The sequence below is a fragment of the Kitasatospora sp. NPDC059599 genome (assembly GCF_042735125.1).
In the GTDB taxonomy this organism is placed as follows: domain Bacteria; phylum Actinomycetota; class Actinomycetes; order Streptomycetales; family Streptomycetaceae; genus Kitasatospora.
In genome coordinates, this window is the sequence record NZ_JBHWCL010000046.1 from 1 (window position 1) to 56401 (window position 56401).

Genomic DNA, 56401 nt, shown 5'->3' on the forward strand with positions numbered 1-56401 from the left:
GCCAACGTCGAGCTGCCCCCGCCGCCGGCGGCGGCGGACTGCTGATCCCCGATCGGCACGTGATCCGGCCGTCCTGCCCCCCGACCAGTCGGCCGGGGGGCAGTTCGGCATCCCCGGAGGGCCGTCCGGGACCCCCGATCCACCGAAGGGTGATCCGCATGGTTTCGAAGAAGAGCGGAGCCGGTGTGGCCGCCGCCGTCGGCGCCGCGGTCCTGCTCGGCGCCGGTACGGCGCAGGCCGCCACCGCCCCGGCCGGTCAGGCCCCGGCCGGGCCGGCCACGTTGGCCAGGACGGACGTCGGCCAGGCCCTGAACGGGACGACCTCCGGGCTCGGCTACGGCATCGCGCCGATCAAGAGCCTGCGCCTGGACCCGTGGGCGAACTCCTCCGCCGACGTGCTCAACAACGGCGCGACCGTCCAGCCGGACCAGGGCCTCGCCCCGGTCGGCACCGGCACGCTGACCGGCCCGCTGAGCGCGGGCGGCGGCGTCAAGGACCTCCCGCTGGTCGGCGGGCTGACCGGCGTCCTGCCCGGCTGAGCGACGTCCTCCCCGGCCGGCCGGTGTCCTGCCCGGCCGAGCCGTCCGGACGCACCGGAGCCCGGCACCCGCGCGACGAGCGGGGTGCCGGGCTCCTGCCGTGCGGGGCGTCGCCGGGGCGGACCGGGCCGGCGCGGGATCCGGGATCAGAGCCGGGTCAGGTCGGTCAGTCCGGTCTGCCGGACGACGCCGGTGGCGGTGGCGGTGGTGGCCGCGGGGTCGGCCAGTCCGGTCTGCCCGACCACCTCGGTGGCGGTCGCGGCGGTGGTCGTGGTCAGGTCGCTCACCTCGTCGGTGACCGAGAGCCGGTGGTCGTCGCCGCCGAGGCTGGCGCTGGCTCCGGGGACGGCCTGCACGGCGCCGGTGAGCAGGCGCGGGTCGACCTCGCCCACCTTGAGCCGGCCGCCGGCGAGCTGACCGGCGCCGTCCTCGGCGAGCGAGAGCGGCTTGCCGAGGCTGACCCCGGGGGTGTCGGCGTGCAGCGGCGGGGCCGGCGCGTCCAGCAGCACCCGGCCGAGGTCGGCGCCCTGGTCGAGCAGCGGGAGCGGCAGCTCGGCCTTGGCGCTCGGACCGACCTTGCCGGTGCTCAGCTGCGGGACGATCCGCTCCGGGACCAGCTCGGTGCTGGTGCTGGTGGTGCGGCCCGGCACCGGCGGCATGAGCAGGGAGGTCGGGATGCCGGCCGAGAGCCGGCTGCCCAGCGGGGTGAGCGGCACCTCCGCCGGGACCTGCCGGGTGGCCAGCGCGTCCTCCAGGGCTCCGACCTGGTCGGGTCCGACCGGGGCGGCGGAGGCCGCCCCCGGGGAGGCGAGCACGCCCGCGCCGACCGCCAGAAGCATCGCGCCGGCCCGCTTGGAGAACTTCATGCTTTTCACCGTTCTGCTGTCCGTACTGGGGGACCACTGAGGAAGGGCTGCGCGGGCGCAGCCGGAAAGCAATCTGCCTCAACGAGCGAACGGGAGCACGGATTGCGCCGGTTAACCGGTTCGGCCTAATAATCCGACCGGAAACCATCCTGCGTCGCGCCTCCCGGACTCTTTTAAAAAATGCCCGTAACCTTCCGTGCCGTCATTCTTTGATCTGGACGTCAGTGACTGCAGACCGGGTCTGAGCGTTCTACGCGTTGTACGCAAGGAATCCAAGAGCATTTCAGAGAGGGATCTCCCCATGATCCAGAAGTCCTTCGCCGCCGCCGGCCTGGCCGTCGCCGCGCTGGCCGCCGCCGCCGCGCCCGCCTCGGCCATCGGTGACGCGGACGGTGCCGCCGCCTCCATCGAGGGCAACGGCGGCACCAACTTCACCGGCACGGTCGGGAACAACAGCCCGAACTTCCACTTCCTGGACAACGCGAACGTCTGCCTCCCCGAGATCCACAACATCGCCGTCGGCGTGCTCGGCGTGGCCGTCCCGGTCGAGGTCCCGATCGCCAACAGCGGCGGCAAGCAGTACTGCACCCAGGGCCAGGGCACGCAGAGCCACGGCGACGCGGGCGTGTCCCACCTGATCGGCTGACGCTCCGTTCAGCTCCCCCTGCCCCACCCCCTCTGATCCACCCCCGAATCGCTCCCCGATTCACCCCCGAGAGGAAAACCGGAAATGATCAAGAAGTCCCTCGCCGCCGCCGGCCTGGCCGCCGCCGCCATCGCGATGTCCGCCGGCTCGGCCTCCGCCATCGTCGACTCGGACGGCGCCGCCACCTCCGTCCAGGGCAACGGCGGCACCAACCAGACCGGCACCCACGGCAACGGCAGCCCGAACTTCCACACCCTGGACAACGCGAACATCTGCCTGCCGGAGGTCCACAACATCGCCGTCGCCGTCATCGGCGTCGCGGTTCCGGTCGAGGTTCCGGTCCTGAACAGCACCCCGAAGCAGATCTGCAACGTCGGCCAGAACACCCAGTCCTCGGGCGACGCGGGCGTTTCGCACCTGATCGGCTGATCACGGGGCACGGCACGGACGGAGGGCCCGGGGAGGAAGGTCTCCCCGGGCCCTCCGGGCTTGACGGACGAGGTGTCCGGCCGGCCGCGGCGACGCGGACCGTCCGGGTGACCGGCCGTCCGGTCCGGCGCGTGGGGCGCCCGGCCGGACGGCCTGATGTGAACACGTGTCAGAGCGCCCGCGGGGGCGCTCCCAGAGAGAGGGCAGAACCATGAAGAGCATGCTGGCCAAGGCCGCGCTGACCGCCACCGCCGCACTGGCGCTCGCGGGTGCCGCCACCCCGGCCTTCGCCCACGTCGGTCTGGCCGGTGGCGGCGAGTTCGCCGCCAGCGCCGACCAGCCGTTCCTGGCAGCCGGGGGCTTCGGCGTCGCCCACACCACCGACACCGCCGCCGGCGGCTTCGGTGGCATCGCCGTCACCTCCACCGACATCATCGGCGGCGGCGCGGGCTTCGCCCACATCAAGGGCTGGATGTAGCAGCACGAAGGCCGGGCCGCTCCCCGTGGGGAGCGGCCCGGCCTTCCGCTGTGCGGGTCCGCCGCGGGGCGGGTCCTACCGCCGTTCGAGCGCCGCGGCGGCCTCGACGGCCCAGTAGGTGAGGATCTGCCCGGCGCCGGCCCGGCGGATCGAGGTGAGCGTCTCCATGATCATCCGCTCCCGGTCGATCCAGCCGTTCGCGGCGGCCGCCTCGACCATCGCGTACTCGCCGGACACCTGGTACGCGGCGACCGGCACCGGGGAGGCGTCGGCGACCTGGCGCAGGATGTCCAGGTAGGCCATGGCCGGCTTGACCATCACCAGGTCGGCGCCCTCGGCGAGGTCCTGCTCCAGCTCGCGCAGCGCCTCGCGGGCGTTCGCCGGGTCCTGCTGGTAGCTCTTGCGGTCGCCCCTGAGCGAGGAGCCGACGGCCTCGCGGAACGGGCCGAAGAAGGCCGAGGCGTACTTGGCGGTGTAGGCGAGGATGCCCACGTCCTGGTGCCCGGCCTCGTCCAGCGCCCGCCGCACGACGCCGATCTGGCCGTCCATCATGCCGGAGGGGCCGACCAGGTGGACGCCGGCGTCGGCCTGCACCCGGGCCATCTCGGCGTAGCGCTCCAGGGTGGCGTCGTTGTCCACGCTGCCGTCGGCGGCCAGCACGCCGCAGTGGCCGTGGTCGGTGTACTCGTCCAGGCAGAGGTCCGACATGACCACCAGGGAGTCGCCGACCTCGGAGACCACGTCCCGGATCGCCTGCTGCAGGATGCCGTCCGGGTTGGTGCCCTCGCTGCCGGTGGCGTCCTGCACCTCCGGGACGCCGAACAGCATGACGCCGCCCAGGCCCGCCTCGGCCGCCTCCACGACGGCCTTGCGCAGGGTGTCCCGGCTGTGCTGGACCACGCCCGGCATCGAGCTGACCGGGACCGGCTCGCTGACGCCCTCGCGGACGAACAGCGGCAGGATCAGCTCGGCCGGGTGCAGCCTGGTCTCGGCCACCAGACGGCGCATCGCCGGGCTCTGGCGCAGCCGACGGGGGCGTACGTACGGGAATTCAGCGGACACGGCTTCTCTCTCCGAACGGTTGTGCAGTGCCGGGGGCGGCGACTCGCCACCCCCGGCCGGGGGTTGGGGCGGGCCCTCAGCGGGCCTTGCGGCGCGAACCCGGACGACGCTCGCTGGGCCGGTACACCGGCTCGCCGGCGGCCGTCGCGGTGTCGCGGCGCTTGGCCCCGAAGTCTGCCAGCGCCTGGGCCAGCGCGGTCGCCGACGGCGCCGGGGCCATCACGTCGACCCGCAGGCCGTGCTCCTCGGCGGTCTTGGCGGTCGCCGGGCCGATGCAGGCGATGACCGTGACGTTGTGCGGCTTGCCGGCGATGCCGACCAGGTTCCGGACGGTCGAGGACGAGGTGAACAGCACCGCGTCGAAGCCACCGCCCTTGATCGCCTCGCGGGTCTCGGCCGGCGGCGGCGAGGCGCGCACCGTCCGGTACGCCGTCACGTCGTCGACCTCCCAGCCGAGCTCGACCAGGCCGGCCACCAGGGTCTCGGTGGCGATGTCGGCGCGCGGCAGCAGCACCCGGTCGATCGGGTCGAAGACCGGGTCGTACGGCGGCCAGTCCTCCAGCAGACCGGCGGCGGACTGCTCGCCGGAGGGCACCAGGTCGGGCTTGACGCCGAAGTCCACCAGGGCCTGCGCGGTGGTCTCGCCGACCGCCGCGACCTTGATCCCGGCGAACGCGCGGGCGTCCAGGCCGTACTCCTCGAACTTCTCCCGGACGGCGCGCACCGCGTTCACCGAGGTGAAGGCGATCCACTCGTAGCGGCCGGTGACCAGGCCCTTGATGGCCCGCTCCATCTGCTGCGGGGTGCGCGGCGGCTCGACCGCGATGGTCGGCACCTCCTGCGGCACCGCGCCGTACGAGCGCAGCTGCTCGGACAGGCCGGTGGCCTGCTCCTTGGTGCGCGGCACGAGGACGTTCCAGCCGAACAGCGGCTTGGTCTCGAACCACGAGTGCGAGGCCCGGTGGGCGACCTGCTCGCCCACCACGGCTATCACCGAGGTCGCCGGGTCGACCGGGGCCGAGACCGGCGAGGGCAGCACCCGGGCGGCCTTGAGGTCGGCCGCGATCCCGGACAGCGTGGAGGTGAAGGTCCGCTGGCGGGTGGTGGTGCCGGAGAGCGTCGCGCTGAGCGCGGACTCCGGCTTGCGGCCGTTGGAGACCAGCGCGTTGGCGGTGGCCGGCAGCTGGCCCAGGGTGGTGCGGACGACCAGGGTGGTCTCCGGCGCGCCCAGGTCCACCGGGCCGCCGGACAGCAGCTGGGCGCCGTCCACGAACCGCACGTCGGTGCCGGCGCCGGCGCGCAGCGGGACGCCCGCGTACGCCGGGACGCCGACCGACTGGGCGACGCCCGGGATCACCTCGAAGGGGATCCCGTCGCCCGCGCAGCTGAGCATCTCCTCGGCGGCGCAGCCGTCCAGGCCCGGGTCGCCGTCGACGGTGCGGACCACGTGCTTGCCGGAGCGGACGGCTTCGGAGACCAGCTTGGCCAGGTCGAAGTCGGTGCCCTCGGCGACCGGGCTGTGCACCTGCACCGCGGACGGACAGTGGCTGCGCACGGCGGCGGCGGTCAGCGGGTCGGCGACCAGGACGTCGGCCGTGGACAGCACCTCGACCGCGCGCAGGGTCAGCAGGCCCGGGTCCCCGGGGCCCGCGCCCAGGAATGTGCACCGTCCGGTGGCGGGCTGCCCTGCGGGGAACAGGGCGTCGGTGGCGGCGGTGGGGCTCATCGGGCTCGCTCCCCCATCAGGGCGGCCGCGCCCCCGGCGAGCAGCCGGTCAGCCAGCGCGCGGCCGAGGGCCGCCGCCTGCTGCTCGGCGGACTCGTCGAGGACGATCGGACCGTTGGCGGACATCTTCAGCAGGGCGGAGCCGTCGGGGTCGCCGACCACGCCGTCCAGCCGCAGTTCGTTCTGCCGGCCCCAGGTGGCCAGCGCGGCCACCGGCGCCGAGCAACCGGCCTCCAGGGTGGCCAGCAGGGCGCGCTCGGCGGCCACGGCGACCCGGGTGGGGGCGTGGTCCAGGGCCGCGAGCGCGGCGGTGAGTTCGGTGTTCGCGGTGGTGCACTCGATCGCGAGCGCACCCTGGCCGGGGGCCGGGATCATCAGCTCGGGGTCGAGGTGCTGCGAGATCTCGGCGCCGCGGCCGAGCCGGTTCAGGCCGGCCGTGGCCAGCACCACCGCGTCCAGCTCGCCGCCGGTCACGAAGCCGATCCGGGTGTCCACGTTGCCGCGTATCGCGACGGTCTCCAGCTGGGCGCCGCGGGCGGTGGCCCAGGCGTTCAGCTGCGCCATCCGACGGGGCGAGCCGGTGCCGATCCGGGCCGTGCGGCCGGCCCCGGCGAGCTTCTCCACCAGCTCGTCCAGGTTCAGGCCCTCGGCCGCGACGAGGGCGTCCCGGACGTCCTCGCGCTCGGGGACGGCGGCCAGCACCAGGCCCTCGGGGGCGGCGGTGGGCAGGTCCTTGAGCGAGTGCACGGCGAAGTCGATCCGGCCCTCCAGCAGCGCGTCCCGCAGCGCGGACACGAACACGCCGGTGCCGCCGATCTGTGCCAGCGCCTCCCGGGAGGTGTCGCCGTAGGTGGTGATCTCGACCAGCTCGACGGCGCGCCCGGTGACCCTGGTCACCTCGCGGGCCACCATGCCCGACTGGGCCATGGCAAGGGCGCTGCGCCGGGTGCCGAGCCGCAGGGGCGCGGCGGCCGAGGGCTGCTCCGTGATCGGTTGACCATTCATGAGGTGATCGTCCCGGTGGTACTCGTGGGATGGCTGACGGTTCATCTGGTGCCCCCGGCGGAGGGCTGGGGCGCGCCGCCGACGGGCGTTCCGGACACGGCGTGCACGGCTGCCGGGTCGAGGTCGAAGAGTTCGCGCAGGGCGTCCGCGTAGGAGGCGCCGCCGGGCTCGGCGGCCAGCTGCTTCACCCGGACGGTCGGGGCGTGCAGCAGCTTGTCGACGACGCGGCGGACGGTCTGGCCGATCTCGGCGCGGGAGCGCTCGTCCAGGTCGGGCAGCCGGGACTCCAGCCGGCCCAGCTCGGCGGCGACCACGTCGGAGGCCATCGAGCGCAGCGCGACCACGGTCGGGGCGATCCGGGCGGCGCGCTGGGCGGCACCGAAGGCGGTCACCTCGTCGGCGACGATCCGGGTGACCTCGTCGACGTCGCCGGCGCCGGGGGTGGCGGCGTGCGCGTGGGAGAGGCTCTCCAGGTCGACCAGCAGGGCACCGGCCAGCTCGTGCACGGCGTGGTCGACGTCGCGCGGCATGGCCAGGTCGAGCAGGGCGAGCGGTTCGGGGGCCGTGCGGAGGGCGACCGCGGCGGCCACGTCCGCGGCCCTGATCACCACGCCGGCCGCGCCGGTGCAGGAGATCACCAGGTCCACGTCGGCCAGCGCCTCCGGCACCTTGGCGAGGTCCAGGGTGCGGGCCACGTCCGGGCCGAGGATCTCGACCAGCCGCTCGGCGCGGGCCGGCGTCCGGTTGGCGATCAGCAGGTCGGTCACGCCGGAGCGGACCAGGGTGGCGGCGGCCAGCGAGCTCATCGAGCCGGCGCCGACCACCAGCGCGCGCTTGCCGGCGATCTCGCCCGCGCCCGCGGCGACCTGCTCCAGGCCGAAGGTGACCAGCGACTGGCCGGCCTTGTCGATGCCGGTCTCGCTGTGCGCCCGCTTGCCGACCCGCAGGGCCTGCTGGAACAGCTCGTTCAGGCCGCGCCCGGCGGTGTGCTCCTCCTGGGCCTTGGCCAGCGCGTCGCGCAGCTGGCCGAGGATCTGGCCCTCGCCGACCACCATCGAGTCCAGGCCGCAGGCCACCGAGAAGAGGTGGTGGACGGCACGGTCCTCGTAGTGGACGTACAGGTGGGAGGTCAGCTCCTCCAGGTCCACCCCGCTGTGGTGGGCGAGCAGCAGCGACAGCTCGGCGACGCCGGCGTGGAACTTGTCCACGTCCGCGTACAGCTCGATCCGGTTGCAGGTGTTGACCAGCGCGGCCTCGCCGACGGTCGCGGTGGCGGCCGCGTCGTGCAGCAGCCGGGTCGGCACGTCACCGGTCAGCGCGGCGCGTTCCAGTACCCCGACCGGGGCCGTGCGATGGCTCAGCCCTACGACGAGAAGGCTCATGCCCGCCCCTCACAGCTCTCGGTGTTCATGCGGGCATCACCGCGGAGAGATCCCCGTCGCCGCCCTTGGCGGACTTTCCCTTGGCCGGCTCGGCCGGGTCCTTGGCGACCGGCTCGGCGGTGCCGCGGCCCTTGCCGCTGCCGCCGGCCGCGCGGCGCAGCTTGGCGGCGGCGGCGCGGACCGGGCCGGGGGCGCGGTCGAGCACCGACTCGGCGCGGTCGTCCGGCTCCTCCCCGGCCTTGCGCTGCTCGTGGAAGGCGAGGATCTGCAGCTCGATGGAGAGGTCCACCTTGCGCACGTCCACGCCGTCCGGGACGGTCAGCACGGTCGGGGCGAAGTTCAGGATGCTGGTGACGCCCGCCTCGACCAGCCGGTCGCAGACCTGCTGGGCGGCACCGGGCGGGGTGGTGATCACACCGATGGAGACGTGCTGGCTCTCCACGATCGACTCCAGCTCGTCCATGTGGCGCACGGGCAGGCCGGCCGCGCTGCTGCCGACCACGTTCGGGTCGGCGTCGAGCAGGGCCGCGACCCGGAAACCGCGGGAGGCGAAGCCGCCGTAGTTGGCGAGGGCGTGGCCGAGGTTCCCGATGCCGACGATGACGACCGGCCAGTCCTGGGTCAGGCCGAGCTCGCGGGAGATCTGGTAGACGAGGTACTCGACGTCGTAGCCGACGCCGCGGGTGCCGTAGGAACCGAGGTAGGAGAAGTCCTTGCGGAGCTTGGCCGAGTTCACGCCCGCGGCGGCGGCCAGCTCCTCGGAGGAGACGGTCGGCACCGAGCGCTCGGAGAGCGCGGTGAGGGCCCGCAGGTAGAGGGGCAGGCGGGCGACGGTCGCCTCCGGGATGCCCCGGGCACGCGAGGGTCGGCGCGCGGCGCCCTGGTCGGGCGTCTGCGAACTGCTCTGTGGTGATCGGCCGATTGCCACGGTGCTCCTGTGGGTGAAGCTGGGCTTTGGCAGCCAGGCTATGCGTTTGTGAACGTGTGCACAAAGATGGTGTCCGATTTGTCCCCGCACAGTGATGCGCATCACGCCGTCGAACCCATAGCACCGGCCCGTGTCAGCACGACCTCCGGGGCCTGGGAACCGGGCAGCCAGGGGCCGTACGGGGCCTCCCGGCGCAGCAGCGGGACGGCCGCGCCGGACGGGCGGGAGCGGGCCCGGCCCAGCCGGGGCCAGGGCACCCGGGCCGCCTCGCGCAGCGGGCCCGCCCAGTCGTCCGGCGGGCAGGACGGGTCGCCCAGGCAGTGCCGCAGCAGGTCGGCCGTCACGCGGGCGTCGCCCAGCGCGGTGTGCGCCGGGTACCAGCCCAGGCCCGCCGCCTCCGCGCAGGCCGCCAGGCCGTGACTGGGGGCCTCCGGCAGGTGGACGCGGGCCAGCCCCATCGTGCACAGCAGTGGGCCGGACGGCAGCGCCACCCCGATCCGGGCGAACTCACGGTCCAGGAACGCGTGGTCGCAGCTGACGTGGTGGCCGACCAGCACCCGGCCGGCCAGCAGCTCCAGCAGCCGCGGGGCGACCTCGCGGAAGCGCGGGGCGCCCTCGACGTCGCACTGGCGTATCCGGTGCACGTGGGTCGGGCCGACCGGGCCCAGCGGGTCCAGCAGGGTGGCGAACTCGCCCTCGGGGCGCAGCCGCTCGTCGAGCAGCACCACCGCGACCTCGACCACCCGGTGCCGCCACGGGCTGCGGCCGGTCGCCTCCACGTCCACCACGGCGAAGCCCGGGGCCCCGGACGGGGCTTCGGGCGTCCCAGGGGTCGGGCCGGGAAGCATGGCGGCACTCCTCGTGTGCTCAGCCCCCCTCGGGCGCAAACGCGTTCGATCGTAAGCCGACCAACCGGCCCCGTCCCAAGCCGAAACGGAGTGTCTTTGGCAACGATTCGGCGAAGCGCCCCCGCCGATCGACGGGGGCGGCGCCCCCGCGCGGACGGCCGGTCAGCCGCCCAGGGCCGCGCGCAGCCGACGCTCGTCGACCCGCCAGAAGTCGTGCTGACGGCCGTCGATCAGCGTGACCGGGATCTGCTCCCAGTAGCGGCGGTACAGCTCCTCGTCCTGGGTGATGTCCTTCTCCTCGAAGGACGCGCCCAGCTCGCCCGCCACCCGGACGATCACCTCGCGGGCCTCGTCGCAGAGGTGGCAGCCGGGCTTGCCGACCAGGGTCACGGTCCGGTCCGCGGGCCGGGGGCTCTTACGTCGCAGCAATGGGCTCACCGCCCCATTCTGCGCCACCCGGCCGCCCGCCCCCGGGGCGGCCGGTCGAGCTGTTCACCTCACGGGCACGGCACCGTCACGGCCGCTCCGCGCCCGGCTGGCTATGCTCGATGCCATGGCCGTGCTCCGAAGGCTCACCCAGGCAAGACGCTCCACCGGCGAGCGGAGCGCCCTGGCCGGCGAGGCCGCCGCCGAGGCCGCCGAGGCCGCGCTGCGCGCCGAGCCCGCACCCGCTCCGGACGCCCCCGCGACGGACGCGCCGACCGCCGGGGCCCGGGGCACCGACGGGGACGCCCCCGCCACGGCCAAGCCCGCGAAGGCCCCCAAGGCCCCCGCCGAGAACCACACCCCGGACCCGGACGATCCCCGCGCCGCCGCCTTCTTCGACTGCGACAACACCATCCTGCGCGGCGCCGCGATCTTCTACCTCGGCGTCGGCCTGTACCGCCGCGGCTTCCTCACCCGCCGCGACATCGCCCGCTTCGCCTGGCAGCAGGCCTGGTTCCGGCTGCACGGCGCCGAGGACCCGGACCACATCTCGGACGCCAAACACACCGCCCTCGGGATCGTCGCCGGAAAGCGCACCGCCGACCTGGAGGAGATCTGCGAGCAGATCTTCGAGGAGGTCGTCGCCGACAAGATCTGGCCCGGCACCCGCGCCCTGGTCCAGATGCACCTGGACGCCGGCCAGCGGGTCTGGCTGGTCACCGCCGCCCCGCTGGAGGTCGCCCGGATCATCGCCCGCCGACTCGGCATGACCGGCGCGCTCGGCACCGTCGCCGAGGCCCGGGACGGCCTCTACACCGGCGGGCTGGTCGGCGACCTGCTGCACGGCCCGGCCAAGGCCGCCGCCGTGCGCGCGCTGGCCCGCCGCGAGCGCCTCGACCTCGACCGCTGCGCCGCGTACAGCGACTCGGCCAACGACATCCCGATGCTCTCGCTGGTCGGCCACCCGTACGTGGTGAACCCGGACGGCGCGCTGCGCCGCCACGCCCGGGCCCAGGGGTGGCGCGTCCGGGACTTCCGCACCGGGCGCAAGGCCGCCCGGGTGGGGCTGCCGGCGGCGGCCGCGCTCGGGGTGGCGGCCGGCGCGACGGCGGCCGCGGTGGCGTTGCACCGGCGTCGTCGGCGCGCCTGAAGCCCACCCGAAGCCCCCGGGGTCCTTCGGATTCCCTCGCTCCGCCCCCTCCCGCTCCCTCCCCCCGGCCCGTTCGGGTGCTCCCGCAGGGTCACCCGGCGGGCTGGGCCGCACGGGTGACTTGGTGTCAATCAGGCCTCTGGCCTGGCCGCTCGTACGGGCGAACTCCCTTTCCCGACAGGACGGTCCGGACCCCCTGACCGAACCTGTCAGCCGGTGACCGGTTCTGATCGTTCGCCAGGCCGGGAAAGTCAGGGGTTGCCGAGCCCCAAGGCTGGGAAACCACCCGCCACGCCGCCCAATTGGTCACCCTGGGCGCCTGTTCGATCACGTTGAGCTGGATGAACGATGACAGCTCCGGTCAGTGTCAGCCGAATATGCGCAACAAATGGATCCCAAACGACCACTTCGACCACACGGTGTAGCTGTCATTGCACAAAGCGTTATTCTCTCCTGGATGCACGTCTCCACGCGTCCCGCTCGAACGGACGCTTCGGGGAGTGCTCTCCGCGCAGGCGGAGGTGATCCGTCCACAGTTCTGCCTCTGGGAGTCCCGTGTACCCACCCGTCCGGAACGACGCGCCTGCACCCTCCCGCCCGTCGTCCGCGCCCCTGCGCCCGCGCACCGGCCACCGCGGCCGGGCCACCACCGAGCGGCAGATCTCCGCCGGCCTGGACCTGCTGCGCACCCTGCTCCGGAGCCAGCTCGCCGCCTCGCCCCAACTCGTTCCCGCCGGAGGAACGTTCGGCCACCCGACCGGCCCCGGCCTGGCGCTGCGCACCACCGCCGCCGGCTCGGCCGGCACCGGGTCGCGCGGCCGCAGCGGCAGCACCGGCGCCGGGCGCGGCCGCACCCGGACCGCGGCCGGCACCGGCTACGAGACCGAGCACAACCCGATCATGGAGCTGGTCGAGCAGGCCCAGGCCGGCGAGAGCGAGGCCTTCGGCCGGCTCTACGACCACTACGCGGACACCGTCTACCGCTACATCTACTACCGGGTCGGCAGCCGGGCCACGGCCGAGGACCTCACCAGCGAGACGTTCCTGCGCGCGCTGCGCCGGATCGGCACCTTCACCTGGCAGGGCCGGGACTTCGGCGCCTGGCTGGTCACCATCGCGCGCAACCTGGTCGCCGACCACTTCAAGTCCAGCCGCTTCCGACTGGAGGTCACCACCGGCGAGATGCTCGACTCGAACGAGTGCGAGCGCAGCCCGGAGGAGTCGGTGCTGGAGTCGCTCTCCAACGCCGCCCTGCTGGACGCGGTGCGCCGGCTCAACCCGCAGCAGCAGGAGTGCGTCACGCTGCGCTTCCTGCAGGGGCTCTCGGTCGCCGAGACGGCCCGGATCATGGGCAAGAACGAGGGCGCCATCAAGACCCTCCAGTACCGCGCCGTACGCACCCTGGCACGGCTGCTCCCGCCCGACGCGCGGTGAGCCGGCCGTGACCGAGGGGGACACCGCCGGACGGCCGCCCGGCCGGCCGTCACCGTCCGCGCCCGACCGACACGTCAGAGTGAACGGTCGATCCGATGATCAGCCGTGCGTAACCGACCGCCCGTACCGATCGTTGGCCAACGTGCAAGTCTCCACCAGGCGTACGGTCAAGCCGAATTGCGACCTGTCACCCGATGGAGTGGCTTTGGCCAGCCGGGGCAACCGTCCGGCAGGCCGGGGTGTCGACAACGACGAAGGGAGGTGTGGCCCGTGACGGCAAACGTGCTGGAGCACCGGCGGGCGAAGGCCTTCGCCGAGGCGCTGGAGGCCCACCGGACGGAGCAACGCGCTGCAACCGACGCGGAATCGGCCAACACCGCAGGCACCGGCTCCGGTTCGGCCGCGATGGCCGAACTGGTCGGCCTGACCGACGTGCTGGGAGCGCTGCCCGGACCGGTGCTGGACCGAGAGGTCCGGACGGTCCAACGCGCCCAGCTGATGGCCGCGTTCGAGCAGGCCCTCGCCGGCGGACCGGGCGCCGCGGTACCGCGCCAGCGGCGCCACCGGGCGATCCGGACGGCCCCGCGCGGCCGCTGGAGCCGCCGGTTCGCGATCGGCGGACTCGTCGCCGGGCTCGCCGTCGGCAGCCTGGCCGGTGCCGCCGCCGCGAGCACCGGCGCCGTTCCCGGGGACACGCTGTACGGGCTGAAGCGCGGTCTCGAAGGGCTCCGACTCGACTTCGCGGGCTCCGACTCCGAGCGCGGCGAACTGCTGCTGGACAACGCCGCCACGCGGCTCGGCGAGGCCAAGGTCCTGGTCGGCCGCACCGGCCCGGCGGGCGGGCTCAGCCCGGCCACCGTCGAGCAGGTCCGCCGCGCCCTGGACGACATGCACGCCGACGCCCTCAAGGGCCGCGAGCTGCTGCGCTCGGTCTACCGCAGCAACGGCTCGCTCGACCCGATGCGCGCGCTGGCGGGCTTCGCCCACGACGAGGACGGCCGCTGGACCGAGCTGCAGGGCAAGCTGCCCGTCCAGCTCACCCAGCAGGCCTCGTTGGTGAACCAGCTGTTCGACGACATAAGCGAGGACGTCGCGCCCCTGCGCCTGGCCCAGCCCCCCGCCAAGAGCGGTGGCACGGCCGGCCCCGGAGCGGGCGACGGCTCCTCCGACTCGACCGGCGGCGCCCCGGCCGGTGCCCCGGCCGCGGGTTCCGGTGCGCCCCAGGGCGGCGGGCAGGCCCCCGGCGGCGGCGCCACCGGCGGCAACCGCCCCGGTGCCACCGACCACGCCCCGGCCGACCCCGGCGCCGGCGCGACCGGCGGCAGCGGCAAGGGCGCGGGCCTGCCCAGCGCCCTGCCCACCAGTGCCCCGGACGCGGTGAACGGGCTGGTCGGTGACCTCACCAGCGGGCTCACCGGCGCCAAGCCCTCGCCCAGTGCCGACGCGGCCCCGCCGCAGGCACCGCAACCGTCCGGCACACCGGGCGCCCCGGACGCGGCCCGGCAGCAGGGCGTCGAGGTGCCCCCGCTGGTCCCGGGCCTGCTGCCCGGGCTGAGGATCCTCGGCGGCTGACCGGCCGGCCGGGGCACGGGAAGGGCCCGGCGGAGTGCGATATCCGCCGGGCCTTCTCCACCGGCCCGTCCGGAGCGGCGGGCCCACGAAGGCCCCACGCCCGACGGGCCGGAACAACACCGGGCCCGAGACAACACCGGGCCCGGGACGACACCGGGCTCAGAAGAACACCGAACGGCGCTGCACCAGCAGTTGGTAGAGCGTGTGCTGAATGGTCTCGCGCACCTCGTCCGCCAGGTCGAAGACCAGCATCGGGTCGTCCGCCGCCTCCGCCGGGTAGCCGTCGGTGGCGATCGGCTCACCGAAGCGGATCGTCCACTTGGTCGGCAGCGGCAGCATCCCGAGCGGTCCCAGCCAGGGGAAGGTCGGCGTGATCGGCACGTACGGCAGGCCCAGCAGCCGGGCCAGAGTCTTGACGTTGCCGATCATCGGGTAGGTCTCCTCCGCCCCGACGATCGAGCACGGCACGATCGGCACCCGCGCCCGCAGCGCCGAGGCCACGAAACCGCCGCGGCCGAAGCGCTGGAGCTTGTAGCGCTCGGAGAAGGGCTTGCCGATGCCCTTGAAGCCCTCCGGCCAGACCCCGACCACCTCGCCGCGCTCCAGCAGTGCCTGGGCGTCCTCGTTGCAGGCCAGTGTGTGGCCGGCCTTGCGGGCCAGCTCGTTGATCCCGGGCAGCACGAAGACCAGGTCGGCGGCGAGCATCCGCAGGTGCCGCCGCTCCGGGTGGTGGTCGTGGATGGCGACCTGGGTCATCAGCGCGTCCAGCGGGATCGTCCCGGAGTGGTTGGCGACGATCAGCGCGCCGCCCTCGGCCGGGATGTTCTCCACGCCCTGGACCTCGATCCGGAAGTACTTCTCGGCAAGCGGGCGCAGCAGCGAGAGCAGCACCTCCTCCGTGAGCTCCCGGTCGAAGCCGAACTCGTCGACCTCGTAGTCGCCGGTGACCCGACGGCGCAGGAAGGCCAGGCCCTCGGCGGCGCGGCCCTCCCAGCCCTTGCCGAACAGCCGGGTGGCCGTCGGGCCGAGCGGCCCGGACAGCGCCCCGCCGACGGCGCCGGCGAGCCGGTCGGCCAGGCCGGGTCCGTCGGACGCGGTCCAGCTGGGGGCGGACTCGATCGGGATGACCTTGGCCTCGCCCGGCGCGTTCTCGGCTGCGGCGTTCATCGCGGGTTTCAGCTCCTCGGTCGGCGGGGGCGGTTCGGTACGGTGCCCGGTGCGGCGGCGGGGCGCGCCCCCTCCGGGCCGAGCAGGGCGGTCAGCCGGTCGGTGACGGCGGCCAGCCGCTCGGGCGGCAGCAGGCCCGGGCCCCGGGCGGCCGCGAAGTCGGCGAAGGCCTCGGGGGTGGTGAACGCCGGGCGGTAGCCGAAGGTCTCGCGCAGCCGCGTGGTGTCCACCACCCGGCCGTGGGTGAGCAGTCGCAGCTGCTCCGGGGAGACGTCCACCAGCCTGGTCTGCCGGGCCAGGGCGGCCATCCAGCTGACCGCGGGCAGCAGCAGCGGCAGGGTGGGGCGGCCGAGCCTGCGGGCGCACTGGGAGAGCAGCAGGACGCCCTCCCCCGCCACGTTGAAGGTGCCGGTGTTGACGGTGCCCGGCTCGGGCTCGCCGACGGCCCGGCAGAGCACGGCGACGGCGTCGTCCTCGTGGACGAACTGCAGCCGCGGGTCGTAGCCGAGGACGGTCGGCAGCACGGGCAGCGCGAAGTACTCGCTGAGCGGGGTGTCGGCGGCCGGGCCGACGATGTTGGCGAAGCGCAGCACCGTCACCGCGACGTCCGGGCGGCGCCGGGCGAAGCCGCGGACGTAGCCCTCGACCTCCGAGGCGTCCTTGGCGAAGCCGCCGCCGGGCGGGGTCTTCGGCTGGATCCGCTCGCTGAACACCGCCGGGTCGCGGGGCGCGGAGCCGTACACGCCGGTGGTGGACTTCACCACCAGCCGGCGCACCGCGGGCGCCTTCTGGCAGGCGCCGAGCAGTTGCATGGTGCCGATGACGTTGGACTCCTTCACCGCGGAGCGGTTGGTGGAGCCCAGGCCGGTGGCGCTGACGCTGAGGTGCACGACGGTGTCCACCTGGTGCTCGGCGAGCACCCGGGACAGCGCCGGGCGGCGCAGGTCGAGCTGGTGGAAGCGGTAGGGCGCGGCCGGACCGGCCGGCTCCTCGGGCGGCACCCGGGGCGGCTGCACGTCCACCCCGACGACCAGGTCGACGCCCGGACGGCGGCGGACCTCGGCGGCGAAGCGGGCACCGAGATGGCGTGCCACGCCGGTGACGAGCACGACCACGCCCACGGTGCTGCACCCCATTCCCTCGACCCGAGCGGCCTGCGTGCACGGTACCGCGACCCCGTACCGAGCCGTGAAACGACACCGCCCGCCCGGGCCACGAGGGCCCGGGCGGGCGGTGGAAGCGCTGGGCGCGCGGGGCGCGGCCGGGGGCGCTTACTTCTTGTTGCGACGCTGCACGCGGGTCCGCTTCAGAAGCTTGCGGTGCTTCTTCTTGGCCATACGCTTGCGACGCTTCTTGATGACAGAGCCCACGGAACAACCCTCGCTCACTGAGACTCTCGTCCGTGAGAGACGGAGTCCATACGACTGACGTGAGGGCCTAGCCTACCGTCCGTGTGGCCGGGGCTGTAAATCGTGCTCCCCGCAACCGGGAAACTCGCGGGAAATCCGGGGCGAACGGGGCCGGACCCGCGGCTGCGGATCCGGGCCCCGTCGGCCCTGTCCTACGCGCTCTCGAGCCGCACGTAGGACTCCTTGAGGTACTCGTGCACCGCCTGCTGGGGCACCCGGAAGGACCGCCCGACCCGGATGGCCGGCAGTTCTCCGCTGTGCACCAGCCGGTACACCGTCATCTTGGACACCCGCATGACCGCGGCGACCTCCGCCACGGTCAGGAAGACGACTTCCTGCAGGGGACGCTCCACGGAACTCATGACCATCACCCGACCCTTACCCGTGTGCAAGGCACCGGCTTCCCCTCCGGTGACTCCACCGGCACACGTGTATCCCCAGAGTAGTTATGGGTGGTACCAGTGGGAAGAGGGGAAGTGCAGTCCTCGTACGGTGAGAGATAGGACTGTTGCAGTACGTAGCCGATCGGCGGATGGCACCGCTCGCCGTACGCACGGCCGGACGGGTGGCCGCCGGGGGCGGCGGGTTCAGGCCAGCAGGCCGTGGTGGGGGAACACCGCGCGGCGGCTGGCGAGGATGGCCTGATCGAGCCGGTCGGCCGGATCGTAACCCGCGTCGAAGTCGCGCCAGGCCGGGCGGGCGCCGTCGGTCATCCGCAGCGGGGCCGGGCCGCGGGTACGGCGGTAGACCTCGGCGCGCCAGGACTCGGGGGTCTCGGTGGCCGGGTCGACGGGTCGGCCGGCCGCGGTGGCGACCAGGTGGGTCCAGGCGCGGGGGACGACGTCGACCACCGCGTAGCCGCCCCCGCCGGTGGCCACCCAGCGGCCGCCGGTGTGCCGGTGGGCGAGGTCGTGCAGTTCCTCGGCGATCAGCCGCTGGGCGTCCACGGTGACGGCGAGGTGGGCGAGCGGGTCCTCCAGGTGGGTGTCGGCGCCGTGCTGGGTGACCAGGACCTGCGGCCGGAAGGCGTCCAGCAGGTCGGGCACCAGGGCGTGGAAGGCGCGCAGCCAGCCGGCGTCGCCGGTGCCGGCGGGCAGCGGCAGGTTGGCGGCGGAGCCGGGGGCGTCCGGGCCGCCGGTCTCCATCGGCCAGCCGGTCTGCGGGAAGAGCGTGGCGGGGTGCTCGTGCAGCGACACCGTCAGGACCCGGGGGTCGTTCCAGAAGGCCTCCTGGACGCCGTCGCCGTGGTGGACGTCCACGTCGACGTAGGCGACCCGCTCGGCGCCGAGTTCGAGCAGCCGGGCGATGGCCAGCGCCGGGTCGTTGTAGACGCAGAAGCCGGAGGCCTTGCCGGGCATGGCGTGGTGCAGGCCGCCGGCGAAGTTGACGGCGTGCGGGGTCTCGCCGCGCCAGACCGCCTCGGCGGCGGCCACCGACTGGCCGGCGATCAGCGCGGAGGCCGAATGGACGGCGGGGAAGGACCAGTTGTCGTCGGTGCCGAGGCCGTGCCGGGGGTCGGTCAGGTCGGGGTGGGCGGCGGCGTGCTTGACCGCCTCGACGTACTCCCGGGTGTGCACCAGCTGCAGGGTGGACTCGCCGGCGGGCGGCGCGGAGCGGACGGTCACGCCGGGGCCGCCGTTCAGCCCCAGGGCCTCGACCAGGCGCATGGTGAGCGCCAGCCGGGTCGGGTCCATCGGGTGGCCGGGGCCGAAGTCGTAGGCGGTGACGGCCTCGTCCCAGAAGAGGTGCAGGCCGCAGGGGGTTTCACGCTCGGCTTCGGGCATGGCCTCCACCGTAGCGGGTGGCGGTGGCCGGGCCGCCGCCAGGGCGCGCCGGGGCGGCGCCCCGGCGCGGGTCGCACGGTCGGGGTACGGCAGTTGTGGTGCGGCTGTGGGGCAGCTGTGGAGGGGTTTTGTTGAGGCGGTACAGACAAACGCTTGGTGACTACATATCCTCTCCGCCATGAAGCCATTCAGCGTGCAACGCCTTGGGGTAATTCTCGCTGCAATACTGGGACTTGGCGTGTTCTTTGCCGCCCAGCCGGCCTCCGCCGCGGTCAACGGGACCAACTTCTCCGTCGACAAGTCGACGGCGAAGGCCGGTGACCAGCTGACCCTGACGCTGGCCCTCACCAACAACGAGACCAGCGACATCTACTTCGCCTACGAGTCCATCCAGCCGACCTGGCCGGCCAACCAGCTGAGCGGTGCCTTCACCGTCACCGGCTGCGCCGGCGACACCGTCGACTGCACGACGAGCGGGAACAGCGCCAGCTTCCACTTCAACGCGCCGATCGTGCCCGGCGCCACCAAGACCGTCACGCTCACCGTCAAGATCACCGACACCCCGCCGTGGGACGCCACCATCCCGTACACGGTGAACTGGGCGCCGTACGTCTACTACGAGTTCGGCCAGGTCGGCGGCACCTCCACCGCCCAGGACCAGGGCTGGGCCTACGGCACGGCCAACCTGGCGACCACGATCCTGGGCTGACCCCGGCCCGATCCTCCCCGTCCCCCGCCCCCGCCACCCGCCGTCACCCGGCGGGGGCGGGGGCCAACGCCGGTACCGGGGAGAAGCGGTCGGCCAGCGGCAGGACGGCGAGCACCAGCAGCATCGGGGCCAACAGCGCCCAGCGGTACGAACTCGCGTCGGCGATCGCACCGACCAGCGGCGAACCGATCAGGAAACCCACGTAGTTGAAGAGGTTGAGCCGGGCCACCGCGGCGTCCGAGTCGGCCGGGAACAACCGGCCGCCGGCCGCGAACACCTGCGGGATGATCGCGCAGATGCCGAAGCCGAGCACCGTGAACCCGGCGATGCCCGCCCAGGCGGCGGGCGCCACCGCGGCCACCCCGAAGCCCAGCGCGGCCAGCGCCGCACCGCCGCGGACCACCGGCACGGCGCCGAATCGCTGCACCGCCCGGTCGCCCAGCGCCCGGCCGACCAGCATCGCGACCATGTAGCCGAGGTAGGAGAGCTTGGCGAGGTCCTCGCGGCTGCCCAGACCGTCGGTGAGGTACTTGACGCTGTAGTTGGAGACCGAGGCGTCCGCGATGTACGCGAAGGCCATCGCCAGGCAGAGCGGCAGCAGCGGCCGCCAGGGGATCGACCGGGCGGCGGCCTCGGCGGCCTCCCGGACGGCGTCGCCGAGTTCGACCGGTCCCGCGAAGAAGGTGCCGGTGACCACCGCGAGCGGGGCGACCACCGCGGCGGCCGTGCCGAACAGCACCGGCAGACCGAGGTCGTAGTGCGAGCCGAGGCCCGCCAGGGACGCGCCGACGATGCCGCCGAAACTGAACGCGGCATGGAAGCCGATCATGATCGAGCGTCCGTAGCGGTGCTGCAGGCCCACCCCGAGCATGTTCATACTGGCGTCCAGCGCCCCCACCAGCAGACCGAACGCCCCCAGTGCGAGGGCGAGTTGCCACAACGCGTCGCCGAGTCCGACGGCCGCCAGGCTGAGGCAGACCGCGGGCTGGACCACCCGCAGCACGGCCCGCGCGCCGGTGCGCCGCACCAACTGCTCGGAGGTGATCGAACCGACCCCGGCCAGGATCGGCACGGCGGCCAGGAAGACCGGCAGCAGCCCGTCGCTCAACCCGTACCGGTGCTGGATCTCCGGGATGCAGGTGACCAGCAGCGCGAAGGTGGTGCCCTGGAGCAGGAAGCTGACGGCGAGCGCGGACCGCCCGGCCCTCAGGCCGGGCGGCACGGCGGACGGCGCGGCACTCATACGGACCTCCACACACGGGCCTCCTGGCGACCTCGCTACCGGCCGGTAGGACGATGTTGGCGAGAGCGTAGGCGGTGCGCCGCGATTGCGGGAGGGGTCGCGCAGGGACTTCTGCCGCGGGCTACTTCCCGCCGGAGGCCAGCTCCCGGGAGCGGTCCCGGGCCGCCTCCAGTGCACCCAGCAGCGCGGCCCGCACCCCGTGGTTCTCCAGCTCGCGGATCGCCGAGATGGTGGTGCCGGCCGGGGAGGTCACCGCCTCGCGCAGCTTCACCGGGTGCTCGCCGGAGTCGCGCAGCATCACCGAGGCGCCGATCGCGGACTGCACGATCAGGTCGTGCGCCACCTGCCGGGGCAGCCCGAGCAGGATGCCGGCGTCGGTCATCGCCTCGACCAGGAAGTAGAAGTAGGCCGGGCCCGAGCCGGAGAGCGCGGTGGCCGCGTCCTGCTGGGACTCGGGCAGCCGCAGCGCCTTGCCCACCGAGCTGAAGATCTCCTCGGTGCGCACCAGGTGCTCCTCGGTGGCGCACGAACCGGCCGAGATGACGCTCATCCCCTCGTCCACCAGGACCGGCGTGTTGGGCATCACCCGGACCACCGGGGTGCCCGCCGCCAGCCGCTCCTCGAACCAGGCGGTCGGGACACCGGCCGCGGCCGAGATCACCAGCCGGTCCGCGCCGACGTGCGGGGCCAGCTCCTCCAGCAGGGTGCCCATGTCCTGCGGCTTGACCGCGAGGATCAGGGTGTCGGCCAGCTTGGCGGCCTCGGCGTTGGAGACCGCCACCACGCCGTACCGGGCGGCGAGTTCGACCGCGCGCTCGGGGCGGCGGGCGGTCACCAGGACGTCCGCCGGGTCCTTGCCCGCCCGCAGCAGGCCGGAGAGCAGGGCCTCGCCGATCTTGCCGGTGCCCAGGAAGGCGATCTTCTGTCCGTGTGCTGCGCTGCTGCCCATGGTCCGCTCCTTGCCTCGCTACTGCGGCCATCCTCGCACCGCGCGGCGGGGCCGGGCGGGACCGTCCGGTCCGTGGTCGCGGGGCCCGCGGCGGCGGTCGCGGCGCGGCCGTGCCGGGCGATTCGGCCCGGCGGGACCCTAGGGAGAAAACCAGGGGCTTCCCCTATGGCCCCCGGCCCCGGGCGGGAGCACCGTTGAACCATGGCACACGACGAAATGTCCCGACGTGAGAACCGGCAACTCGCCGTCGCCTCGGCGACCGTGGGCCCGTGGCGGACCGCCGCGGGGGTCGGTGCGGTGGTGGGGGCGACAGCCCTGGGGATCGAGGCGATCTCCGGGAGCTGGTCGCTGAGCATGCTGGCCGGGCCGGCCGGCTGGGCCCTGTTCTTCTTCTTCCTGGTCGGCACCGTCGGTGGACAGCTGCGCCGCGACACCGCCGACCGCCGGCTGCGCCGGTGGGCGAACGACCACCCGTGGCAGTCGGCACTGCCGGCGGCCGGCGGACTGCTGGCGCTGAACACCCTGGCGCAGCTGTTCCTCGGCGACTCCGGGCTCTTCGGCGCCTTCTTCATCTCGCTGCTGCCCGCCGGCCTCCTGCTGGCGATCGCCGGGGTGGTGGGGTCGGTGAAGCAGGCCCGCGGCAAGTCCTGAGCACCGGCGCGGTTCCGGACGAAACGGGGTGAAGCGCCACCCGGCGGGCACGGGTCCACCACGTGGTGCGCCCCCGATCGGCGCATCGTCACACCCCGTCGTCATACTGGCGCGATGCCGATAGCCGAAGATCCGGAACCGCGCCCCACCAGGGGCGATGCACCGGACGGGTCCGACCCGTCCGGCACGGGCGCGAAGGACCCGTTCGCCGACCTCGTCCTGGACGACGACTTCGTCCGGGGCGCCACCGCCCAGGAGCAGAGCGGGCGCACCCGCATGCTCGCCGCCCGGTGGAAGCACACCCCGCCGGTCGACCCGGGCGGCCGCCGCTCGGTCAACGACGGCCCGGCGCCCGCGCGCCGCTTCGGCCGCAAGCCGAAGCCCCCGGCGGTCGACGCCTGGGGGAACCCGCGACCGCGCAGCTCGGCGTGGCGCACGCCGCTCTACGTCGCGCTGACCGTCGCCGTGCTGCTCGCGGCGCTGAACATCGACGGGCTGCGCAGCTGGTACCGGGACCACGTCGGCGGCACCGCCGCGGCCCACACCCCCGTGCCGACCGTCGCCCCCGAGACGGCCAGGCCGACCACCGCGGCACCGAAGGTCGACGACCAGCAGCCGACCGTCGCCCACCCCTGGGCCGGCTCCCCCGCCGAGGGCTGGCCGACCGGCGCCGAGGCCTTCGTCCTCCCCGAGGCGCAGGCGACCGGTGTCTTCAGCACCGCCCAGGTGGCCTCGCAGCTGCAGTCCGTCAGGGACTACCTGATCGCCGCCAACCTGGACCCCAAGGTGATCGCCGGAGGCCGGCCGGACGCCGCCCTGGCACTGCTGGAGCGGCAGGACCAGGACGGCGCGAAGTCCGCGCTGGAGCACCCGTCCAAGGAGAACGACCCGACCAACTGGTTCAGCCGCTTCGACCCGCGGGACGCGATCCCGGTGGGCGACACGGTCAAGGTCCAGGGCCGGATGACCTTCGAGGGCGACGGCGACAAGGGCGTCCTGATCCACACCGACTTCAGCTTCGTGTACGCGCTGCGCCCCGGCCCGGAGGCCGCCAAGCAGGCCGCGTCGCCCCGGCCGTCGGCCCCCGCCCCGCAGCCGACCGGACCGGCCGCTCCGAAGGGCGGCGGCACGGCCAAGCCGGTGGGCCTGGTCGTCCGGACGGACGACGTGGCCGGGGACACCTGGACCACCCGCACGATCGTCCGGCGGGTGGACACGTTCCGCTTCTACGACCCGGGGCGCTACCAGGTCCAGCCGAAGAAGGTCGTCTACGCCAAGAGCCAGACCGACCCGGCCAACTCGGCCTGCGACGTCTACGACGGCTTCTTCCACCCGCAGTTCGACCAGTTCGCGGCGCTGCAGCAGGACACCCCCGGCTCCCGGCCGACCGGGCCGGCCATCGACCCGTACGACCGCAGCAAGGACGTCGAGCAGACCGAGGGGTGCGGCACGATCAGCCGCAACTGACCGGTCAGCGCTTGCGCTTGCTCCGGCCCGGCGCCCTGCCGCCGGGCCGGCCGCTGCGGCTCGCCAGGCGCGTCTCGTACCGGGCGACGGCCCGCTCGTACGAGGCGCGCCGCACCGCCTCCCCGGGGGCCTCGACCAGGCTGCGGGCGAAGTAGGCGGCCAGGGCCCCGGCGCCGCCGATCAGCCAGACCGCGCCGAGCGACTTGTCCTCGGCCATCCAGCCGGTCAGCCGGTCCCTGCCCTCGGTGAGCACCTTCCAGGTGCGCAGGACGGACATCATCGAGCAGATCGCGATGGCGACGGTCAGCAGCCCGTTGACGAAGGTGCCGTTGTCGGAGAGCGCGATGCCCTCGACGCCGAAGCGCAGCAGCAGCACCACGGCCGCGGTCGCGACCAGGGCTCCGGCGGACACGCCGACCCGGCGCAGCCAGTAGCCGCCGTCCCGGTTCAGCCAGCTGGTGCCGAACCAGCGGATCGGCTCGGGCGCCGGGGCGCCGGCGACCTCGGGGGCGGGGGTGGGGGGCTGCTCGCTCACGCCGTCGATTATCACCCGACTGCCGCACACGGCGGAGGAGCCGTCCCGGTCCGCGGGACGGCTCCTCCGTTTCCGGTCGTCGGGACCGGTGGCACGCCGCGGTCGCGGGGCCGCTCCGGGCCGGTCTCAGCCGAGCTTGGTCACGTCGCGGACCGCGCCCTTGTCGGCGGACGTGGCCATCGCCGCGTAGGCGCGCAGGGCCTGGCTGACCTTGCGGTCGCGGTTCTTCGGCCGGTAGCCGCCCGAGGCCTCCAGGGCGCGGCGGCGCTCGGCGAGGACCTCGTCCGGGACCTCCAGGGAGATCGTCCGGCCGGGGATGTCGATGGCGATGGTGTCGCCGTCCTCGACCAGGGCGATGGTGCCCCCGGAGGCCGCCTCCGGGGAGGCGTGGCCGATGGACAGGCCCGAGGTGCCGCCGGAGAAGCGGCCGTCGGTGACCAGGGCGCAGGCCTTGCCGAGGCCCCGGCCCTTGAGGAAGGAGGTCGGGTAGAGCATCTCCTGCATGCCCGGGCCGCCCTTGGGGCCCTCGTAGCGGATGACGACGACGTCGCCCTCCTTGACCCGCTTGGCGAGGATCGCCTCGACCGCGTCCTCCTGGGACTCCACCACGACGGCCGGACCGCTGAAGGTCCAGATCGACTCGTCCACGCCGGCGGTCTTCACGATGCAGCCGTCCTCGGCGAGGTTGCCGTACAGCACGGCCAGGCCGCCTTCGACGGAGTAGGCGTGCTCGACACTGCGGATGCAGCCCTTGGCCGCGTCGGTGTCGAGCGACTCCCAGCGCTCGGACTGGGAGAAGGCCTCGGCGGAGCGGACGCAGCCGGGGGCGGCGTGCCACAGCTCGACGGCCTCGGCGGAGGGCGAACCGCCGCGCACGTCCCAGGTCTTGAGCCACTCGGCGAGCGAGTCGGAGTGGACGGTGTGGACGTCCTCGTTGAGCAGCCCGCCCCGGTAGAGCTCGCCGAGGATCGCCGGGATGCCGCCGGCCCGGTGCACGTCCTCCATGTAGTACGAGCCGTTGGGCGCGACCTTGGACAGGCAGGGGACCTTGCGGGAGACCGCGTCGATGGCCCGCTGGTCGAAGTCCAGCTCGGCCTCCTGGGCGGCGGCGAGCAGGTGCAGGATCGTGTTGGTCGAGCCGCCCATGGCGATGTCCAGGGCCATGGCGTTCTCGAACGCGGCGCGGGTGGCGATCGCGCGGGGCAGCACCGAGGCGTCGTCCCGGCCGTAGTGGCGGTTCGTGATCTCGACGACGGTCCGGCCGGCGTTCTCGTACAGCGCCCGGCGGGCGGTGTGGGTGGCGAGCACCGAGCCGTTGCCGGGCAGCGAGAGACCGATGGCCTCGGTCAGGCAGTTCATCGAGTTGGCGGTGAACATGCCGGAGCACGAGCCGCAGGTCGGACAGGCGTTCTCCTCGATGATCGCGATGTCCTCGTCGGAGACGTTCTCGTTCACGGCCTGCGAGATCGCGTCGACCAGGTCGAGCTTGCGCACGGTGCCGTCGACCAGGGTGGCCTTGCCGGCCTCCATCGGACCGCCGGAGACGAAGACGGTCGGGATGTTCAGGCGCAGCGCGGCCATCAGCATGCCCGGGGTGATCTTGTCGCAGTTGGAGATGCAGATCAGGGCGTCGGCGCAGTGCGCGTTGACCATGTACTCGACCGAGTCGGCGATCAGGTCGCGCGAGGGCAGGGAGTAGAGCATGCCGCCGTGGCCCATCGCGATGCCGTCGTCCACGGCGATGGTGTTGAACTCGCGCGGGATGCCGCCCGCCTGCTTGATCGCCTCGGACACGATCCGGCCGACCGGCTGGAGGTGGGTGTGGCCCGGGACGAACTCGGTGAAGGAGTTGGCGACCGCGATGATCGGCTTGCCGAAGTCCTCGCGGGCTACGCCGGCGGCCCGGAGAAGCGCCCGGGCGCCTGCCATGTTGCGACCGTGGGTGACCGTACGGGACCTCAGCTCGGGCACTGTGCTCCACTCCTTCGGGGCTCTCCTCGGCGCCCCGCCGCCAGGAGGGTACGGGGGCCGCTGTGGCTACCGAGCCTACGCCCGCCGTCCGCCCGGCGGACGGGCCGTCCGCGATGCGGTCAGGCGGCGGAGGGCCCCGCGCCCCGCGGCATCACTCCCCGGTGGTGGCCACCGTGAGGTCCAGGACGTACGGCTCGACCACCTGCCCGTCCGGGAACTCGGCGAGCAGCGCCGCGCGTTCGGCGGCCAGCAGCGGCTCGCGCCGCTCGGGGTCCAGCGAGGCGAAGAAGGAACGGGAGGTGAGGTTGTCGACCACCTGCTCCACCGGGACCTGCCGCTGCCAGCCCAGCTTGACGCGGGAGACCGCCAGCCCGGCGGCCGCGAAGGGAGCGGTCAGCTCGTCGACCCGGCCGTAGCCGTGGTAGCGGCCGGAGAGCGTGGCGGACAGCCGCTCGTCCCGGGCGCGGACCCACGGGACGCCGTCGTCGAAGATGTTCCACCAGGTGGCGAGCGCGCCGCCGGGCCGCAGCACCCGGATCGCCTCGGGCAGGGACTGCTCGGGCCGCGTCCAGTGGAAGGCCTGCGCGTAGGTGATCAGGTCCGCGGAGTCGTCGTGGAAGGGCAGGTCGTCGCCGCCCGCCCGGACCAGCGGGACCTGCGGTGAGACGGCCCGGAACCGCTCGGCCATCCCGGCCGAGGGCTCGACGGCGATGACGTCCGCGCCGCGGGCGGCCAGCAGCCGGGTGGCGATGCCGGTGCCCGCGCCGACGTCCAGGACCCTGGCGCCCTTCAGACCGCGGCCCCAGAGGCGTTCCAACTCGTCGAACAGCTGGTCCGGGTAGCCGGGGCGGCCGCGGTCGTACTCGGCCGCCACGGAGCCGAAGCTCCCGGCGAGCTCACGGAAGTTGCGAAGTTCGCTGAATTTCCGACCGTTCGTCACTTCTCCCCCTCGGTACGGCCGTCCGGCGCTCCGGCGCGCCCCGGGCACGACGGTCAGCGTACGTGCGAGGGGGTCGCCAGGTGCAGGCGGGTGAAGGCCAGCGCCTCGGCCAGATCGGCCTCACGTTCGGCGGGCGACGCCGAACGGCGGGTGTTGACCTCCAGCACCACGTGACCGTCGAAGCCGGTGCGGGCCAGGTGCTCCAGCAGCTCGGCGCACGGCTGCTTGCCGCGGCCGGGGATCAGGTGCTCGTCCTTGCCGGAGCCGCTGCCGTCCGCCAGGTGCACGTGGGCGAGCCGGTCGCCCATCCGCTCGACCATGGCGAAGGTGTCGATCCGGGAGGTGGCGACGTGCGACAGGTCGATGGTGAAGTGCCGGTACTCCTCGTCCGTGACGTCCCAGCCGGGCGCGTACGCCAGCACCTCGCGGTCGCGGTACCGCCACGGGTACATGTTCTCGACGGCGAAGCGGACGTCGGTCTCGCCTGCCATCCGGTCGATGCCCTCGACGAAGTCCCGGGCGTACTGCCGCTGCCAGCGGAACGGCGGGTGGACGACGACCGCGCTCGCACCGAGCTTCTCCGCCGCCGCCCTGGCCCGGACCAGCTTGGTCCACGGGTCGGTGGTCCACACCCGCTGGGTGATCAGCAGGCAGGGCGCGTGCACGGCCAGGATCGGCATCCGGTGGGCGTCCGAGAGCCGGCGCAGGGCGTCGATGTCCTGGCTGACCGGGTCGTTCCAGACCATCACCTCGACCCCGTCGTAGCCGAGCCTGGCCGCCAGCTCGAAGGCGACGGCGGTGCTCGCCGGGTACACCGAGGCGGTGGACAGGACCACCTTGGTCTCGGGGATGTGCAGGGCCGGGTGCTGGGGGAGCACCAGCCGGTCGGTGGTGCGCAGCAGCGGCGGGCGGGCGGCGTCCCGGCGGGCGGCCTTGACCGAGCGCACCGACTGGACGGCGGCCTTCGCGGCGCCGGCGGCCCGGGCGGTGCGGGTCTCCTTCGGCGCGGCCTTGGCGGCGGCCCTGCGGGGGGCGGCGGCCCGGGCGGGCGTCGCGGGCGGCGTCGTGGGTGTCGTCGCGGGCGGCGTCGCGGGCGGCGTCGTGGGCTTGCCGGCGGGTGGCGTCGCGGCCTTGTCGGCGGCCTTCTTCGTCAACGGTCCCCCGGTGGCGGTGCGCTTCGCCGTGGCCGCTGTCGGAGTGTCGTCCGCGGCGCCCTTCGGGACGGCCTTCCCCGCGGTGCGCTCCGGGGCGGCGGCCTCCTTCGCGGCGGTCTTCTTCGCCGTGGCCCTCTTCGCGGTGCGCTGGGCCGCCTGGACGGCCTTGGCGGCCTGCGCGGCGGTGGCGCCCTTGACCGCCTTGCCGAGCCGGCGGCGCGGGTCGTCCGGCCGCGGCTGCCCGTCCCCGGGAGCGCGGCCCTCCCGCGTCCCGTCCTCGCCCGCTGGTTGCACCACGGGAGACAGCGTAAGCGGAGCGCGCTCCGAACGGGACGCCGTCCTACGGAGCGAGCGCGGGTCGGCGCCGGTCGGCGGGGCTGTCCATGGTGTCCAGGCGGCGCAGGATGATGCCCTCGCGCAGCGCCCACGGACAGACGTCCAGCTCGTCCAGACCGAACAGGTCCATCGCGGCGTCGGCGACCAGTGCGCCGGCCAGCAGCTGCTTGGCCCGGCCCTCGGAGACGCCGGGGATCTGCGCGCGCTCGGCGACGGTCATCGTGGACAGCCGGGGCAGCCAGGCCGCCAGCCCGCTGCGGGTGAGCCGGCGGTCGGCGTACGGGCCGGCGTCGGCGGGCGCCGCGCCGGTCATCCGGGCCAGCTGCTTGAAGGTCTTGGAGGTGGCGACGGCGTGCTGCGGCGACCCGAGCCGGGAGACCTCGCCGACCACGGTGCCCATCTCGGCCCGGATGTGGCGTCTCAGCTCGCGCAGCCCGTCGGGGTCGGCGACGTCCCCGGGCAGCCAGCGGGCGGTCAGCCGGCCCGCGCCCAGCGGCAGCGAACACGCGACGTCGGGCTGCTCGTCCAGGCCGCAGGCGATCTCCAGCGAGCCGCCGCCGATGTCCAGGTTGAGCAGCCGGCCGGACGACCAGCCGAACCAGCGGCGGACGGCCAGGAAGGTGAGCCGGGCCTCGTCCTGACCGGAGAGCACCCGCAGCTCGACACCCGTCTCGGCAGCCACCCGGCGCAGCACCTCCTCACCGTTCGTGGCCTCGCGCACGGCCGAGGTGGCGAACGGCAGGATGTCGACGACGCCCTTGTCCTCGGCGACCCGCAGCGAGGACGCGACGTGGCCGACCAGCCGCTCGACACCGGCCCCGCTTATCGCACCGTCCGAGTCCAGCAGCTCGGCCAGCCGCAGCTCGGCCTTGTGGGAGTAAGCGGGCAGCGGAGCAGCGCCCGGGTGGGCGTCCACCACGAGGAAGTGGACCGTGTTGGAACCTACGTCGAGAACACCGAGTCGCATAACTCTCCACGCTACGCGATGCGGACCCGGGCGAGGGGGGTTGCGACCGTATTCGCGCTGGTCCGGGGCGGGTGGCCGGTCACGGCCGGACCCGGGGGCCCGGCACCGTGAGCCGCGTCACAGCAGGCCGTCCCACAACTGCTCCACGATGACGGCCCACCAGTTCTCGGGATCGGCGAAGACCGTGCCGTCCACCTCCGCCAGGGCGCGCGCTGCAGGCCGTCCACCGCCCCGCCCGCGGCCACCGGGTCGAGCCCTCGCAGCCCGGGCCACCAGCCGGCGAACACCTCCGGACAGCGGACGAAGGCCCTCAGGTCCGCGTTGCAGTGGCGGGCCGTCGCACGGTCCGGATCCACCGCGCGGACGGTACCGTCCGTCGCGTCGAGGGCCACCGGCGCCCAGCCGTCCGTTCCCAGCACCAGCTGCCCGGCGAGGGCCGAACGCTCCCGCTCGGCCACCCGGGTACCGCGGCCGAGGTCGTCGAGGTACCCGGCCAGCGGCGGCAGCACGGCGCCCGGCCGGGTGCCGTCGGCGATCGCCTCCGCACGGGGGTGGTGCAGGGCGAAGAATCCCGGCACGACCTTCGGCACTCCCACCGCCAGCAGCAACGCGGCCGCCTCCCCGGGCAGTTCGGTCCGCACCACGTCCGCCCGGTCGAAACGCCGCACCCCCGCCGGGCCGAACCGCTCCGCGAGCCGCGCGGCGAGCACCGCGTCGGGCTCGGCCGGCGCGTCCCGCACCGGCCGGGGGAACGGCACCCGGTTGCGCGCCGGACCGTCCGCGGGCACGGGCAACGCCCGCACGGCGGCGGCGCGGTGGTCGAACCGCGGACCGTACGGAAGCTCGAAGTCGATCCGGACGTGCGGCAGTTCGGCGGCCAGCGCGTGGGCCCAGTAGCCGCCGGGCAGCGCCCCCGGCCGCAGATCGGTCCGGACGGCCCGCACCTCCTCGGCCGCCACCCCCTGTTCGCGCAGCCACCACCAACCGCGCAGGGCCGGATGCGGCAGGCCCGGCGCCGACCGCAGCGCCAACGACCGCTCCTCGCCCGAGCCGTCCCGGTACGTCAGTTCGGCGCGGGCACCCCGCCCGGTCGTCGGCGGCCGGGCCGGGTCGTACCCGCCCGCACCGACGAAGTCCCGGTACAGCCCGACCACTTCGTCCACCGGTACCGAGGGCCACACCGTGAACCGTCCGCTCCCCCGGTCCACCACGGCACAGGCCGCCCCGACCTCCTCGGGCGCCCGCCGCTCACCGGTCAGCGGATCCACCTCCACCCGTGCGGGAAAGGCGCCGGCGACCAGCCCGACGGCGGTGTGCGCGTCGTCCAGGTGTCCCTTGTCGGCGCCGCTGAAGGTCTGCCAGTACGCGCCGAAGGCCTCGACGGCGCAGCCGGAGTTGTCGGCGGTGACGCGCCGGACCGACTCGCCGCAGCGGCGGGTGAGGCGGTCGGCCTCCGTGCCGAACTCCCGCCAGACCCCGGCCGCCCTGCGCAGGCCCTCCTCGTCGGCCTGCGGCCACGGGTGGCCGGTCCTGGCCAGGACCGGGACCAGTTCCTCGGGCAGTTTCCGGGACACGTGCTTCCCCCTCCGGGCCGGGTCCGTCAGACCGACATGTCCTTGGGGACGGCGGGCGCCGCCCCCGGGGTTGCCCCCGTCGTGGGATGGACCGCGGCGACGGCCGTCACCCCGTTCCCGGCCTCGGCGCCGAAGCCGCTCGCCGCCGAGGTGTCCGTGTCCGTGGTCCGCTCGGCCATCGCGTGCAGCCCGGTCCCGACCTTCCCGACCCCGCCGGCCAGCCCCCGCAGTCCGCCGACGAGTCCGCCGCGCGCCGGGCCGTACACGGCGGCGAAGCCGCTGCCCGGCCGGTCCGTCCCCCAGGGGGTGCCGAGCGCGCCGAGGTCCCGTTCCAGGGCGGCGACGGCCTTCGCCAGTTCGCCGCCGGGTTTCTCGAACTCCCGCCCCTCGCCGTGCGGTTCCCACGGCTTGAGGACGAACCGCCCACCCGCCCGGTCGGACGCCCCGGTCCTGCCGTCTGCCATCCCGTACCTCCCCGTAGCGGATCGGCCGCCATCCTGGGCACGGCCCCGGGCCCGCCCGCAGCGCACGACGGACCTCCTTCACCCCGCCTTCACCCCGGATCGGGCCCGGCTCCCGCCCCCGAGCGCCGACGGCCCCGAATCCGCCGCCACGCCCCTCGGGCCCGTCACCACGCCCGCGGAAGCTCTACCCTTGCCGGGTGGCACCAGCAGAAACGTCCAAGAAGAAGGCCAAGGCGAAGCCGAAGGCCTCCCCCGCCCCCGTCGACCTCGCGATGCCGACCCTGCGCCGCGAGATCCCGCGTGACGAGGTCCCGCTCGACTTCCCGCGCGCCTGGGTCGAGTTCGCCGACCCCGCCGACGAGGAGCAGGTCTTCCGCTGCGACCTCACCTGGCTGACCTCGCGCTGGTCCTGCGTCTTCGGCCAGGGCTGCCACGGCATCCGCGAGGGCCGCGGCGAGTCGGACGGCTGCTGCACGCTGGGCGCCCACTACTCGGACGAGGACGACGAGAAGCGCGTCCTGGGCCACGCGGCACGGCTGACGCCCGAGCTGTGGGAGAACTTCCCGCAGGGCACCGATGCCAAGGGCCGGCTGGTCTCGGACGGCGGCATCACCATGCTGGACGAGGACGGTGACCGCCAGACCCGCCGGGTCAACGGCGCCTGCATCTTCGTGAACAGCCCGGACTTCGCGGGCGGCGCCGGCTGCGCGCTGCACGCGCTCGCGCTCCGGGAGGGCCGTGAGCCGCTGGAGACCAAGCCGGACGTCTGCTGGCAGCTGCCGGTCCGCCGCACCTACGACTGGATCGACCGCCCGGACGACACCCGCTACCTCCAGGTCTCGATCGGCGAGTACGACCGCCGCGGCTGGGGCCCGGGCGGCCACGACCTGCACTGGTGGTGCACCGGCGCTCCGGCGGCCCACCAGGGCGCGGACGCGGTGTACGTCAGCTACCGCCCGGAGCTCACCGAACTGATGGGCAGGGCGGCCTACGACGTGCTGGCCCGCCTGTGCGAGGAGCGGATCGCCACCAAGGGCGACCGCAGGATCGCCCCGCACCCGGCCGACCCGGCGAAGCCGAAGAAGAAGGGCTGAGCCCCGGTCCGACCGGGTCCGGCGGGGCCCGGCCCGAGCGGGGCCGCGGCCCCGGGCCTACTTGTCGATGTCCCCGACCACGAAGAACATCGACCCCAGGATCGCGACCATGTCCGCCACCAGCGTCCCCGGCAGCAGTTCGGTCAGCGCCTGGATGTTGTTGAAGGACGCCGAGCGCAGCTTGAGCCGCCACGGCGTCTTGTCGCCCCGCGAGACCAGGTAGTAGCCGTTGATCCCGAGCGGGTTCTCGGTCCAGGCGTAGGTGCTGCCCTCGGGTGCCTTGAGCACCTTGGGCAGCCGCTGGTTGACGGGGCCGGGCGGCAGGGTGGCGAGCTTGTCGAGGCAGGCGTCGGCGAGGTCCAGCGAGTTGAGGGTCTGCTCCAGCAGGCATTCGAAGCGGGCGAGGCAGTCGCCCTCGTCGCGGGTGACGACGGTGAGGACCTGCCGCAGTTCCTCGGTGTCGTACGCGAGGTAGGGCTCGTCGCGGCGCAGGTCGAGGTCGAGGCCGCTGGCCCGGGCGATCGGGCCGCTGACCCCGTACGCCTCGGCCTGCGCCCGGGTGAGGACGCCGACGCCGGCGGTGCGGGCGCGGAAGATCTCGTTGCCGAGGACGAGGTCCTCGAACACCGGCATGTGCGAGCGGACGGTGGCGACGGCGGCGCGGACGCGGCCGAGCCAGCCGGCCGGGAGGTCCTCCTTGAGGCCGCCGACCCGGTTGAACATGTAGTGCATCCGGCCGCCGGAGGCCTCCTCCAGGACGTGCTGGAGGTCCTCGCGGCCGGTGAAGGCGTGGAAGATCGGGGTGATCCCGCCGAGTTCCAGCGGGTACGAGCCGAGGAACATCAGGTGGTTGAGCACCCGGTTGAGCTCGGCGAGCAGGGTGCGGATCCACACGGCCCGCTCGGGGACCTCCATGCCGAGCATCCGCTCGACGCCGAGGACGACGCCGAGTTCGTTGGAGAAGGCGGAGAGCCAGTCGTGCCGGTTGGCCAGCATGATGATCTGCCGGTAGTCACGGGCCTCGAACAGCTTCTCCGCGCCCCGGTGCATGTAGCCGATCACCGGCTCGGCGGAGACGATGCGCTCGCCGTCGAGCAGCAGGCGCAGCCGCAGCACGCCGTGCGTGGCCGGGTGCTGCGGGCCGATGTTGAGCACCATGTCGGTGGTGCCCGCCGTACCGCTGAAGTTCTCGGCTCCCGCCCCGATGCCGACCGTGGTCTCCCTCATGCCTCCAGAGTCTGCCATCCCGGCAGGGTGTCCAGGCTCGCCGGTACCGGAATGCGGACGGCCTGGACCAGCCACCCGAAACCGCCCAGCCCGCCCGGGTCGGTCAGCTCGGCCCCCTCCCCCGCCCCGCTCAGCGCCCGCAGGTAGCCCGCCGGGTCGGTGGAGGCGAGGGCGAGCGGGGGCCGGCCGCCGCTCACGCCGAGCGCGCGCAGCGCCTCCCGCTGCGTCGTCCACAGGCTGTGGAGACCGGGCACGGCGACGGAGTCCAGGGCCACGTGCGCGGTGACGTCGCAGGAGCCGTCCGGCACCGGGGCCACCTCCCGGCCGTCCCGGAAGCCGGTGAAGGTACCGAACGGCGGCCGCCGCCCGGCCGTGTGCCCGTAGTCGACCGCGACGGCCAGACCGCGCTCCAGCCCGGCGACGGCCCGCGCCCAGGCGGCGTCCCGGGGACCGCCGAACTCCACCGCGTCCCCGGGCCCGGAGACCGGCCACCACCGCCCGGCCCAGGCCGCGTCCGCCGCCGACACCTCCGCGCCCGGCCGCAGCGCACCGGTCCCGGTGTCCACCTCGACGTAGCGCAGCACCCCGTCCTCGTCGACCTCCCCGGCGTCCAGCGGCACGTTGTCCAGCCACTCGTTGGCGAACAGCAGTCCGGTCACGCCGCGCGGCGGCTCGTCCGTCCACAGGGCTGTGGACGGGAGCCCGGCCGGGCGCCGCGCGATCTCCACGCCGTACGGGCGCAGCCGCGCCAGCACTTCGGCGGGCAGCTCGGCCAGCACGCCCCTGAGGAGTTCCCCCCGCCCGGCCCCGACGTCGACGAACGCCAGCTCCTCCGGACGACCGAGGGCCGCGTCGACGTCGAGGAGCAGTCGGGCCACCGCGCGGGCGAACCTCGGCGAGGCGTGCACGGAGGTGCGGAAGTGCCCGGCGGGGCCCTCCGGCCTGCGGTAGAAGCCCCGTTCGGGGTCGTACAGGGCCTGTTCCATGGCGGGCGCCCACCGCATCCAAGTCATGGGGCCGGACGCTACCCGCCGGTCGCAGGCCCTCCCAATCGGTGCCGGCGCGTCTCCGACCTACGGAGTAGGACGGATCGCCCTACCGGCGGACCTGGACACACGGAGCGACTGCCTACGCTGGACACGTGCATCGACTCAACGCCTGGCTCCGCCGTCACCCCATGGTGGTCGACGCCGCCTGGGCGGCGATCGTGCTCCTCATCGGCCTGCTGCCGAACGACAACCTCCCCGACGACGGGTGGCGCTTCGACGCCGACGTCCTGGTCGCGCTGGTGCTGCCCGCGCTGATGGTCGTCCGCCGGCGCTACCCGGACGTGACGGTCGCCGCCGCCACCGGGCTCGGCGTCAGCCAGGTGCTGGCCGACGTCGAACCGGGCGGCTCCTCGATCGCCTACCTGGTCTTCGCCTACACCGGCGCCGCCTTCGGGCAGAAGTGGACCTCCCGGCTGGCACTGACCGCCGGGCTGTCCGCCGGGCCGCTGGTGTTCTGGCAGATGCACCCGATGAAGACGGTGCGCGAGAGCGCCAACCACTACGTCTCGCACTCGTACAACCCCGGCGAAGCAGCGATGATCATGCTGCTGATGAGCACGCCGTTCATCCTCTGCTGGGCCTGGGGCCGGCTGACCCGGGTGCGCCGCGCCTACCTGACCGAGCTGGAGGACCGCGCCGCCCGGCTGGAGCGCGAGCGGGACGCCCAGTCCAAGGTGGCGGTCGCCGCCGAGCGGGCCCGGATCGCCCGCGAGCTGCACGACGTGGTCGCGCACAACGTCTCGGTGATGATCGTCCAGGCCGACGGCGCCGCCTACGTCCTCGACAACTCCCCGCAGCAGGCGAAGGAGGCGCTCGGCACGATCGCCTCCACCGGCCGCCAGGCGCTGGTCGAGATGCGCCGCCTGCTGGGCGTGCTGCGCACCTCCGACACCGCCGAGGAGTACGTGCCCCAGCCGGGCGTGGAGGAACTGCCGGAGCTGCTGGAGCAGGTCCGCACGGCCGGGCTGCAGGTGGACTACGCGACCTCCGGGCACCCGCGCGAGCTGCCGCGCGGGGTCGAGCTGACGGTCTACCGGATCGTCCAGGAGGCGCTCACCAACGTCCGCAAGCACGGCGGCCCCGACGTGCACGCCCGGGTCGCGGTCGACTTCGGCGAGCGCGAGCTGGCCGTGCTGGTGGAGGACGACGGGCGCGGCAGCACCGACGAACAGCTGGCCTCCGGCGGCACGGACGGTCTCGGCCACGGCCTGATCGGCATGCGCGAGCGGGTCGGCATGGTCAGCGGCAGCCTCGACGTGGGCCCCCGCCCCGGCGGCGGCTTCCGGATCCGCGCCGTCCTGCCGCTCAAGGCCGCACACTGATCCTCCGCCCCTCCCCCTAGGAGCCACCTTGACCATCCGCGTGATGCTCGTCGACGACCAGGAACTGCTGCGCACCGGGTTCCGGATGATCCTGCAGTCGCAGGGCGACATCGAGATCGCCGCCGAGGCCGGCGACGGCGCGCAGGCCCTGGAGCAGCTGCGGCACACCGCGGTGGACGTGATCCTGATGGACGTCCGGATGCCGCGCCTGGACGGCGTGCAGGCGACCCGCCGGATCTGCCTGGCCGAGGACGGCAGTCCGCTGCCGGACGCCCCGCACGTGCTGATCCTCACCACCTTCGACCTCGACGAGTACGCCTTCGCCGCGCTCAAGGCCGGCGCCAGCGGCTTCCTGCTGAAGGACGTCCCGCCGACCGAGCTGGTGGCCGCGATCCGGGCGGTGCACGGCGGTGACGCGGTGGTCGCCCCGACCACCACCCGCCGGATGATCGACCGCTTCGCCGAGGTGCTGCCCACCCCGCAGAGCGCGCCCGGCTCGGACGTCCTCGGCCCGCTGACCGAGCGCGAGCGCGAGGTGTTCCTGCTGGTCGCCCAGGGCCTGTCGAACGGCGAGATCGCGGCCCGGCTGGTGCTCTCCGAGGCGACCGTGAAGACCCACGTCGGCCGGATCCTGGCCAAGCTCGGCCTGCGCGACCGGGTCCAGGCCGTGGTGCTGGCGTACGAGGCCGGGCTGATCCGGGCCGGGGCCACGGACTGAGCCGGTTCGGCGTCCGGGCGCCGACCGTAGACTGGGCCCGTACGTCCGGTACCCGACGAGCGGACCGGAACGGCCACACAGGACAAGGGTGGATGCGTGGATCCGTCCGACTTCGCCGACTCCGGCGAGTTCGCTCCGTTCGCCGACGGTCTCGGCGGCGCCGCCTTCGGTGATCCGGGCGATCCGGGCAACCGTCCGGCCCGGCTCGCCGTCGGCGTGGTCGGCACCGGCCGGGTCGGCCCGGCGCTGGGCGCCGCGCTGCAGCTCGCCGGGCACACCGTGGTCGCCGCCTCCGGGGTGTCCGCCACCTCCCGCCGGCGCGCCGAGGCGCTGCTGCCGGGCGTGCGGATCGTCACCCCGCCGCAGGTGCTGGCCGCCGCCGACCTGGTCCTGCTGACCGTCCCGGACGACGCGCTGGCCGACCTGGTGGCCGGACTGGCCGCCACCGGCGCCGTCCGCCCCGGCCAGCTGGTCGTGCACACCTCCGGCGCGCACGGCGTCGCCGTCCTGGAGCCCGCCACCCGGGCCGGGGCACTGCCACTGGCCCTGCACCCGGCGATGACCTTCACCGGCACCTCGGTCGACCTGGACCGGCTGGCCGGCTGCCCGTTCGGGGTGACCGCGCCCGACGAGCTGCGGCCGGTCGCCGAGGCGCTCGTGGTGGAGATGGGCGGCGAGCCCGAGTGGGTGCCCGAGGAGGTCCGCCCGCGCTACCACACCGCCCTCGCGCACGGCGCGAACCACCTGGTCACCCTGGTCGCCCAGGCGATGGAGCTGCTGCGCACGGCCGGCGTCGCCGAGCCCGGCCGGATGCTCGGCCCGCTGCTGGGCGCCGCCCTGGACAACAGTCTGCGCTCCGGCGACGCGGCCCTCACCGGCCCGGTCGCCCGGGGCGACGCGGGCACCGTTCGGCGCCACCTGGCGCAGCTCAGTACGGTGTCCCCCGACATCCCGGCGGCGTACCGCGCGATGGCCCGCGCCACCGCGCAGCGGGCGCTCGCCAACGGAACGATCGACGAAACGACAGCGGCGGCGCTGCTGGACGTACTGAACGAGGAGACGCCCTGATGGCACGCGGCAAGCAGCCGAACAAGCCCCAGCGGACGCCGAAGGTCCACCGGGCCGTCGTCACCCGCACCGTGGACGACTTCGAGGCCGCCTTCTGGCCGGACGAGCAGCCCGTGGACAACGCCGTCGTGATGACCATGGGCGCGCTGCACGAGGGCCACGCCGCGCTGATCCGGGCCGCCCGCAAGCAGGTCGGCCGGGACGGCCGGGTCGCGGTGACCGTCTTCGTCAACCCGCTGCAGTTCGGCGCGGGCGAGGACCTGGAGCGCTACCCCCGCAGCCTCGACGACGACGTGAAGCTGGCCGAGGAGAACGGCGCCGACGTGGTCTTCGCGCCGTCCGTCGAGGAGGTCTACCCCAACGGCGAGCCGCAGGTGCGCCTGGTGGCCGGACCGATGGGCGAGCGCTTCGAGGGCGCCACCCGCCCCGGCCACTTCGACGGCGTGCTGACCGTGGTCGCCAAGCTGCTGCACATCACCGACCCGGACTTCGCCTTCTTCGGCGAGAAGGACGCCCAGCAGCTGGCGGTCATCCAGCGGATGGTCGCCGACCTGGACTTCGACGTCGAGATCGTCGGCGTGCCGACCGCCCGCGCGGAGGACGGCCTGGCGCTGTCCTCGCGCAACCGCTACCTCTCGGAGGAGGAGCGCACCCGCGCCCTGGCCCTGTCCAAGGCCCTGTTCGCCGGCCGGGACGCCGCCGCGCAGGGCCCGAAGGCCGCCCGCGATGCCGCCTCGGCCGTCCTGGACGGCGCCGAGGGCGTCACCCTCGACTACCTCGCCCTGATCGACCCGCACGACTTCTCCGAAGCGGCGGACGACTTCCAGGGCGAGGCGGTGCTGGCCGTCGCCGCGAAGGTGGGCTCGACCCGCCTGATCGACAACGTCCGCATCATCGTCCGCTGAAAACCCGCTGACACTCGGTAGCTCAGCCCCAGGCATGCACTCACAGGAGGCGTGACCCCCTTGCTCCGCACCATGCTCAAGTCCAAGATCCACCGGGCCACCGTGACCCAGGCCGACCTGCACTACGTCGGCTCGGTCACGGTGGACGAGGACCTGCTCGACGCCGCCGACCTGCTCCCCGGTGAGCTGGTCCACATCGTCGACATCAACAACGGCGCCCGGCTGGAGACCTACACCATCGCCGGGCCGCGCGGCACCGGCGTGATCGGCATCAACGGCGCCGCCGCCCGTCTGGTCCACCCCGGCGACCTGGTCATCCTCATCGCCTACGGGCAGATGGACACGGCCGAGGCCAAGGGCTACGAGCCGAAGGTCGTCTTCGTGGACGAGCGGAACCGGATCACCGGCTTCGGCGGCGACCCCGCCGAGGCACCGGAGGGCAGCGGGCTGCTGCGCGGTGACGTGGGGGCACCTCCCGGCCGCCGGGCCGGGGGCGCGTACCGTGACGAGGACGGCGCGGCCACCACGGCCACACGCTGAAGGAGCCACTGAGTCATGTCCGTTACCCATCGCCTCACCGCCCCGGCCCCCGGTTGGACCGCCACCACCGACGTGGTCGTGGTCGGCTCCGGGGTGGCCGGTCTCACCGTCGCCCTCAACGTCCGCAAGGCCGGCCTGCGGGCCATGGTGGTCACCAAGGCGATGCTGGACGAGGGCTCGACCCGCTGGGCCCAGGGCGGCGTCGCCGCCGCCCTGGGCGAGGGGGACACTCCCGAGCAGCACCTGGACGACACCCTGGTGGCCGGCGCCGGCGTCTGCGACGAGGAGGCCGTCCGCACCCTGGTCACCGAGGGCCCGGACGCCGTCCGCCGGCTGATCGCCACCGGCGCCCTGTTCGACCGGGGCGAGGACGGCGCGATCCTGCTGACCCGCGAAGGCGGCCACCACCGCCGCCGGATCGTCCACGCGGGCGGGGACGCGACCGGCGCCGAGATATCGCGCGCCCTGGTCGCCGCCGTCCGCACCGACCCGGACATCGAGCTGATCGAGCACGCGCTCGTCCTCGACCTGCTGACCGACGCCGACGGCCACGCCGCCGGGCTGACCCTGCACGTGATGGGCGAGGGCCAGCGCGACGGCGTCGGCGCCGTCCGGGCCCGCGCGGTGGTGCTCGCCACCGGCGGCATGGGCCAGGTGTTCTCCGCCACCACCAACCCGGCGGTCTCCACCGGCGACGGCGTGGCCCTGGCGCTGCGGGCCGGCGCCGCCGTCACCGACCTGGAGTTCGTCCAGTTCCACCCCACCGTGCTCTGGCTCGGCCCGGAGGCCGAGGGCCAGCAGCCGCTGGTCTCCGAAGCGGTCCGCGGCGAGGGCGCCCACCTGGTCGACGCGGACGGCGTCCGCTTCATGGTCGGGCAGCACGAGCTGGCCGAACTGGCCCCGCGCGACATCGTCGCCAAGGCGATCACCCGGCGCATGCAGGAGCAGGGCGCCGAGCACATGTTCCTGGACGGGCGGCACTTCGGCCCCGAGATGTGGGAGCAGCGCTTCCCGACCATCCTCGCCTTCTGCCGCGCCAACGGCATCGACCCGGTCACCGAGCCGATCCCGATCGCTCCGGCCGCGCACTTCGCCTCCGGCGGCATCCGCACCGACCGGCACGGCCGCACCACCGTCCCCGGCCTGTACGCGTGCGGCGAGGTCGCCTGCACCGGCGTGCACGGCGCCAACCGGCTGGCGTCCAACTCGCTGCTGGAGGGCCTGGTCTTCGCCGAGCGGATCGCCGCCGACCTGGCCGACCGCCACCGGTCCGGCGACCTGCCCGAGCGCGCGGTCGACGTCGCCGGCGTGCGCGCCGCGCGGCCCGTCCCGCTGCCGCCGTCCGAGGCGCGCGCCGAGATCCAGCGGCTGATGTCGCGCGGCGCGGGCATCCTGCGCTCCGCCGCGTCGATGGCCGACACCGCCGCCGGGCTCGCCCTCCTCGCCGAGCAGGCCCACTTCCACGTGGCCGAGGAGAAGCCGGCCGACCCCCGGGTGGAGACCTGGGAGGCCGCCAACCTGCTGCTGGTCGCCACCGCGCTGGTCGCGGCCGCCGCGCAGCGCGAGGAGACCCGCGGCTGCCACTGGCGCGAGGACTTCCCCGAGCGCGACGACGCCCACTGGCGACGCCACCTGATCACCACCCTCGCCGCCTCCGGCGACCCCGTCAGCACCCCCGAGGAGCAGTAGAACCATGACCCACTCCCACGAGGAACTCCCCCTGGCCGACCTGGGCGGCTGCGGCGACGGCTGCGCCTGCGGGGACGGCGAGGGCTACGAGACCGGTCTGGACCCGCAGCTGGCCGAGCTGCTGGAGCAGGCCGGGCTGGACCCGGTCGAGGTCGAGGACATCGCGACCCTGGCGCTGGCCGAGGACCTGGCCGGCGGCGAGGACGTCACCTCGGTCGCCACCGTGCCCGCCGACGCCGTCGCCACCGCCGACTTCACCGCCCGCCAGGCGGGCGTGGTGGCCGGCCTGCGGGTCGCCGAGGCGGTCCTCTCGCTGGTCTGCGAGGAGGAGTTCGAGGTCGAGCGGCACGTCGAGGACGGCGACGCGGTGGAGGCCGGCCAGGTGCTGCTCTCGGTCCGCTCCCGCACCCGCGACCTGCTGACCGCCGAGCGCAGCGCGCTCAACCTGCTCTGCCACCTGTCCGGCATCGCCACCGCGACCCGCGCCTGGGCGGACGCCCTGGAGGGCACCGGCGCGGTCGTCCGGGACACCCGCAAGACCACCCCGGGCCTGCGCGCGCTGGAGAAGTTCGCGGTGCGCTGCGGCGGCGGCGCCAACCACCGGATGGCGCTGTCCGACGCCGCCCTGGTGAAGGACAACCACGTGGTCGCGGCCGGCGGCGTGGCCGAGGCCTTCCGGGCCGTCCGGGCCGCGTACCCGGAGCTTCCGGTCGAGGTCGAGGTCGACGAGCTGGCGCAGATCGAGCCGGTCCTGGAGGCCGGTGCGGACCTGATCCTGCTGGACAACTTCACCGTCGGGCAGCTGAAGGAGGCCGTCGCCCTGGTGGCCGGCCGGGCGAAGCTGGAGGCTTCCGGCGGCCTGACCCTGGCCGGCGCGCGCGAGGTCGCCCAGACTGGTGTCGACTACCTGGCCGTGGGCGCGCTCACGCACTCCTCCCCGATCCTGGACATCGGCCTGGACCTGCGCGCCTGACCGTCAGGTCGAGAGCAGTCCTGTCCCGACTCGCAGAAAGCGTCCCCGTGCTCCTCACCATCGACGTCGGCAACACCCAGACCACACTCGGCCTGTTCGACGGCGAGGAAGTGGTGGAACACTGGCGGATCTCCACCGATCCGCGCCGCACGGCCGATGAACTGGCCGTACTGCTGCAGGGGTTGATGGGCAACCACGCCGCGGTCCGGGAGGCCACGGTGGAGGGCCTGGCGATCTGCTCGTCCGTTCCCGCCGTGCTCCACGAGCTCCGCGAGGTGACCCGCCGCTACTACGGCGACGTCCCCGCGGTGATCGTGGAGCCCGGCGTGAAGACCGGGGTGCACGTCCTGATGGACAACCCCAAGGAGGTCGGCGCCGACCGGATCGTCAACGCGCTGGCCGCCAACCACCTGTACGGCGGCCCGTGCATCGTGGTCGACTTCGGCACCGCGACCACCTTCGACGCCGTCAACGCGCGCGGCGACTACGTCGGCGGCGCGATCGCCCCCGGGATCGAGATCTCCGTCGAGGCCCTCGGCGTCCGCGGCGCCCAGCTGCGCAAGATCGAGCTGGCCCGCCCGCGCAACGTGATCGGCAAGAACACCGTCGAAGGCATGCAGTCCGGCATCCTCTACGGCTTCGCCGGCCAGGTCGACGGCCTGGTCGAGCGGATGGCCCGCGAACTCGCCAAGGACCCGGACGACGTCCAGGTGATCGCCACCGGCGGCCTGGCCCCGCTGGTCCTCGGCGAGGCCACCACCATCGACGTCCACGAGCCCTGGCTCACCCTCATCGGCCTGCGCCTGGTCTTCGAGCGCAACCGCCCGAGCTGAGCGGCGCTCAGCGGGCGGGCTCCCCGGGGACCGGCAGTCCGGACGGCAGGACCGGTGGCACGGCGACGCTGACGGTTCCCGGCCGCGCGTCCGGTTCCGGAGTCGTCCGGGGGCGCGCAGGGACCGGGTCCGGACGGCGCGCGGGGTGCTCTGCAGGACCGCCGCGGTCTCCTCGACGCTGCGGTCCTCCCAGTAGCGCAGGACCAGCACCGCCCGGCCCTGCGGGGCGAGCCGGCCGAGCGCGTCCACCAGGGTCAGCCGCAGTTCCGGGTCGTCCGGCGGGCCGGGCCCGTCCGGAACGCTCCCGATCGGGCGCTCGTCGCTGGAGCGGCGGCCGCGGTGCGAGAGGAAGGCCCGCACCAGCACGGTGTGCGCGTACCCGGCCGGGTTGTCGATCCGGGGCCTGGAGGCGAACCAGGCGGTGCGGTGCCACTGGGTGTAGACCCGTCCGAGCGCCTCCTGCACCAGGTCCTCGGCGAGGTGGGTGTCCCCGCCGGTGAGCAGGCAGGCGGACCGGTAGAGCGGGCGGGCCCGGGCGACGGCGAAGGCCCGGAACTCCTCGTCCCCCCGCCGGTCCCGCGCCGCCGTCCGTCCGGTTCCATCCGGTCCGCCTCCCGTCCCCGTGCTCCCCCGTCATCCCCCGCCACTTGGATGACCAGGTGTGCACCGGGTGGCGTTACAGGTGCCGCGCACGGTTTTCCCGGCGGGCCCGACCGTGCGGAATTCCACGCGACGTTACCGACAAATCGGATATTCCTCACGTAGTGTCAACCCATGCCTACGCCACACGGATCGCGCGGCGGCATGGCCTTCAGCGCCGACGAAGTCCGCGTGCTGCGCCGAGCCCTCGCCCAAGCCCTGCACCCCGCCGTTCCCGTCCACTTCCAGGGGCCCGACCGGCCGGCCTTCGCCGGACCGGGCGCCGAGCTGTGGGCGGAGGACGTCCAGGACGCACTGCGTCTGACCGAGGCGATCGACGAGGCCGTCCAGGAGGGCGGCCGACTGCGCGCCTTCCTGCTCGCCGACCTCGGCCGCTACCGCTCCGCCCTGCCCGGCAGCGCGCCCGGCTACCTGGAACGGCTGGAGGAGGCGGTGTCGGACGGCTACCTGCCCGGGCCCGAGGACCTCACCGCACTGCGCGGGCTGACCCGTCAGCCCTGCGGCCACGGCGAACGGTCGCGCCGCTCGCGGCTGGCCGGGCGCTGCCACGCGCTGGCCGAGGCCGCCGTCCGCGAACGCCTCGCCCTCGCCACCGGCCAGCCCCGCCACCTGGTGGCCGTACCCAGCCCCGCCGCACCCCCCAGCAGTCACCCCACCCCTGTAGGAGGACGGACCACCATGAGCAGCACCGACTCCCGCCCGGAGCAGCCCGCCGAGCCCGCCGCCGCCAAGACCCCGCCCCGCCCGCACCGGATGCCCACCCCGGCCGAGCTGTTCGGGCGCCGCCCCAAGCCCCCGGCGCAGCCCGCCCCGCCCGCCGACGAGGCCCCCGAGGAGATCGAGCTCGCCACCGGGACCGGCTGAGCCGCCCCGCCCGCCCGGAAGGGGGAGACCGCCGACCCGGTCTCCCCCTTCCGGCCGTTCCGGCCCGGACCGCCGTTTCCGCCCTCACGGCCAATCCCGGCGCGGAGCACCGTGTGTGGCTGGCTACCCTTGTGGGGTGAGCGATCAGAGCCTTGTTCCCGCGACCGACGACCTTCCCGAGCAGATGCGCGTCCGGCGCGAGAAGCTGGACCGGCTCCGGGCGGCCGGCGTCGACCCGTACCCGGTCGGATTCCCCCGCACCAGCACCATCGCGGACCTGCGTGCCAAGCACCCGGACCTGGAGCCGGACACCGCGACCGGCGAGCGGGCCGGCATCACCGGCCGGGTGATCCTCTCCCGCACCGGCGGCAAGCTGTGCTTCGCCACCCTGCGGGACGGCACCGGCGACCTGCAGGTGATGTTCTCCCTGGACAAGCTGGGCCCGGAGCGGCTGGCGGCCTGGAAGTCCGACATCGACCTCGGCGACCAGGTCGGCGTCGAGGGCGAGGTGATCACCTCCAAGCGCGGCGAGCTGTCCGTGATGGTGGACCGCTGGGAGCTCACCGCCAAGTGCCTGCGCCCGCTGCCGGACAAGCACAAGGGCCTGACCGACCCGGAGGCCCGGGTCCGCCAGCGCTACGTGGACCTGATCGTCAACCCCGAGGCCCGCGAGATCCTGCACCTGCGCAGCCGCGTGGTCCGCTCGATCCGCCGCACCTACGAGGACCGCGGCTACATCGAGGTCGAGACCCCGATGCTGCAGCCGGTGCACGGCGGCGCCAACGCGCGTCCGTTCAAGACGCACATCAACGCGTACGACATCGACCTGTACATGCGCATCGCCCCCGAGCTGTACCTCAAGCGGCTGGTGGTCGGCGGCGCCGAGAAGGTCTTCGAGATCAACCGCAACTTCCGCAACGAGGGCGCCGACTCCACCCACAACCCGGAGTTCACCTCGCTGGAGTCGTACGAGGCCTACGGCGACTACGACACCCAGGCCGAGCTGATCCGCGAGACGATCGTCAACGCGGCCCGGGACGCGCTGGGCACCACGGTGATCAAGGGCGTGGACGCGCACGGCGTGGAGCACGAGATCGACCTGGCCGAGCCCTGGGAGGAGGTCAGCGTCTACCCGGGCGTCTCCGCGCACCTGGGCACCGAGGTCACCCCGGAGACCACCGTCGAGGAACTGCGCAAGCTGGCCGCCGCGCACGGCATCCCGTTCGAGAAGGACTGGGGCCACGGTCAGATCGTGCTGGAGATGGTCGAGCGCCTGCTGGAGGAGAACGCCGTCCGGCCGACCTTCATCAAGGACTACCCGACCGAGGTCTCCCCGCTCACCCGCCAGCACCGCTCGGTGCCGGGCGTGGCCGAGAAGTGGGACCTGGTGATCTTCGGCACCGAGATCGGCACCGCCTACTCGGAGCTGGTCGACCCGGTCGAGCAGCGCGCCCGCCTCACCGCCCAGTCCCTGCTGGCGGCCGGCGGCGACGTCGAGGCGATGCAGGTGGACGAGGACTTCCTGCGCGCCCTGGAGTACGCGATGCCCCCGACCGGTGGCCTCGGCCTCGGCGTGGACCGCCTGATCATGCTGCTGACCGGCAAGAACATCCGGGAGACCGTGCTCTTCCCGCTGGTCAAGCCGGAGCCGAAGGCCGCCGCCGTGGCGGCGGAGAAGACCGAGGAGGAGTGACCTGATGGACTACGTCAGCGCGATCGTGCCGCCGCTGGTCATGGCGATCGGTTTCGGGTTCCTGGTGCGGGCCATCTTCCGCAGCCAGGGCGGGAACCAGAAGGCCAAGGAAGACTTCGACTGATCGTCCCGGGGGCCCGGAACGACCCCCGGGCCCCGGGCGACCCGCGAGCGGGCCCACGACTGACGCCGTCAGCCGCCCCGGACGACCGGTGCGCCGCCATTCCCGATTCCCGGGGGTGGCGGCGCGCCGGTTTGGCGCACTTCACAAGATTTGCCCCATTCACTCCCTATCCTGGCCGCACTATGGTCCGGCAACTCGGCGAACTTGAGAACGCCATCATGACCCGGGTGTGGCAGTGGAACCGGCCGGTGACGGTTCGCGAGGTTCTCCTGGATCTGCAGGCGGAACGCGAAATCGCGTACACCACGGTGATGACCGTCCTGGACAAGCTCCACAGAAAGGGCTGGCTGCGCCGCGAGCGGGCCGGCCGGGCCTATCGATATGAACCGGTCTCCTCGCGCGAGGCGTACACGGCGGCCCTGATGAACGACGCCTGGGCCACCAGTGACAATCCGGCGGCGGCCCTGGTGCACTTCTTCGGGCTGATGTCGCCCGAGCAGCGCGAGGCACTCCGGGACGCGTTGCGGGTCGCCGCCCTGTTCCCGCCCGATCCGGCGGGCGCGGATTCCGCCGCCGCGGACGGCCCGGATACCGGCGAACCGGATACCGACGGACCGGATACCGGTGGGACCGCGACGGGCTCGACGCGATAACGTCCCGCCATGGAGGTCACCATCCGCCGCGCACGGACCACGGACGTGCGGGCAGTACGCAGGCTCATCGACGCCTACTCGCGCGACGGCATTCTGCTGGACAAGCCCACTGTCACACTGTTCGAATCCGTCCAGGAGTTCTGGGTCGCGGAACGGGACGACACCGGCGCGGTGGTGGCCTGCGGCGCCCTGCACGTGATGTGGGAGGACCTCGCCGAGGTCAGGACGCTCGCGGTGGACCCGGTCTGCCAGGGCTTCGGGATCGGCCACCTGCTGCTGGAGAAGCTGGTGCAGACCGCGCGCTGGCTCGGCGTCCGTCGGATTTTCTGCCTGACGTTCGAGGTCCCCTTCTTCGCGAAACACGGTTTCGTCGAGATCGGGGAGCTCCAGGAAACCGATGATGGTACGACAGACCCGGCGGCGATCGCTACGGACGTCTATGAAGAACTTCTCCGCTCGTACGATGAAGGCGTCGCCGAGTTCCTTGACCTGGAGCGGGTGAAGCCCAACACACTGGGCAACTCGCGCATGCTGCTGCACCTCTGAGCGGGCTCCGCGCGGGTCAAGGGTTTGTGTTTTCCGGAGAAAGGCGCTTTCCTTTCCTTAGGCAATGGGTCGTTTAGCGGAAAGGGAAGCCCGTGGCACAGAGGGTGCAGGTCATTCTTGAAGACGATCTCGACGGTGGTTCGGCGGACGAGACGGTGACGTTCGCGCTCGACGGCGTTGCCTACGAGATCGACCTGAAGAGCGCCAACGCGGACAAGCTCCGCGGGCTGCTGGCGCCGTACGTGGAGAAGGGCCGCAAGCAGAGCGGCCGGCTCGCCGGCGCCCGCCGGCCGGGCCGCACCTCGGCCCAGCGCCCCTCCGGCAGCGCTCCGGACACCGCGAAGGTCCGCGCGTGGGCCAAGGAGCAGGGCATGGAGGTCAACGACCGCGGCCGCGTGCCGAGCACGGTCCGCGAGGCCTACGACAAGGCCAACGCGTCCTGATCCCGGCGCCGCCGGCACGCCGGAGCGGGTGCGGGGCCCCGGCTGTCGCGCACGGCACCGACGACACACGCGCGGGGCGCGGAGGACTCTCCTCCGCGCCCCGCGGCGCGTGCCGGCACGGCCGCGGCACCGGCGGCACCGGGGGACGTCCGGGACGGGTGCTCGGGCGGCGGAACAATCACGAGCTGTGCAACGCTGTAGGGGCGAAGCGGTAACGCGGACACCCCGGGACGGCGTACCGACCACCCCGGCCGCCGTTGAACCACCGTCACCGCGGCCCGACTTCTCGCCAGGCGAACACCGCCACCGCGGAAACTGCGCGAGAAGCGCCCCGATACCGGGTATGAATGCAGGTGGACGGGTTCTGCACCCGTCCAGGGGCAGTATGCGCGACCGGCCGGAGAGGGTCCGACCGCGCCCCGGCGGCGCTTGTTCGCCGATGGCGTAGCGGATTCCGGTGCATCCGGCCCACCAGTGGGAACACCGATTCCCAGCATCAGGTTGGGATTGGTGTCGGCTGGTCGCGCAGCATCTCGCTCCTCTACCGGGGAGTGAATCCGTGGGCCGCGCCGCTGAGCGGGACTAGCATGCGGAAGGACAGGGCGGGGACGGACCCCGAACTGCCCGACCGCTCTGAGGAGCGATAAACGATGTTCGAGAGGTTCACCGACCGCGCGCGGCGGGTTGTCGTCCTGGCTCAGGAAGAAGCCCGGATGCTCAACCACAACTACATCGGCACCGAGCACATCCTCCTGGGTCTGATCCACGAGGGCGAGGGCGTCGCCGCCAAGGCCCTGGAGAGCCTCGGGATTTCTCTTGAGGCCGTTCGCCAGCAGGTCGAGGAGATCATCGGCCAGGGCCAGCAGGCCCCGTCCGGTCACATTCCCTTCACCCCCCGGGCGAAGAAGGTCCTGGAGCTGTCGCTCCGCGAGGCCCTTCAGCTCGGCCACAACTACATCGGCACCGAGCACATCCTGCTCGGCCTGATCCGCGAGGGCGAGGGCGTCGCCGCCCAGGTCCTGGTCAAGCTGGGTGCCGACCTCAACCGGGTGCGCCAGCAGGTCATCCAGCTGCTCTCCGGTTACCAGACCAGCGGCGGCAAGGAGTCGGCCACGGCCGGCGGGCCCGCCGAGGGCACCCCGTCGACCTCGCTGGTCCTGGACCAGTTCGGCCGCAACCTCACCCAGGCCGCCCGCGAGGCCAAGCTCGACCCGGTCATCGGGCGCGAGAAGGAGATCGAGCGGGTCATGCAGGTGCTGTCCCGCCGCACCAAGAACAACCCGGTGCTGATCGGTGAGCCCGGCGTCGGCAAGACCGCCGTGGTCGAGGGCCTGGCGCAGGCGATCGTCAAGGGCGAGGTCCCGGAGACGCTCAAGGACAAGCAGCTCTACACGCTGGACCTGGGCGCCCTGGTGGCCGGCTCGCGCTACCGCGGTGACTTCGAGGAGCGCCTGAAGAAGGTCCTCAAGGAGATCCGCACCCGCGGCGACATCATCCTGTTCATCGACGAGCTGCACACCCTGGTCGGCGCGGGCGCCGCCGAGGGCGCCATCGACGCCGCCAGCATCCTCAAGCCGATGCTGGCCCGCGGCGAGCTGCAGACCATCGGTGCCACCACCCTGGACGAGTACCGCAAGCACCTGGAGAAGGACGCCGCGCTGGAGCGCCGCTTCCAGCCGATCCAGGTCGCGGAGCCCTCGCTGCCGCACACCATCGAGATCCTCAAGGGTCTGCGCGACCGCTACGAGGCCCACCACCGGGTCTCCATCACGGACGCCGCCCTGGTCGCCGCCGCCACCCTGGCCGACCGGTACATCTCGGACCGCTTCCTGCCGGACAAGGCGATCGACCTGATCGACGAGGCGGGCTCGCGCATGCGCATCCGCCGGATGACCGCGCCGCCGGACCTGCGCGAGTTCGACGAGAAGATCGCCGACGTGCGCCGCGAGAAGGAGAGCGCGATCGACGCGCAGGACTTCGAGAAGGCCGCGTCGCTGCGCGACGACGAGAAGCAGCTCCTGCAGGCCAAGGCCAAGCGCGAGAAGGAGTGGAAGGCCGGCGACATGGACGTCGTCGCGGAGGTCAACGAGGAGCTCATCGCCGAGGTCCTGGCCACCGCCACCGGCATCCCGGTCTTCAAGCTGACCGAGGAGGAGACCTCGCGCCTCCTGCGCATGGAGGACGAGCTGCACAAGCGCGTCATCGGCCAGAAGGACGCCATCAAGGCGCTCTCCCAGGCCATCCGACGCACCCGTGCGGGCCTCAAGGACCCGAAGCGCCCCGGCGGTTCGTTCATCTTCGCCGGCCCGTCCGGTGTCGGTAAGACCGAGCTGTCCAAGACGCTGGCGGAGTTCCTCTTCGGCGACGAGGACGCGCTGATCGCGCTCGACATGTCCGAGTTCTCCGAGAAGCACACCGTCTCCCGGCTGTTCGGCTCCCCGCCCGGCTACGTGGGCTACGAGGAGGGCGGCCAGCTGACCGAGAAGGTCCGCCGCAAGCCGTTCTCGGTCGTCCTCTTCGACGAGGTCGAGAAGGCCCACCCGGACATCTTCAACTCGCTGCTGCAGATCCTGGAGGACGGTCGCCTGACCGACTCCCAGGGCCGCGTGGTCGACTTCAAGAACACCGTCATCATCATGACGACCAACCTCGGCACCCGGGACATCTCCAAGGGCTTCAACCTGGGCTTCGCGGCCACGGGTGACACCCAGACCGGGTACGAGCGGATGAAGGCGAAGGTCGGCGAGGAGCTCAAGCAGCACTTCCGCCCCGAGTTCCTGAACCGAGTCGACGACATCGTGGTGTTCCACCAGCTGTCCGAGGAAGACATCATCCAGATCGTCGACCTCATGATCGCCAAGGTGGACGAGCGGCTCAAGGACAAGGACATGGGCCTGGAGCTCAGCGTCGAGGCCAAGAAGCTGCTGGCCAAGCGCGGCTACGACCCGATCCTGGGTGCCCGTCCGCTGCGCCGCACCATCCAGCGCGAGATCGAGGACCACCTCTCCGAGAAGATCCTCTTCGGTGAGCTGCGGGCCGGCCACATCGTCGTCGTCGACGTCGACGGCGAGGGCAAGAGCGCCAAGTTCACGTTCCGCGGCGAGGAGAAGTCGGCCGTCGCGGACACCCCGGCCGCGGTCGCCTCGTCCGGCCCGGACCTGACGAAGTAGCCAACTTTTAACAGACAACTTCACAGCAACCGAGCCCCCGGCGTCCGCGCCGGGGGCTCGGTGCGTTCCGCCCCTCCGCGCCCGGTGCCGCGGCGGGACGGGACGGACGGCCTCCGCCCTGGTTGGTACGGGTGCGGCCGATTTCTCAGGCAGGTTTAATCAACATACGGTTGACAGATGGTCAGCTGATGGGAAGTCGCGGAGCATAGCGCCGTGGCCATGTCATGGTCAAGGTCTATCTTTTTTGTGCACGCTTGTATCAAATGACGTCCACCTGTCTTTCATTTTGGTTTGCCGGGCTTTGGCCAAGAGCTGGCCCCGGTCGGGGAGGACGTCACAACGTTGAAGAACACCAGGAGAACCGCTGCGGCTGCCACCGCCGCAGCGGTCATAGTCACGCTCGGCGCGGGCCTGTTCCCGTCCACCGCCGTCGCGGCCGGCTCGGCCCCCGTGCCGAAGGACCCGGCCGAGGCCGTCCAGAACACCGAGCACAACATCCCGGGCCCGCTGACCGCGAAGGTGGAGGCCGAGCAGAAGGCCGCCACCGAGAAGCTGCTCAACGGCACCGCCCAGGTCGAGCAGCACAACGGCAGCACCAGTGTGAAGCTCGGCAAGGACAAGTACGTGGAGCTCGCCCGCGAGCGCACGGACAAGATCTTCACCATCCTGGTCGACTTCGGCGACCAGGTGGACAACACCACCAAGACGCCTGACGGCAAGGTCAAGTACGGCGGCGAGGCCGGCCCGAAGCACAACGAGATCGCGCAGCCGGACCCGGCCACCAACAACTCGACCGCGTGGCAGGCCGACTACAACCAGCAGCACTACCAGGACCTGTACTTCTCCAAGGACAAGCCCTCGCTGAAGACCTTCTACGAGAAGCAGTCCTCGGGCCGCTACTCGGTCGACGGCGTGGTCTCGGACTGGGTCCGGGTGCCGTGGAACGAGGCCCGGTACGGCTCGGACTACTGCGGCTCCAACGTCTGCGCCAGCGCGCAGGACCTGATCCGCGACGCCGTGGACATCTGGTACAAGGACCAGCTGGCCAAGGGTCAGACCGACGCCCAGGTCAAGGCGACGCTGGCCCAGTACGACCAGTGGGACCGTTACGGTTCGCACCACGACGGGAACTTCAACCAGCCCGACGGGTACATCGACCACTTCCAGATCGTGCACGCCGGCGAGGACAAGTCGGCCGGTGGCGGCAAGCAGGGCAGCAAGGCCCTGTGGGCGCACCGCTCGTACGTCTACGGCAACCTGACCGGCTCGGCCGGCCCCGAGGGCAACAAGCTCGGCGGCGTCCAGGTCGGCAACTCCGGTCTCTGGATCGGCGACTACACGATGCAGCCGGAGAACGGCGGCCTCGGCGTCTTCGCCCACGAGTACGGCCACGACCTCGGTCTGCCGGACCTCTACGACACCGCCGGCAAGGGCATCGACAACTCGGTCGGCTTCTGGTCGCTGATGTCCTCCGGTTCCTGGCTCGGTGAGGGCAAGAACAGCATCGGCGACATGCCGAACGACCTCGACGCCTGGAGCAAGTACCAGCTCGGCTGGCTGAAGGTCGACCATGCCAAGGCCGGCACCGAGTCGACGCACCACATCGGCCCGGTGGAGTACAACACCGACCTGCCGCAGGCGCTCCTCGTCGACCTGCCGAAGAAGAGCATCACCACCGAGATCAACAAGCCCTTCGCGGGCGGCAACGAGTGGTGGAGCGGCAGCGCCGACAACCTGAACGTCACGCTCACCCGTGACATCGACCTGACCGGCAAGACCAAGGCCAGCATCAACGCCAAGGCCTGGTACGAGCTGGAGCCGGACTTCGACTACGCCTTCGGCGAGGTCTCCACCGACGGTGGCAAGACCTGGACCGTCGTGGACGGCACCTGGAACGGCACCGCGCTCCCGCGCGAGAACAACCGTCCGGCCGTGAACGGCCTGGCCGCCACCTGGGGCGACCTGTCGTTCAACCTGGACGCGTACGCCGGCCAGAAGATCCAGTTCCGGTACCACAACACCACCGACGGCGGCCTGCACTACCGCGGCCTGGCGCTGGACAACATCGCGGTGGTCGCCGACGGCGCCACCCTGTTCAGCGACGACGTGGAGAACGGTGACAACGGCTGGGCCGCCACCGGCTTCGCCCGCTTCGCCGGCTCGTACACCAAGGACTACGCGCAGTACTACATCGCGGAGAACAAGCAGTACGTGTCGTTCGACGCGACGCTGAAGACCGGCCCGTACAACTTCGGCTTCGCCGACAAGCCGGGCTGGGTCGAGCACTACGCGTACCAGCCCGGTCTGCTGATCTGGTACTGGGACACCTCCCAGACCGACAACAACGTCAGCGCCCACCCGGGCCACGGCCTGGTCCTGCCGGTCGACTCGCACCCGACCCCGATCAAGTGGAGCGACGGCACCCTGATGCGTCCGCGCGTGCAGGGCTTCGACTCCACCTTCGGCTCGCGCCGCGTCCCCGCGCTGACCCTGCACAAGGCCGGCGTCGAGACCGTCGTCCCGAAGGCGAAGGGCGTCGACGAGTTCAGCGACCTGAAGTCGTGGTGGTCCAAGGACAACCCGTACTCCGGTGTCGACGTGCCGAAGACCGGCACCAGCATCGAGGTCGAGAACGAGTCCTCGAACTACCTGGAGACCTGGATCCGGGTCCGCCCGGTCGACAACTGATCGAGCCCGTAGCGATCAGCCTGTGACCAGGCAGCTCTGACAACTCCACGTCCGGCCCGTCCCCGCACCGCGCGGGGGCGGGCCGGACGCTTGTGCAGGGCCGGACGCACCGCCGAAGGCCGACGCCGCGTCAGGCGCGGTGCCTCGTCGGGCGGGGGTGTGTGCCTCGTCGGACGGGGGTGTGTGCCTCGTCGGACGGGGGTGTGTGCCTCATCGGGCGGCGGCCGCCGCCTCGACACCGGCGGCGGTCGGGCCGAGGGCGACGGCGGTGCTCGCAGCCGCGCAGGGCGGCGAAGCGGCGGTCCGCCCCACTCGGGCGGTCACCGGCGTCGGGGTCCTCGCTCCTGGCGTCGTCCGTGCGTCGATGGCCCCGCAGTCGACCGGGCCGCTCGGCGGTGCGGACCGATGCGGACCGAGCCCGCCGAACCCCACCCACGCGTGGTGCTGGTCACAGGCCCCCGACCCGGTACGACCGGCGGTAGTAGTGGGGGCGAACGGGAGGGCTGGGCGCCCGGGAGCGGGCGTGGGCGATCGGATCCCATGATCGGCACTTGGCCGGACCGGACGGTCGGCGTCACATCGACTACCCGGCGTCGTACGTCACACCGTTTGGGAGTCCGTCCGGTGCCGGTTACACCTGAGTGGTCCCCCGCTCAGCACGCCCCGAACGGGCCTTTCGTGCTGCCCCCGAACGACCAGTGAGGCACGGCCACCGATGTCCGACGTACCGCCCGTGGGGCCGGCCCTGCGCCGGCTCGGCCACGCCGTCCGCACCCGTGTCGAGCCCCTGCGCACGCTCGCCGCCGACGTACCGCCCGTGGGGCCGGCCCTGCAGCGGCTCGCCGCCCGCACGGCGGCCCTGACCGCGGCCTGGCAGCCCCGGCTCGACGACGCCGTCCGCACCCACGTCGCACCGCTGCGCACGCTCGCCACGCCCCGGCACACCACCCTGCCGGGCAGCCGCCAGCGGGCGGAGCACGACCACGCGCTGGCCTCGGTCGGGGCCGCCGCGGCACTGCTCGCCGGCGTGCTGCTGGTGGCCGCCCCCGGCAGCGCCTCGGCCCAGACCGTACTGCCCACCACGCCGGGCAGCTCGGCCTTCACCGCGCCGCGGGCGGAGGTGCCCAACGCCGGGCTGGTCCAGGTGTCCGGGCCCAGCCCGTACAAGCTGCCCGAAGACGGCGGCACGGCCCAGCAGTTGGTGGCGGTGGCGGACAACCTGCTGCCGCTGGAGCCGCCCGCCCCGGCCGAGCCCGCTCCCGCCGCCGCACCGGCGCCCGCCCCCGAGCCCGCCCCCGCCCCGGCCCCGGCGCCCGCACCCGAGTGGTCGGCGCCGGTGCCGGACGCGCCCACCAGCAACCCGTACGGGGTGGCCAACCGCAGCTACGCGGCCGGCTACCACACCGGGGTGGACTTCGCGGTCTCCCCGGGCACGCCGCTGCTGGCGGTCGGCAACGCGACGGTGGTGTCGGCCGCTTGGGACGGCGCGTACGGCAAGGAGGTCGTCCTGCGGCTCGCGGACGGGCACTTCGCGCAGTACGCGCACATGTCCTCGCTCGCGGTCTCGGCCGGCCAGCAGGTCGCGGCCGGCCAGCGGATCGGGCTGTCCGGGAGCACCGGCAACTCGACCGGGCCGCACCTGCACTTCGAGATCCGCACCAGCAACCGCTACGGCGCGGTGGTCAACCCGATCGCGTACCTCGCGGGGCACGGCGTCACGAACTTCTGACCGGTCCTCACGGACGCGCGGCGGCCGGGGCGGCGTTCGGCGAATCCGCCGGGTTCGGCGAATCCGGGGCGTTCGGCGAATCGGGGGCCGGCACCGCCGGGTGGCTGATCCTGCCGCCGATCTCCAGCGCGATATCCCGGGCCGTCCCGATCGCCTCGTGCAAGGTGGTCGCCGTGTCCAGCGGCTCGCCCCAGACGTTCTCGGCGTGGCCGCAGTCCGCGTTGTCCTGCTTCAGCAGGAACAGCGCCGAGTGGACGGTGAACAGCGCCATCGCGGCCCGGAGCCGGTCCGCGAAGTCCGCGTCCGGCCCGTGCACCAGCTGCATCATGGTGATCATGCGGTCCCGGAAGGCGAGGCCCGCCGGGGACTCGCGCAGCGCGGGCTGGTTCTCGTGGAAGAAGCGCAGCAGCGGGGCCCGCTCGGCCATCCCGTCCGCGAAGCGGCGGATCAGCTCGTCGCGCATCGCCGGGCTCCAGGCCTGCGTGCGGCCCCACGCGACGGTCTCGTCGATCGGCGCGGCCATCCGCTCGACGATGCCGAGGACGATGTCGTCCTTGGTCTTGAAGTGGTAGTAGAGCGCGGCCTTGGTCACACCGAGGCGGT

Annotated in this window: 52 protein-coding genes and 1 pseudogene (1 of these 53 cut by a window edge); 27 read left to right on the forward strand and 26 right to left on the reverse strand. The window is 73.3% G+C overall.

The genetic code is table 11. The features are described from left to right. Nucleotides 1-158 precede the first annotated feature (158 nt). Nucleotides 159-539 carry a hypothetical protein gene (locus ACFV04_RS18040; protein ID WP_380340871.1) on the forward strand — a complete coding sequence of 127 codons (381 nt, stop codon included), beginning with the start codon at nt 159-161 and terminating at the stop codon, nt 537-539. Between the two features lie 146 nt (nt 540-685). Here ACFV04_RS18040 and ACFV04_RS18045 read toward each other — a convergent pair whose 3' ends face one another. Beyond that, nucleotides 686-1405 (reverse strand): hypothetical protein, encoded by a 720-nt coding sequence (locus ACFV04_RS18045; protein ID WP_380340868.1) that lies wholly within the window; start codon nt 1403-1405, stop codon nt 686-688. Nucleotides 1406-1706: 301 nt separating this feature from the next. On the opposite strand from ACFV04_RS18045, the gene ACFV04_RS18050 reads away from it, so the two are divergent. The 3 genes from ACFV04_RS18050 to ACFV04_RS18060 all read left to right on the forward strand — a co-directional run bounded on the left by ACFV04_RS18050 (nt 1707) and on the right by ACFV04_RS18060 (nt 2958). Then, complete coding sequence (locus ACFV04_RS18050) at nt 1707-2051, forward strand: hypothetical protein (RefSeq protein ID WP_030232098.1); 345 nt, start codon at nt 1707-1709, stop codon at nt 2049-2051. An 84-nt stretch (nt 2052-2135) separates the two neighbouring features. Next, nucleotides 2136-2480, forward strand: a complete 345-nt coding sequence (locus ACFV04_RS18055) for a rodlet layer protein (RefSeq protein ID WP_121174808.1) — start codon at nt 2136-2138, stop codon at nt 2478-2480. 211 nt (nt 2481-2691) lie between these two features. After that, the gene (locus ACFV04_RS18060; protein WP_380530041.1) at nt 2692-2958 is read left to right on the forward strand and encodes a hypothetical protein; all 267 of its coding nucleotides are present in this window, start codon (nt 2692-2694) and stop codon (nt 2956-2958) included. A gap of 75 nt (nt 2959-3033) precedes the next feature. Here the strand turns inward: ACFV04_RS18060 and hemB are convergent, their stop codons facing one another. The 7 genes from hemB to ACFV04_RS18095 form a co-directional block, all read right to left on the reverse strand. After that, on the reverse strand, nt 3034-4020 hold the full coding sequence (hemB, locus tag ACFV04_RS18065) for a porphobilinogen synthase (RefSeq protein WP_380340860.1): 987 nt from the start codon (nt 4018-4020) through the stop codon (nt 3034-3036). A 76-nt stretch (nt 4021-4096) separates the two neighbouring features. Beyond that, on the reverse strand, nt 4097-5746 hold the full coding sequence (locus tag ACFV04_RS18070) for a uroporphyrinogen-III synthase (protein ID WP_380340857.1): 1650 nt from the start codon (nt 5744-5746) through the stop codon (nt 4097-4099). After that, nucleotides 5743-6750 (reverse strand): hydroxymethylbilane synthase, encoded by a 1008-nt coding sequence (gene hemC, locus ACFV04_RS18075; RefSeq protein ID WP_360252921.1) that lies wholly within the window; start codon nt 6748-6750, stop codon nt 5743-5745. Before hemC ends, ACFV04_RS18070 begins: the two co-directional genes overlap by 4 nt. A gap of 41 nt (nt 6751-6791) precedes the next feature. After that, nucleotides 6792-8132: a glutamyl-tRNA reductase gene (locus ACFV04_RS18080; RefSeq protein WP_360252918.1), complete on the reverse strand. Its 1341-nt coding sequence runs from the start codon at nt 8130-8132 to the stop codon at nt 6792-6794. A gap of 25 nt (nt 8133-8157) precedes the next feature. Next, the gene (locus ACFV04_RS18085; protein WP_360253124.1) at nt 8158-9054 is read right to left on the reverse strand and encodes a redox-sensing transcriptional repressor Rex; all 897 of its coding nucleotides are present in this window, start codon (nt 9052-9054) and stop codon (nt 8158-8160) included. Nucleotides 9055-9161: 107 nt separating this feature from the next. Further along, nucleotides 9162-9908 (reverse strand): exonuclease domain-containing protein, encoded by a 747-nt coding sequence (locus ACFV04_RS18090; RefSeq protein WP_380340852.1) that lies wholly within the window; start codon nt 9906-9908, stop codon nt 9162-9164. A gap of 162 nt (nt 9909-10070) precedes the next feature. Beyond that, nucleotides 10071-10346, reverse strand: a complete 276-nt coding sequence (locus tag ACFV04_RS18095) for a glutaredoxin family protein (protein ID WP_360252912.1) — start codon at nt 10344-10346, stop codon at nt 10071-10073. A gap of 115 nt (nt 10347-10461) precedes the next feature. Between ACFV04_RS18095 and ACFV04_RS18100 the strand changes: the two genes are divergently transcribed. The 3 genes from ACFV04_RS18100 to ACFV04_RS18110 all read left to right on the forward strand — a co-directional run bounded on the left by ACFV04_RS18100 (nt 10462) and on the right by ACFV04_RS18110 (nt 14490). Beyond that, nucleotides 10462-11484, forward strand: a complete 1023-nt coding sequence (locus tag ACFV04_RS18100; protein ID WP_380530043.1) for an HAD family hydrolase — start codon at nt 10462-10464, stop codon at nt 11482-11484. 612 nt (nt 11485-12096) lie between these two features. Further along, entirely contained in the window at nt 12097-12918 is an 822-nt protein-coding gene (locus tag ACFV04_RS18105; RefSeq protein WP_380340923.1) for an ECF subfamily RNA polymerase sigma factor, BldN family, read from the forward strand. A gap of 270 nt (nt 12919-13188) precedes the next feature. Further along, complete coding sequence (locus ACFV04_RS18110) at nt 13189-14490, forward strand: DUF5667 domain-containing protein (protein ID WP_380530045.1); 1302 nt, start codon at nt 13189-13191, stop codon at nt 14488-14490. Between the two features lie 159 nt (nt 14491-14649). On the opposite strand, the gene ACFV04_RS18115 is transcribed toward ACFV04_RS18110, so the two are convergent. The 5 genes from ACFV04_RS18115 to ACFV04_RS18135 all read right to left on the reverse strand — a co-directional run bounded on the left by ACFV04_RS18115 (nt 14650) and on the right by ACFV04_RS18135 (nt 18850). Further along, nucleotides 14650-15657, reverse strand: coding sequence for a lysophospholipid acyltransferase family protein (locus ACFV04_RS18115; protein WP_360252903.1), 1008 nt, complete (start codon nt 15655-15657; stop codon nt 14650-14652). An 8-nt stretch (nt 15658-15665) separates the two neighbouring features. Further along, on the reverse strand, nt 15666-16778 hold the full coding sequence (locus ACFV04_RS18120; protein WP_360253120.1) for an NAD-dependent epimerase/dehydratase family protein: 1113 nt from the start codon (nt 16776-16778) through the stop codon (nt 15666-15668). A gap of 150 nt (nt 16779-16928) precedes the next feature. Continuing rightward, entirely contained in the window at nt 16929-17027 is a 99-nt protein-coding gene (locus ACFV04_RS18125) for a 30S ribosomal protein bS22 (protein WP_003948845.1), read from the reverse strand. Nucleotides 17028-17218: 191 nt separating this feature from the next. Next, a complete protein-coding gene (locus ACFV04_RS18130; protein ID WP_045699258.1) occupies nt 17219-17428 on the reverse strand; it encodes a helix-turn-helix domain-containing protein in 210 nt (69 codons plus the stop codon). Between the two features lie 225 nt (nt 17429-17653). Beyond that, on the reverse strand, nt 17654-18850 hold the full coding sequence (locus ACFV04_RS18135) for an acetoin utilization protein AcuC (protein WP_380340839.1): 1197 nt from the start codon (nt 18848-18850) through the stop codon (nt 17654-17656). A 238-nt stretch (nt 18851-19088) separates the two neighbouring features. Between ACFV04_RS18135 and ACFV04_RS18140 the strand changes: the two genes are divergently transcribed. Then, on the forward strand, nt 19089-19559 hold the full coding sequence (locus ACFV04_RS18140) for a hypothetical protein (RefSeq protein ID WP_380340836.1): 471 nt from the start codon (nt 19089-19091) through the stop codon (nt 19557-19559). Between the two features lie 43 nt (nt 19560-19602). On the opposite strand, the gene ACFV04_RS18145 is transcribed toward ACFV04_RS18140, so the two are convergent. Next, nucleotides 19603-20802 (reverse strand): MFS transporter, encoded by a 1200-nt coding sequence (locus ACFV04_RS18145; RefSeq protein WP_380530047.1) that lies wholly within the window; start codon nt 20800-20802, stop codon nt 19603-19605. Between the two features lie 121 nt (nt 20803-20923). Then, nucleotides 20924-21751, reverse strand: a complete 828-nt coding sequence (gene proC, locus ACFV04_RS18150) for a pyrroline-5-carboxylate reductase (protein ID WP_360252891.1) — start codon at nt 21749-21751, stop codon at nt 20924-20926. A gap of 201 nt (nt 21752-21952) precedes the next feature. Here proC and ACFV04_RS18155 point away from each other — a divergent pair, with 201 nt between their 5' ends. Further along, the gene (locus tag ACFV04_RS18155; protein WP_360252888.1) at nt 21953-22402 is read left to right on the forward strand and encodes a hypothetical protein; all 450 of its coding nucleotides are present in this window, start codon (nt 21953-21955) and stop codon (nt 22400-22402) included. Nucleotides 22403-22516: 114 nt separating this feature from the next. Next, a complete protein-coding gene (locus tag ACFV04_RS18160; RefSeq protein ID WP_380530050.1) occupies nt 22517-23869 on the forward strand; it encodes a hypothetical protein in 1353 nt (450 codons plus the stop codon). 4 nt (nt 23870-23873) lie between these two features. Here ACFV04_RS18160 and ACFV04_RS18165 read toward each other — a convergent pair whose 3' ends face one another. From ACFV04_RS18165 to ACFV04_RS18195, 7 genes are all read right to left on the reverse strand, one after another. Further along, entirely contained in the window at nt 23874-24404 is a 531-nt protein-coding gene (locus ACFV04_RS18165) for a hypothetical protein (RefSeq protein WP_360252882.1), read from the reverse strand. A 126-nt stretch (nt 24405-24530) separates the two neighbouring features. Further along, nucleotides 24531-26375, reverse strand: a complete 1845-nt coding sequence (ilvD, locus tag ACFV04_RS18170; RefSeq protein WP_380340822.1) for a dihydroxy-acid dehydratase — start codon at nt 26373-26375, stop codon at nt 24531-24533. A gap of 151 nt (nt 26376-26526) precedes the next feature. Then, on the reverse strand, nt 26527-27315 hold the full coding sequence (locus tag ACFV04_RS18175) for a class I SAM-dependent methyltransferase (protein WP_380530052.1): 789 nt from the start codon (nt 27313-27315) through the stop codon (nt 26527-26529). A gap of 53 nt (nt 27316-27368) precedes the next feature. Next, nucleotides 27369-28172, reverse strand: a complete 804-nt coding sequence (locus tag ACFV04_RS18180) for a sugar phosphate isomerase/epimerase family protein (RefSeq protein ID WP_380530071.1) — start codon at nt 28170-28172, stop codon at nt 27369-27371. A 637-nt stretch (nt 28173-28809) separates the two neighbouring features. Then, on the reverse strand, nt 28810-29772 hold the full coding sequence (locus ACFV04_RS18185) for a Ppx/GppA phosphatase family protein (RefSeq protein WP_360252873.1): 963 nt from the start codon (nt 29770-29772) through the stop codon (nt 28810-28812). Between the two features lie 11 nt (nt 29773-29783). Next, nucleotides 29784-31346 (reverse strand): SUKH-4 family immunity protein, encoded by a 1563-nt coding sequence (locus ACFV04_RS18190; RefSeq protein WP_380530054.1) that lies wholly within the window; start codon nt 31344-31346, stop codon nt 29784-29786. Between the two features lie 26 nt (nt 31347-31372). Next, entirely contained in the window at nt 31373-31810 is a 438-nt protein-coding gene (locus tag ACFV04_RS18195) for a hypothetical protein (protein WP_380530056.1), read from the reverse strand. 197 nt (nt 31811-32007) lie between these two features. On the opposite strand from ACFV04_RS18195, the gene ACFV04_RS18200 reads away from it, so the two are divergent. Further along, complete coding sequence (locus tag ACFV04_RS18200; RefSeq protein WP_380340807.1) at nt 32008-32904, forward strand: hypothetical protein; 897 nt, start codon at nt 32008-32010, stop codon at nt 32902-32904. A 57-nt stretch (nt 32905-32961) separates the two neighbouring features. On the opposite strand, the gene ACFV04_RS18205 is transcribed toward ACFV04_RS18200, so the two are convergent. Beyond that, nucleotides 32962-34131 carry an NADH-quinone oxidoreductase subunit D gene (locus ACFV04_RS18205; protein WP_380340804.1) on the reverse strand — a complete coding sequence of 390 codons (1170 nt, stop codon included), beginning with the start codon at nt 34129-34131 and terminating at the stop codon, nt 32962-32964. Continuing rightward, nucleotides 34128-35144 carry an SAM-dependent methyltransferase gene (locus ACFV04_RS18210; RefSeq protein WP_380340801.1) on the reverse strand — a complete coding sequence of 339 codons (1017 nt, stop codon included), beginning with the start codon at nt 35142-35144 and terminating at the stop codon, nt 34128-34130. The genes ACFV04_RS18205 and ACFV04_RS18210 overlap by 4 nt, the downstream gene beginning before the upstream one ends. 164 nt (nt 35145-35308) lie before the next feature. On the opposite strand from ACFV04_RS18210, the gene ACFV04_RS18215 reads away from it, so the two are divergent. The 8 genes from ACFV04_RS18215 to ACFV04_RS18250 all read left to right on the forward strand — a co-directional run bounded on the left by ACFV04_RS18215 (nt 35309) and on the right by ACFV04_RS18250 (nt 43228). Continuing rightward, nucleotides 35309-36502, forward strand: coding sequence for a sensor histidine kinase (locus tag ACFV04_RS18215; RefSeq protein WP_380340917.1), 1194 nt, complete (start codon nt 35309-35311; stop codon nt 36500-36502). 28 nt (nt 36503-36530) lie between these two features. Continuing rightward, on the forward strand, nt 36531-37220 hold the full coding sequence (locus tag ACFV04_RS18220) for a response regulator transcription factor (RefSeq protein ID WP_360252852.1): 690 nt from the start codon (nt 36531-36533) through the stop codon (nt 37218-37220). A gap of 216 nt (nt 37221-37436) precedes the next feature. Then, nucleotides 37437-38288: a Rossmann-like and DUF2520 domain-containing protein gene (locus ACFV04_RS18225; protein ID WP_380340914.1), complete on the forward strand. Its 852-nt coding sequence runs from the start codon at nt 37437-37439 to the stop codon at nt 38286-38288. Beyond that, the gene (gene panC, locus ACFV04_RS18230; protein ID WP_380340797.1) at nt 38288-39193 is read left to right on the forward strand and encodes a pantoate--beta-alanine ligase; all 906 of its coding nucleotides are present in this window, start codon (nt 38288-38290) and stop codon (nt 39191-39193) included. The genes ACFV04_RS18225 and panC overlap by 1 nt, the downstream gene beginning before the upstream one ends. 60 nt (nt 39194-39253) lie before the next feature. After that, on the forward strand, nt 39254-39733 hold the full coding sequence (gene panD / locus ACFV04_RS18235) for an aspartate 1-decarboxylase (RefSeq protein ID WP_360252843.1): 480 nt from the start codon (nt 39254-39256) through the stop codon (nt 39731-39733). A gap of 15 nt (nt 39734-39748) precedes the next feature. Further along, complete coding sequence (locus tag ACFV04_RS18240; RefSeq protein WP_380340794.1) at nt 39749-41422, forward strand: L-aspartate oxidase; 1674 nt, start codon at nt 39749-39751, stop codon at nt 41420-41422. A 4-nt stretch (nt 41423-41426) separates the two neighbouring features. Beyond that, the gene (gene nadC, locus ACFV04_RS18245) at nt 41427-42395 is read left to right on the forward strand and encodes a carboxylating nicotinate-nucleotide diphosphorylase (protein ID WP_380340791.1); all 969 of its coding nucleotides are present in this window, start codon (nt 41427-41429) and stop codon (nt 42393-42395) included. 47 nt (nt 42396-42442) lie between these two features. Then, nucleotides 42443-43228, forward strand: a complete 786-nt coding sequence (locus ACFV04_RS18250; RefSeq protein WP_380340788.1) for a type III pantothenate kinase — start codon at nt 42443-42445, stop codon at nt 43226-43228. 81 nt (nt 43229-43309) lie between these two features. Here the strand turns inward: ACFV04_RS18250 and ACFV04_RS18255 are convergent. Continuing rightward, nucleotides 43310-43789, reverse strand: a pseudogene (locus ACFV04_RS18255) (sigma-70 family RNA polymerase sigma factor); the annotation flags it as partial. 213 nt (nt 43790-44002) lie between these two features. Here ACFV04_RS18255 and ACFV04_RS18260 point away from each other — a divergent pair. From ACFV04_RS18260 to ACFV04_RS18295, 8 genes are all read left to right on the forward strand, one after another. Further along, entirely contained in the window at nt 44003-44752 is a 750-nt protein-coding gene (locus ACFV04_RS18260; protein ID WP_360252825.1) for a hypothetical protein, read from the forward strand. A gap of 136 nt (nt 44753-44888) precedes the next feature. Then, the gene (gene lysX / locus ACFV04_RS18265) at nt 44889-46445 is read left to right on the forward strand and encodes a bifunctional lysylphosphatidylglycerol synthetase/lysine--tRNA ligase LysX (RefSeq protein WP_360252822.1); all 1557 of its coding nucleotides are present in this window, start codon (nt 44889-44891) and stop codon (nt 46443-46445) included. A gap of 306 nt (nt 46446-46751) precedes the next feature. After that, nucleotides 46752-47222 carry a BlaI/MecI/CopY family transcriptional regulator gene (locus tag ACFV04_RS18270; RefSeq protein WP_380340783.1) on the forward strand — a complete coding sequence of 157 codons (471 nt, stop codon included), beginning with the start codon at nt 46752-46754 and terminating at the stop codon, nt 47220-47222. A 9-nt stretch (nt 47223-47231) separates the two neighbouring features. Beyond that, nucleotides 47232-47768, forward strand: a complete 537-nt coding sequence (locus ACFV04_RS18275) for an amino-acid N-acetyltransferase (protein WP_360252816.1) — start codon at nt 47232-47234, stop codon at nt 47766-47768. A gap of 92 nt (nt 47769-47860) precedes the next feature. Continuing rightward, the gene (locus ACFV04_RS18280; RefSeq protein ID WP_360252813.1) at nt 47861-48211 is read left to right on the forward strand and encodes an Lsr2 family protein; all 351 of its coding nucleotides are present in this window, start codon (nt 47861-47863) and stop codon (nt 48209-48211) included. A 650-nt stretch (nt 48212-48861) separates the two neighbouring features. Then, nucleotides 48862-51381, forward strand: a complete 2520-nt coding sequence (locus tag ACFV04_RS18285; protein WP_360252810.1) for an ATP-dependent Clp protease ATP-binding subunit — start codon at nt 48862-48864, stop codon at nt 51379-51381. Between the two features lie 342 nt (nt 51382-51723). Next, nucleotides 51724-54069: an immune inhibitor A domain-containing protein gene (locus ACFV04_RS18290; protein WP_380340778.1), complete on the forward strand. Its 2346-nt coding sequence runs from the start codon at nt 51724-51726 to the stop codon at nt 54067-54069. 715 nt (nt 54070-54784) lie between these two features. After that, a complete protein-coding gene (locus ACFV04_RS18295) occupies nt 54785-55798 on the forward strand; it encodes a M23 family metallopeptidase (RefSeq protein ID WP_380530063.1) in 1014 nt (337 codons plus the stop codon). Nucleotides 55799-55805: 7 nt separating this feature from the next. On the opposite strand, the gene ACFV04_RS18300 is transcribed toward ACFV04_RS18295, so the two are convergent. Next, nucleotides 55806-56401: the 3' portion of a TetR/AcrR family transcriptional regulator gene (locus ACFV04_RS18300; protein WP_380530066.1), read on the reverse strand. It continues 112 nt past the right edge of the window; the window shows 596 of its 708 coding nt (coding positions 113-708); its start codon lies off the right edge, out of view; its stop codon occupies nt 55806-55808.

Bases quoted from the DNA above. Each gene is read 5' to 3' on its own strand.
- ACFV04_RS18040 (WP_380340871.1), top strand. From the start codon at position 159: ATGGTTTCGAAGAAGAGCGGAGCCGGTGTGGCCGCCGCCGTCGGCGCC.
- ACFV04_RS18045 (WP_380340868.1), bottom strand. From the start codon at position 1,405: ATGAAGTTCTCCAAGCGGGCCGGCGCGATGCTTCTGGCGGTCGGCGCG.
- ACFV04_RS18050 (WP_030232098.1), top strand. From the start codon at position 1,707: ATGATCCAGAAGTCCTTCGCCGCCGCCGGCCTGGCCGTCGCCGCGCTG.
- ACFV04_RS18055 (WP_121174808.1), top strand. From the start codon at position 2,136: ATGATCAAGAAGTCCCTCGCCGCCGCCGGCCTGGCCGCCGCCGCCATC.
- ACFV04_RS18060 (WP_380530041.1), top strand. From the start codon at position 2,692: ATGAAGAGCATGCTGGCCAAGGCCGCGCTGACCGCCACCGCCGCACTG.
- ACFV04_RS18070 (WP_380340857.1), bottom strand. From the start codon at position 5,746: ATGAGCCCCACCGCCGCCACCGACGCCCTGTTCCCCGCAGGGCAGCCC.
- hemC (WP_360252921.1), bottom strand. From the start codon at position 6,750: ATGAATGGTCAACCGATCACGGAGCAGCCCTCGGCCGCCGCGCCCCTG.
- ACFV04_RS18080 (WP_360252918.1), bottom strand. From the start codon at position 8,132: ATGAGCCTTCTCGTCGTAGGGCTGAGCCATCGCACGGCCCCGGTCGGG.
- ACFV04_RS18090 (WP_380340852.1), bottom strand. From the start codon at position 9,908: ATGCTTCCCGGCCCGACCCCTGGGACGCCCGAAGCCCCGTCCGGGGCC.
- ACFV04_RS18100 (WP_380530043.1), top strand. From the start codon at position 10,462: ATGGCCGTGCTCCGAAGGCTCACCCAGGCAAGACGCTCCACCGGCGAG.
- ACFV04_RS18115 (WP_360252903.1), bottom strand. From the start codon at position 15,657: ATGAACGCCGCAGCCGAGAACGCGCCGGGCGAGGCCAAGGTCATCCCG.
- ACFV04_RS18130 (WP_045699258.1), bottom strand. From the start codon at position 17,428: ATGAGTTCCGTGGAGCGTCCCCTGCAGGAAGTCGTCTTCCTGACCGTG.
- ACFV04_RS18135 (WP_380340839.1), bottom strand. From the start codon at position 18,850: ATGCCCGAAGCCGAGCGTGAAACCCCCTGCGGCCTGCACCTCTTCTGG.
- ACFV04_RS18145 (WP_380530047.1), bottom strand. From the start codon at position 20,802: ATGAGTGCCGCGCCGTCCGCCGTGCCGCCCGGCCTGAGGGCCGGGCGG.
- proC (WP_360252891.1), bottom strand. From the start codon at position 21,751: ATGGGCAGCAGCGCAGCACACGGACAGAAGATCGCCTTCCTGGGCACC.
- ACFV04_RS18155 (WP_360252888.1), top strand. From the start codon at position 21,953: ATGGCACACGACGAAATGTCCCGACGTGAGAACCGGCAACTCGCCGTC.
- ACFV04_RS18160 (WP_380530050.1), top strand. From the start codon at position 22,517: ATGCCGATAGCCGAAGATCCGGAACCGCGCCCCACCAGGGGCGATGCA.
- ACFV04_RS18185 (WP_360252873.1), bottom strand. From the start codon at position 29,772: ATGCGACTCGGTGTTCTCGACGTAGGTTCCAACACGGTCCACTTCCTC.
- ACFV04_RS18195 (WP_380530056.1), bottom strand. From the start codon at position 31,810: ATGGCAGACGGCAGGACCGGGGCGTCCGACCGGGCGGGTGGGCGGTTC.
- ACFV04_RS18205 (WP_380340804.1), bottom strand. From the start codon at position 34,131: ATGAGGGAGACCACGGTCGGCATCGGGGCGGGAGCCGAGAACTTCAGC.
- ACFV04_RS18210 (WP_380340801.1), bottom strand. From the start codon at position 35,144: ATGACTTGGATGCGGTGGGCGCCCGCCATGGAACAGGCCCTGTACGAC.
- ACFV04_RS18215 (WP_380340917.1), top strand. From the start codon at position 35,309: ATGGTGGTCGACGCCGCCTGGGCGGCGATCGTGCTCCTCATCGGCCTG.
- panC (WP_380340797.1), top strand. From the start codon at position 38,288: ATGGCACGCGGCAAGCAGCCGAACAAGCCCCAGCGGACGCCGAAGGTC.
- ACFV04_RS18240 (WP_380340794.1), top strand. From the start codon at position 39,749: ATGTCCGTTACCCATCGCCTCACCGCCCCGGCCCCCGGTTGGACCGCC.
- nadC (WP_380340791.1), top strand. From the start codon at position 41,427: ATGACCCACTCCCACGAGGAACTCCCCCTGGCCGACCTGGGCGGCTGC.
- ACFV04_RS18260 (WP_360252825.1), top strand. From the start codon at position 44,003: ATGCCTACGCCACACGGATCGCGCGGCGGCATGGCCTTCAGCGCCGAC.
- ACFV04_RS18270 (WP_380340783.1), top strand. From the start codon at position 46,752: ATGGTCCGGCAACTCGGCGAACTTGAGAACGCCATCATGACCCGGGTG.
- ACFV04_RS18275 (WP_360252816.1), top strand. From the start codon at position 47,232: ATGGAGGTCACCATCCGCCGCGCACGGACCACGGACGTGCGGGCAGTA.
- ACFV04_RS18285 (WP_360252810.1), top strand. From the start codon at position 48,862: ATGTTCGAGAGGTTCACCGACCGCGCGCGGCGGGTTGTCGTCCTGGCT.
- ACFV04_RS18295 (WP_380530063.1), top strand. From the start codon at position 54,785: ATGTCCGACGTACCGCCCGTGGGGCCGGCCCTGCGCCGGCTCGGCCAC.